Below are 55677 nucleotides of genomic sequence, written 5' to 3'. Positions count from 1 at the left end.
TTGCTCGCGATGGCCTCGCCGCGGATGTTCGCATACACCGCACCGTCTGCATCGCGAGCAAGCCCGCTCCCACATTAATAATGCGTGCAGCACACCATCAAGAGGCGCTTATGCAACGAATCAAGGGCTATCACGCCCACGTCTATTACGACGCCAGCACCATCGACCAGGCGCGCGCGCTGTGCGAAGAAGCGGCGCACCGATTTGGCATCAGCATGGGCCGCGTCCACGAACGCCCGGTCGGCCCGCATCCCGACTGGAGCTGCCAACTGGCCTTCGGCCCCGAGCTGCTCGGCATTGTATTGCCCTGGCTGGCTATCAGCCGACACGGGCTGGTGATCTTTCTGCACCCCGACACGGGCAATGACCTGCTGGATCACACCGATCATGCGATCTGGATGGGTGAAATCAGACCGTTGAATTTGTCTATTTTTTGACCAGAAAGCGAAGCGCTTCGATTTTTTGGAATTTTTTTTCACCCCCTAAAATTCCGCCCGCGACCTACCGTCGGCAAATCCCGGATAGCCCCGTGCCATAACGGCTGAACGTTCGTGCGCGGGCATGTGTCATACCTTGCCATGAGCTAACGTAAGACACGTGTAGCCAAGGGTAGCGATTAGTCCTCACACGCCATCCATGTTTAACTTGAATGCTCGTTCAAGTTAAACCGGTGGTCCGCTGCCCGCTCACAACAGGAGGCTAACCTTTGCCGAACTCGCTCTTTTTACGCCTGTATCACTGCTGCGAGGTGTATTTGCCATGAGTGCACCTTCGACGTCGCAGACGTCTCTCATCCGCATGAACCCGCCGGTTTTTTACTTTGCCGCCGGGTTTATTCTGGTCTTCGGGCTGGTGGTGATTTCATTGCCCGAAGCCGCCGGTGAATGGCTACTGGCAGCACAAAACTGGGCGGCCAATACGGTCGGCTGGTACTACATGCTAGCGATGACCCTGTATCTGATCTTCGTGGTCGTCACCGCCTTGTCCGGCTACGGCAAGATCAAGCTCGGTGCCGACCACGACGAACCTGAGTTCAGTTACCTGTCCTGGGCGGGCATGCTCTTTGCCGCCGGGATCAGCATCACGCTATTTTTCTTTTGTGTGTCAGAACCCCTCACCCACATGCTCAACCCGCCACAAGGCCCGGCCGGTAACGCCGAGGCGGCGCGCCAAGGCATGCAGTTGCTGTTTTTGCACTGGGGTTTGCACGGTTGGGGCGTGTTTGCCTTTGTCGGCATGGCGCTGGCCTACTTTGCCTACCGGCATAACCTGCCGCTGGCGTTGCGTTCGGCGTTGTACCCGCTGATCGGCAAACGCATCAATGGCCCCATCGGTTACGCAGTAGACGGCTTTGGCATCATCGCCACGGTGTTTGGTCTGGGCGCCGACATGGGTTTTGGGGTGTTGCACCTCAACTCCGGGCTCGACTACCTGTTCGGCGTGCCGCATACCCAATGGATTCAGGTGGGGTTGATCACCCTGATGATGGGCGCGGCCATTCTGGTGGCCATCGCGGGCGTCGACAAAGGCGTGCGCGTGATGTCCGACATCAACATGCTGCTGGCCTGTGCCCTGCTGCTGTTCGTGCTGTTCGCAGGGCCGACTCAGCACCTGCTCAACACCTTGATCCAGAACATCGGTGACTATTTGGGCGCGCTGCCGACCAAGAGCTTTGATGTGTATGCCTACAACAAGCCGAGCGACTGGCTGGGCGGCTGGACCGTGTTCTATTGGGCCTGGTGGATCGCATGGTCGCCGTTTGTAGGCCTGTTTATTGCGCGTATCTCCCGTGGCCGGACCATTCGCGAATTTGTCTTTGGCGTGCTGTTGATTCCGCTGGGCTTCACCCTGGCGTGGATGTCGATTTTCGGCAACAGCGCCATCGACCAAGTGCTCAACCACGGCCTGACGGCGTTGGGCCAAGCCGCCATCGACGACCCGTCGCGGGCCTTGTACCTGCTGCTGGAAACCTACCCATGGAGCAAAACCGTGATCGCCGTGACGGTGTTCATCAGTTTTGTGTTCTTCGTGACCTCGGCCGACTCCGGCACCGTGGTGCTGTCGACCCTCTCGGCGCGTGGCAATAGCGCTGACGAAGACGGCCCCAAATGGCTGCGGGTGTTCTGGGGCGGGATGACCGCGCTGGTGACCAGTGCGCTGTTGTTCTCGGGCAGCATCGACGCGCTCAAGTCGGCGGTGGTCCTGACCTCGCTGCCGTTCTCGCTGATCCTGTTGCTGATGATGTGGGGCCTGCACAAGGCGTTCTACCTGGAGTCGCAGAAGAAGATCGCGCAGATGCACTCGCTGGCCCCGGTGGCCGTGTCGCGCCGTGGCCGTGGTGGCTGGCGTCAACGCTTGAGCCAGGCCGTGCACTTCCCGTCGCGGGACGAGGTGTACCGCTTCATGGACACCACGGTGCGCCCGGCAATTGAAGAAGTGAGCGCGGTGTTCCTTGAAAAAGGCCTCAACGTTGTCACCCAGCCTGACCCGGCCAATGACAACGTCAGCCTTGAGATTGGTCATGGTGACCAGCACCCGTTCGTCTACCAGGTGCAAATGCGCGGCTACTTCACGCCATCGTTTGCCCGTGGCGGCATGGGCCCCAAAGAACTGCGTAACCGCCGTTACTACCGGGCTGAAGTGCACCTGAGCGAAGGCAGCCAGGACTACGACCTGATGGGCTACACCAAGGACCAGATCATCAACGACATCCTCGACCAGTACGAACGCCACATGCAGTTCCTGCATTTGGTGCGTTGAACTTGGGCTGCGATCTTTTGGTGTTCAAGATCAAAAGATCGCGAGGCAAGCTCGCTCCTACAGGGCCTGTGCAACACCTGTGGGAGTGGGCATCATGATTCGCCAAATAGCCATGGGTTGATCAGATTCAAAGTGCCTTGCGAGAAGTCTTTAACGTTGCGTGTCGCGAGGCTTGCCTGATGTGCAATACAGGTAGCGGCTATTTGCGCATCTGCCAGGCTGACGGACTTGCCTGAGGCTTGACTGGTTGCGACCCACACTGCGTAACGGGGTGCCGTATGTGCATCGAAAGGTAAGACTCTGTCAGCAAAGTCTTCATCGAACAAAGCCTGTGCAATGACGTGCAACTGATCTTTACGTTTGCCAGTGGGAAGCCGCTCGATGCCGTGAAGTATTTCGGCCATGGTGATGGCGCTGATAAACAAATCATCACATGGCTGCGCGTCTACCCATGCAACCACGGCTTGGCTGGGTTGGGGGCGCATAAGTTCAGAGAGTACGTTGGTATCGAGAATGATCATTCATCGAAGCCCACGGTGCGCACACGCTCTTCTCTAGTGGGTAACTCTAATTCAATGCCACCTGTCTCAGCGAAGCGAGCGCGGATACGGCTGGCTAAACCTTGGTTTTGGGCGGGTTTTCTTAATGCTCTGCGCAAGATAAGCCGAGCCTCTTCTTCCATGGAATGGCCATTAAGGGCTGCTTCTATACGCAGGCGTTCCTTGATTTGATCATCCAGGTTTCTAATGGTGATGCTGGCCATAAATAACCTCATGCAATCAATGAAATCGTTGCAATCATAGGGCGATGAAATTGACACCTCCAGAGCGTACAGACCAGCGGTCCTTAGCTAAAGCGCGCTTGGCGTAGATGATTTACAGACCTTTCCCTGTCTTGTGTGGGATGAGGCTTGCTCGTGCTTTGGCCCATTGTGGTGCCCGTTGCGGGCTGCCTATAGTTCGCCCCGTCGCTGAATCATCAGCGTTCGGGCGTGCAAGCCTGAATATTGGATTTCAACTTTTCAAAACGCTTGGTAGGCTCCGCGCCTGCACTCAGCGTTATGGCGGTTGTGCGTGGGAGATCTTCGGGTCTGCCGGGTCCCAATAACCGGTCTTGCATACCTGCGCACAGCTGCCACCCTCTTTCTGCGTGCAAGCTGATTGAAGTGGCTCCACAACTTATTGGAGTTCCACCATGTCGCATTTCCTCCCGCAAACCGACAATCCTGTCGATTCCAACGTTCTCTTGATTGATACCCAGGCGTCTGTGTCTGCCTTGCTCACCTGTGCTGAGCAGCGCTTTCAGGCGGCCAAGAATTTGTTGCGCAGTTTGTCCCACATGAACGCCTACAGCAGCGATCCGCATGATTTGAGTGCGGTGTGTGAGGCGACGTCGTTGTTGTTGCAAGAAGGCTGCGATGTGCTGGGGGTGTTGGTGTTGCGCGAGGTGTAAAACACCCGGAGCTGACGCAGGCTGCGATCTTTTGATCTTGAACATCAAATGATCGCAGCCTTCGGCAGCTCCAGGATTAGGCGTTAGCCGTCAGTGAATGGCCGGTGGCGGATTTTTGTTTTCTTTGATGCGGTACCAGGCCACGTACAGGGCCGGCAAGAACAGCAAGGTCAACAAGGTGGCCGAGAAAATGCCGCCGATCATGGCGTAGGCCATCGGGCCCCAGAACACGTCCCGTGCAATCGGGATCATGCCCAGGCTGGCCGCTGCGGCGGTCAGCAGGATGGGCCGACGACGGTGATGCGTGGCCTGGACCACCGCATGCCACGGGTCGAAACCGTCACGTTCGAACTGGTCGATCTGGGTCACCAGGATCACCGTGTTACGAATGATGATGCCGATCAGCGCCAGAATCCCCAGAATCGCGATAAAGCCCATTGGCGTGCCCGTGGGCACCAGCGCCAACACCACGCCAATCAGGCCCAGTGGCGCGACGCTGACCACGATGAACATTTTCTGCACGCTTTGCAGCTGGATCATCAAAAAGGTCGCCATCAAAAACAGCATCAACGGGATGACTTTGGCGATCGGGCCTTGGGCCTTGGCGCTTTGCTCCACGGTGCCGCCGGTTTCGACTTTGTAGCCTTGCGGCAGTTTGGCGATGAAGGCATCGATGGTCGGTTTAAGGTCGTCCACCAGGTCAACCGCCTGAATGTCGCCGCGCACCGCAGCCTTGAGGGTCAAGGTCGGTATGCGGTCACGGCTCCAGACCAGCGGCTGCTCCAGCTCGTAGCGCACCGAGGCAAACGCCAGCAACGGGATCGAGGTGCCGCTCGGTGTGGTGATTTGCAGGTTGAGCAGGGTTTCTGGCGTGTTGCGCTCGCTGCCATTGGCCCGGCCGACGATGTCGATCAGGTAGATGCTGTCTTTAACCTGGCTGACGGTGGCGCCGGTGACGATGCTGTTCATCACTTGCGCGACGTCTTCGGACGACAAACCAAACTGGCGGGCTTTGTCTTGGGCGATGTCGACCCGCAGCACTTTGCCCGGCTCGTTCCAGTTGAACAGGGTTTCGCCCACGTTGGGGTTGGCGTCGAGCACGGTGGCCAGGTCGATGGCGTGTTTGCGCACCTGGTCGATGTTCGGGCCGCTCACCCGGTATTGCAGCGGCTGGCCCACGGGCGGGCCCAGTTCCAGGGTGTGCACATAACTGCCAACGCCGACAAACTCTTCACGCAGGCGTTTGTTGAGGCGCTCCATCAACACGTCGCGGCTCTCCAGCCCGGTGCTGACGATAACCAACTGCGCGAAGAACGGGTTTTGCAGTTGCTGGTCCAGAGGCAGATAGAAACGGATCGCGCCCTCGCCTACGTAGGTACTCCAGCGCACGATGTCCGGGTCGTCCTTGAGCGAGGCTTCAAAGCGTTGGGTGACTTTGAGGGTTTCCTGGATCGAGGCGTTTTGCGGCAGGTTCAAATCCACCAGGATTTCAGGCCGCTCAGAGGCCGGGAAGAACTGGTTTTGCACGAAGGTCATGCCCACCACCGAGGCCAGGAACATCGCCGCCGTGCCGCCGATGGTCCACCAGCGATGGGTCATGCACCACAGCAGGCCGGTGTTGAACGCTTGGGCCAACCGCCCCGGTTTTTCGGACTTGGGTTTGACCTTGGCCGGCAGCACGTGCACGCCCAGCACCGGGGCAAACAGCACCGCCACCATCCATGACACCAGCAGGGCCACACCAATCACCGCGAACAGGGTGAAGGTGTACTCGCCCGCCGCGCTGTTGTTGAGGCCGATCGGGACAAAGCCCGCCACCGTGACCAAGGTCCCGGTAAGCATCGGGAACGCCGTGGAGTGGTAGGCAAACGTTGCGGCCTGCTGTTTGGTTTCGCCCAGTTCCAGCCGCGAGATCATCATCTCTACCGTGATCATCGCGTCGTCCACCAACAGGCCCAGGGCGATGATCAACGCGCCCAGCGACACACGCTGCATGGCAATGCCGGTGAATTCCATAAACACGAAGACCAGCGCCAGCACCAGCGGGATCGAGATCGCCACCACCATGCCTGCGCGCAGGCCCAGGCTGATAAAACTCACTGCCAGAACGATGATCACCGCCTCAAACAGCGCGCTGGTGAAGCCGTGTACGGCCACCTGAACCACTTCGGCCTGGTCAGAGACCATGTGCACGCCCACGCCCACCGGCAGTTGCGCGGTCAGTTCGTTGATGCGCTGCTGCAGTTGCTCGCCGAATTCCTGAATGTTGCCGCCCGTGTTCATGGCCACGGCCAGGCCGATGGCCGGTTGGCCGTTGTAATGGAACATCGGCGCGGCCGGGTCGACATAGCCACGGGTGATGTCGGCCACGTCAGCGAGCCGGTAGAAACGGTTGTTGACCCGCAGGTTGACCGCCTCAAGGTCGGCCACGCTGTGGAACTGGCCGGAGGCGCGCACCGACATGCGCTCTGGTCCGGCTTCAATGACGCCCGCCGGGGTCACGGCGTTTTGCTCTTGCAGGCTTTGCAGAATGTGCTGTTGATCAAGGCCCAGCGCGGCCAGTTTGCGGGTCGAGAAGTCGAGGTAGAAGGTTTCGGCCTGTTCGCCGATGGTCATCATCTTGCCGCGATTGGGAATGTCGCGAATCCCCAGGCGCACCTCTTCGACGTAGTCGCGCAGCTGGCGCATGCTGATGCCGTCGCCGGTAAAGGCGTAAATCGTGCCATACACATCACCGAACTCATCGTCGAACCCCGGGCCGAGAATGCCTTGGGGGAAGTCGCCGCGAATGTCGCCGATTTTTTTGCGCACCTCGTACCAGATATGCGGGATGAGCTCAGCCTTGGTGGTGTCTTTCAAAAACACAAACACCGTGGACTCGCCCGGCCGGGTGTAGCTCTGGACGTAATCGAGGGTGTCCAGCTCTTCGAGCTTTTTCTCGATGCGGTCGGTGATTTGCAGCATGGTGTCGTCCACCGTGGCGCCGGGCCACTTGGTCTGGATCACCATGGTTTTGATGGTAAAGCTGGGGTCTTCGGCGCGGCCCAGGTTGAAGTACGAAAAGAACCCGGCAAGCACCGCGACGAACATCAGGTACCACACGAATGACTGATGCTCGAGGGCCCACTCGGACAGGTTGAATTTCCCATTCATTGCGAGCTTTCCTTGTCGAGTCTGACTTTTTGTCCGGGTTTAAGGCTGTAGGCGCCCGCACTGACCACGGTGTCACCGCTGCTGATGCCGCCCGAGAGCAACACGGTATTGGCGTCGCGGCGCCACACGGTTACCTCCCGCGTATTGGCGGTGAGTGTGTGCGGGTCGACGACCCACACACGGGTTTTGCCGTCGGTTTCTTGCAGGGCGGTCTGCGGCACCTGGAAGTGCTGGGTAATCGGGCTGCTGACCGTCACGCTGATGGAGCTGCCTAGGCGGAAGGCCGGTGGGGTCTGGTCCAGGGTTAGCCGCACACGGCGGGTGCGCGTGGCGCTGTCGGCCTGTGGCGCGATTTCGCGAACATGGGCCTTGGTGTTGACGTTCGGGTCGAGCTGGCCAGCGACAAAAAACACGACGTCTTTGGGCAGGGCTTCGGCCAGCGGCGCCGGGAGGTCGATCACCGCTTCCTTGATTTCAGGTCGCGCCAGGGTGGCCACGGCTTCACCGACACTCACCACTTGGCCGGCCTCGACCGCCCAATCGGTGATCACCGCATCATGGTCTGCACGCAGGTTGCAGTAGCTGAGCTGGTCTTTGGCCTGATTTAGCGCCGCTGACGCTTGTTGCACGGCGGCCTGCGCGGTTTTGAGGTCGGCTTGTGCCGTGTCCAGCTGGGCTTGCGCGCCCACGCCCTGATTGAACAGCTCTTGCTGGCGCCGGGCATTGGCCTGAGCGTTGATCAACTGCGCGCGGGACTTGTCCAGATCGCCTTGGGCGGCGCGCACATTGTTTTGCTGATCGGTCGGGTCGAGGCTGGCCAAAATATCGCCTTCTTTAACCAACGCGCCAACGTCGTAATAGCGCCGCACGATGCGGCCCGGCACGCGAAAGCCCAAGGTGCTTTCGTAGCGGGCTTCGATATTGCCGGCAAAGCGCCCCAGGTGTTGGGTCAGGTCGGGCTTTACCACCACGTAGAGCACGGGCCTGATGGGTGGCTCAGGCGGCTTTTTTTCAGAGCAGCCCAGCAACAACAGGGCCGCGAAAGGCGCTATCCATAGACGGTTCATAGCGCCATCCCCCCTGCTGGCGTGGGTGCTATCTCGACCTTCATGCCGGGGTGTAACAATTGTCCGCCTGCGACCACAACTTTTTCTCCGTCCTTGAGGCCATCACTGATGATCACGCTGCCGGTCAGGTAGCGCCCCACGGTGACTTTTTGCAGGCGCGCATTGTTGTCGCCGTCGACCACCCACACCGCCGGGTCGCTGACATCTTTGGTCAGGGCTGACCAGGGCATTTCAATGCTGCGCTGCGGCGCCGGGCTCAGGTTGACGCTGACAATCGAGCCCAGGTCCATGCCTTTGGGCAGCGAGTCCAGTTGCACCTTGATTTGCAGCGTGCCGCTTTGCGCCGCCACGGCGGGGGTGATCTCACGGATAAAACCGTTGGCTTTGACCGTCGGGTCCTGCAACAGGGTGACTTGCACTGTGGGGTCTTTGGGCGGCTCGATAAACAGCGATTCGTACACGTTGAACACGGCATCGCGGGCGCCATCACGGGCCAGCGAGAACATCGGCATGGTGGCTTGCACCACTTGCCCGACCTCGGCCTGACGCTCGGTGATGATGCCGGGCGCTTCCGCCACCAGGTTGCTGTAGCTGAGTTGTTCGCGGGCGTTGGCCAGTTGCGCTTGCGCCGCCGCCAAGGCGCTTTGTGCGCTCTGCTGGGCCGCATAGGCCGCATCGTATTCGCTCTGGCTGGTGTAGCCTTTTGGCAGCAGCTTTTGCTGGCGCACATAGGCGGCGCGGGTTTGTACCACTTGCGCCTGTTGCGCATACACGCTGGCCTGGGCGGTCTCGACCTGGATTTTCAAGTCTTTGGGGTCTAGGCGCGCCAACACCTGGTTGGCCTGAATGTGATCACCGACATCGACCTTGCGCTCGATGATTTTGCCGCCGACCCGAAAGGACAGCTGGGTTTCGACCCGGGCCTGAATGTCGCCACTGAGCGCAATGGGAGGTGCATAGTCGCGGCTGGTAACTTCTTGTATATAAACCCGTGGTGATAAAGGCTCTTTGGGGCCTTCTTTACCGCAAGCCGTCAGGAGCGCCAAAAGGCTTAAGCCCCAAGCACACTTGATTCGTGGACCAGCCATGCAGACTCCTTTGCTTGGTGCTGAGTGATCGAGACAATACGACACATAGCGTAGAACAGGGTTCAGACTTTGTGGGACTCTGTGCACGCCTTGCTCACACTTTTGAGGTCACCCAATGCTCACCACTCTGGCGGTGGCCAACTATCGCTCTATCAACCAGTTGATCGTCCCGCTGGCGCGGCTCAATTTGATCACCGGCCCCAATGGCAGCGGTAAATCCAATCTGTACCGTGCGCTGCGTTTGCTGGCCGAGACGGCTCAGGGCGGGGTGGTCAATGCATTGGCCCGTGAAGGCGGGCTGGAGTCGACGTTCTGGGCGGGGCCCGAGGTGGTGTCGCGGCGCATGAAGTCTGGCGAGGTGGCCATCGAGGGCGGCCCGCGCAACAAGGTTAAGCGCTTGCGCATGGGCTTTGCGGCCGACGATTTCAGCTACGCTATCGCCTTGGGGGTGTCGCCGCCTGAGCTGTCAGCGTTTACCCTCGACCCGCAAATCAAACACGAAAGCATTTGGGTGGGCCCTAGCTACCGTCCGGCCAGTGAGCTGGTGGAGCGTAATGGCCCGATGATCCGTGCCCGTACCGAACGCAGTTGGCAGGTACTGGCGCAACACACGCCGATGTTCGACAGCTTGTTCGATCAAGTCGGCAGCCTGCAGGCCTCGCCCGAAGTGCTGCGGTTGCGAGAGTCGATTCGCGGTTGGCGCTTTTATGATCACTTTCGCACCGACCCTGATGCGCCGGTGCGTCAGCCGCAGTTGGGCACGCGCACACCGGTGCTGCACCACGATGGCCGCGACCTGGCTGCGGCCCTGCAAACCATCCTCGAAATGGGCGACCCGCAAGCCCTGCACAGCGCCATCAGTGACGCCTTCCCCGGCGCACGGCTGGAGATCAATGCCTTGCCCGGTGGGCGTTTTGCTGTCGAGTTCTATCAAGAAGGGTTGTTGCGCCCGCTGTCGGCGGCGGAGTTGTCGGACGGCACCTTGCGTTACCTGCTGCTGGTGGCTGCCCTGCTCACGCCGCGCCCGCCGACGCTGATGGTGCTCAACGAGCCCGAAACCAGCCTGCACCCCGACCTGCTGCCCGCGCTGGCGCGATTGATCATTCGTACCTCGCTCCATTCCCAGGTGTGGGTGGTGTCCCATGCGCGGCGGCTGATTGCCGCCTTGCAGCAAGACCCGGAGTGCAACTGCATCGTGCTGGAAAAAAACCTCGGCCAGACCGAGGTGGTGGGGCAGCGAATGCTGGATCAACCGGCTTGGCATTGGGCGGATTGATAGAGCGATCAAGCCGTTCGTATGCGGTGTACATAAGGGACAAGTTGGGGGGCGGGTTCGTTGATAGGGCGCACGTAAAGCGTGGGCATTGGCGGTTCTGGGGGGGCTTTTTCGGTGGTTTGTATAGCAAGGCGTTGCGAGGTTGAGCTCGACGTTGAGGAAGGAGAGTTTCTAGGGGGACGCGGCGGTGGGGTGTTTTTACCCATTAACTTGGCAACTCTCTTAGCTCTGGCTGCCTTTCTAATGCCTCTCCAGCCCAGCTTAGTGGCCAAGACAGAGCTGCTTAAACCTAAAATGGCCAAGGCCACGCCCACCGCGGTCATTTCAGTGCTGCCTGTGTTGTTACTTCCCGCTGCCATGCTCAATCGAACGGTGCCGACAATACCTGCGGAGGCTGTAAACCCCACACCAGCGACCTTCGCTAGATCAACGGCCTTGATGGGGCCAGCTTTTAACGCTTTGAAGGATGCGTAAAAGCCCACAGAGGGAATTGCTCCGACCGCTGTCCCGCCCAGCCCAATGACCGACAGGACGACAGGGGCTATCAAGGCAAAGGAAAACTGCCCATTGGGGTCTACCCGGTTAACCGGATCACCCAGGCAATAGCAGTAGGGGTTCAACCCCCCGGCACCAAACGGGCTTAACGTATCGGGGCTGTTAAAGCGCATCAATACGGGGTTGTACGCGCGGTGGCCGTTACCCAACAGATAGTGGCCGGTCAACGGATCGTGGGCTTCTCCGTTAAACCCCAACAGCCTCTGTTGCCCACACTGATGGCCATACGGGGTGTAAGCCCGCGGGTAATGGTGTACGCCGCTGAGTGAATGCAACACGCTGCGTTGCAGGTCGGTGCCCAGCAACAGGGTGGCGGTTGTGTGTTTTTCAGCCAGTAACTGATCGTAGTGCTGAAAGATTGTCTGGCTGTGTTCACCCCGGCGTGCAGTGCTCAAGCGCTCACGCTGATAAAAATGCTGCGTCGAGGGCTGGGCGCCCATTGTCGTTGTTGTTAAGCGATCCAGAGGATCGTAGGCATAGCGTTTAAGAGGCATGAGAGTTGGCTCTTTGCTGGAAGTCCCCCCAGCTTTGCTCCAATGCCAGACCTTGCCTACCTGTTAACTCTGCTAGGTACTTTTGCTAAATACTAAAAAACGCCGACGCTGTAGGAGCCGTCGGCGTTTTGAGTGGGCGGGCGTTGGATTAGAACGCAGGCACTACCGCACCTTTGTATTTCTGCTCAATGAAGGCTTTGACTTCAGGGCTGGTCAGGGCTTTGGACAGCTTTTGGATTGCGTCGCTGTCTTTGTTGTCCGGGCGAGCCACCAGGAAGTTCACGTAAGGCGAATCAGAGCCTTCAATGATCAGCGCGTCAGTGGCCGGGTTCAGGCCCGCTTCCAGCGCGTAGTTGGTGTTGATCATGTCCAGGTCAACTTGGTCCAGCACGCGTGGCAGCAGTGCCGACTCAAGCTCTTTGAACTTGAAGTTGTGCGGGTTTTTGGCGATGTCTTTCGGGGTGGCCACCGCGTTGGTCGGGTCTTTCAGTTCGATCAGACCGGCCTTTTGCAGCAGGATCAATGCACGGCCGCTGTTGCTGCCTTCGTTAGGGATCGCGATGGTTGCGCCGTCTTTCAGGTCTTTGATGTCTTTAACTTTTTTGGAGTAACCACCAAACGGTTCAACGTGTACGCCAACCACGGTCACCAGGTTGGTGCCTTTGCCTTTGTTAAAGCTTTCGAGGTACGGCAGGGTCTGGAAGTAGTTGGCGTCCAGACGCTTCTCTGCGACTTGTACGTTGGGCTGCACGTAGTCGGTGAAAACTTTAATGTCCAGATCCACGCCTTCTTTGGCGAGGGCCGGTTTGATCAACTCAAGGATTTCAGCGTGAGGAATCGGGGTCGCAGCGACCACCAATTTTTCGTTAGCCTGTGCCAGGCCTGCCGTCAGAGCAGCCGCCAATGCGGAAAACAACAGAACCTTTTTCATGCAATGTCCTTAAGGGGTGACCGTTCTGGTAACGGTTTTATTGGAGTCGGAGCGAAAGATACCGACTTTCTTTATTCCAGAACAATAATATTTATTCATTCGCTTAGATCGTTTGGTTCTTTAAATCCCTGTCTGTAGGAGCGAGCTTGCCTCGCGATCTTTTGATCGTCTAAAAGATCGCCAGGTGGGGGTTATGCCAGCAGCTGTTTCAGCACCGTCAGCTCCTGCGCCGTTGCGCCTTTAATAAAATGCTCAATCTGCCCCAGGCTGTCAGGCAGGTTCAAATGCTCGGGGCGGATCTCTTCGCCGGTGCTCACCAGCAGCGCAAAGTGGATGACGTTCTCCAGCTCACGGGTATTACCGGGCCACGTGTGGCGCTCCAGTACCCGTTGCGCGCTGTCACTGATAAACGGCACCGGCAGGTTGAGGCGCTGGCTGTAGATGCCCAAAAAGTATTCGGCCAACGACAAAATATCCCCCGGCCGCTCGCGCAAAGCAGGCAACGGCAACTGCCCTTCGCTGAGGTAGTGATACAGCCGCTCGTGAAACTTACCGGCCTGTACCGCCTGGGCCAGGTCGATGCTGGTGGCCGCCACCAAGCGCACATCCACCGGGCTGGGTTGATGGGCGCCGACCCGGGTCACTTCGTGGGTTTCCAGCGCAGCCAGCAATTTGACCTGAATGCCCAGCGGCAAATCACCGATCTCATCCAGATACAACGTGCCGCCATTGGCTGAGCCGAACCAGCCGGCGCGGCTGCTGGCCGAACTGCTGTGGCTGCCGGGGGCGTAACCGAACAACTCGGCATCGGCGTAGGTCGGGCTGATCGCGCCGCAATTGACTGACACAAACAAACCGGTGCGGTCGCTGGCACGGTGAATATGCCGCGCCAACAGCTCTTTACCCGTGCCGGTTTCGCCGCGAATCAAGACCGGCAACGCGCGCGGCGCCAGCAGTTCCAGGTCATCACGCAATCGGCGCGAACGCGGGTCGACAAACACCAGCGCTTTGGCGCGAATGCTCAGCGGGCTTTTTTCGGCGTCGGGGAAGGTCAGCAGGGGCTGACCAAAGGTTTCATGCAGACTCATGGCGGGCTCCCGCCCGCTGCCGATGGGTGGGCGCGGGCGTTACAAAAAATTCAGGCGCGGCGCAGGGCACCGTGCTCAATACGGGTTTGCAGGCGATACAAAAAGGCGAAGCCTTGCTCCCAGCGTTGGTGGCCAGACTTGACGTTGATATGTCCGGCGCCGCTGAGAATGCCGACCTCGGCGCCCCAATGGCGGGCAAACTCCATGGCGCGAGGCGCGCTGGCCGCGGCATCGTTGTCAGAGCCGACGACTTGGCTCGGGAACGGCAGGGTTTGCGTCGGGATCGGGGCAAAGTTACGCAACGCAGGGGCGCAGGTGGGGCGTTCGACATCTGCCGGGGCGACCAGCAAGGCACCGCGCACCTGGCTCAGCAAGCTGGCGGGGGCACGTTCGGCCCAATGCGCAACGGTGATGCAACCCAGGCTGTGGGCAATCAGAATGACCGGTGTGCTGTCGGCGGCAATCGCCTCGGCCAGCGCGGCAATCCAGTCTTCGCGGCGTGGCGTCAACCAGTCGGCCTGTTCCACCCGGGCACTGTTCGGCAAGCTGTTTTGCCAGTGGGTTTGCCAATGATCGTCAGACGAACCTTGCCAACCCGGCACTATCAAATAGCGAATCGATTCATTGCCCATGGCTGTGCGCCTCCAGCGGTATGTGTGTTACCGAGTCAGTATAGGGACGGTTTTTAGATTCGCTAAGGAATAAGAAGCTATTTGTTAATAACCAAAAAACCATCGCCGTCCAGAACGCGCAGGCGTATTACACTCAATGCGTTGCCCACCCTGCGAGCTAACGCCATGAAAAGCCTGGTTGATCATCTGAGCCAATACGCCGCGTATCACCGAGACAAACGCAATATCGTCACCCACTTTGTGGGCATCCCGTTGATTGTGATTGCCGTGGCGGTGCTGTTGTCGCGACCGCAATGGGCGGGTATTTCACCTGCGGTGTTAGTGCTGATCGCCAGTGCGGTGTTTTACCTGCGCCTTGAACTGCGCCTGGGGTTGTTGATGACCGTGTTGCTGGGGCTGGCGGTCTGGCTCGGGTACACCTTGGCGGCGCTGAGCACGGGCGCATGGCTGGGCTGGGGGGTTGGGCTGTTTGTGGTCGGCTGGGTGATCCAGTTCGTGGGGCATTACTACGAAGGGCGCAAACCTGCGTTTATCGACGACGTGACCGGGCTGATAGTCGGGCCGTTGTTTGTGGTGGTGGAGTTAGGGTTCCTGTTGGGTTGGCGCCAGGATTTGCAGCGCGAAATCGACGCGAGATTCGCGTAGGAGCGAGCTTGCCTCGCGATCTTTTGATCGTTTAAAAGATCGCGATCAAGCCCGCTTCGATGGGCTTATCTAAACGCCTGGTGCAGCTGTGCCAGCGTCTCAAAGTGGTACGTGGGCGCGTGCGCGTTCAGCTCTTCGAAGCTGCCAAAGCCGTAGCCCACGGCCGCCGCGTCCAGGCCGTTGTGGCTGGCGCCGATGAGGTCGTGCTTGCGGTCACCGATCATCAGGGTCTGCGCCGGGTCCAGCCCTTCTTCGGCCATTAGGTGAGCAATTAGCTCGACCTTGTTGGTGCGCGTGCCGTCCAGTTCGCTGCCGTAAATCACTTTAAAGTGCTTGGCAAAGTCAAAGTGCCGGGCGATTTCGCGGGCGTAAATCTGCGGCTTCGAGGTGGCGATGAACAGCTGGCGACCTTGGCCCACCAGTTCTTCCAGCAGCGGCGTAATGCCCTCAAATACCTGGTTTTCGTACAAGCCTTTGACCGAGAAACGCTCACGGTAAAAGCCCACGGCTTCCCATGCCTGGGCTTCGCTGAAGCCGTAAAACTCGATAAAGGCTTGCAGCAGCGGCGGGCCGATAAAGTGTTCGAGTTTGCGCAGGTCTGGCTCATCAATGCCCATTTTGCTCAATCCATACTGGATCGAGCGGGTGATGCCTTCGCGTGGGTCGGTCAGGGTGCCGTCGAGGTCGAACAATACGTTTTGATACTGCATGCAGGGCTCCAAAATAGGCGGCTTAAACGGGCTGGTCGTAGCCTTCGGCCAAGTGCTGGTCTTTGAGTTTTACGTAGTTGCCAGCGCTGTAGGTAAAAAAGGCTTTCTCTTTTTCAGTCAGTTCACGCACTTGCTTGACCGGGCTGCCGACATACAAAAAGCCGCTTTGCAGGCGTTTGCCCGGAGGCACCAGGCTGCCCGCGCCCACGATCACGTCGTCTTCAATCACCGCCCCGTCCATCACGATGCTGCTCATGCCGATCAAAATACGGCTGCCCACGGTGCAGCCATGCAGCATGACCTTATGCGCGATGGTCACGTCATCGCCGATCAGCAGCGGGAAACCTTCAGGGTTGAACGGCCCGGCGTGGGTGATGTGCAGCACGCAGCCGTCTTGCACGCTGGTGCGCGCACCGATGCGGATACGGTGCATGTCGCCGCGAATCACGGTCAATGGCCAGATCGAACTGTCGGCGCCGATCTCGACGTCGCCAATCACCACGGCCGAACGGTCGACAAAGGCGCGCTCGCCCACGGTAGGTGTGTGCTGCTGGAACGGACGGATGGACACAAATAGCTTCCTTCTTTAGCAGTAATAGGGCGTTACAGGGCTGCGGTAACGGTCGATTGTAATTAAGATGGCCCAAGGTCTGCTGACGTTTCATTACAACGAGGTGAGTGGTTCAGTTTTTGCAATGAAACCTCAACAGATCTTCAATTTCTTCTAGCCAAGGTGCCAAACGTGAGCGAGAAAAACCCTCTATTGCAGCCCTACGACCTGCCGCCGTTTTCGGCGATCCGTCCTGAGCACGTCCAGCCGGCCATCGAGCAGATCCTCGCGGACAACCGTGCTGGCATTCAAAAGATCCTCGCCGATCAGGGCAAGAACCCGACGTGGGCCGGTCTGGTGCTGGCGATGGATGAGTTGAACGACCGTCTGGGCGCCGCCTGGAGCCCGGTCAGCCACTTGAACGCGGTGTGCAACAGCACTGAGCTGCGTGAAGCTTACGAGGCGTGCTTGCCTGCATTGAGCGCCTACTCCACCGAGATGGGCCAGAACCGTGAGCTGTTCCAGGCCTTCGAAGCCTTGGCCCACAGCCCGCAAGTGGCTGACTTTGATCAGGCACAAAAGACCATTCTTGAACACTCGCTACGCGATTTCCGCTTGTCGGGTATTGATCTGCCAGAAGCCGAGCAGAAGCGCTACGCCGAAGTGCAGAGCAAGCTGTCTGAGCTGGGCAGCAAGTTCTCCAACCAGCTGCTGGACGCGACCCAGGCCTGGACCAAGCACATCACTGACGAAGCTGCGCTGGCAGGCCTGACCGAATCGGCCAAGGCGCAAATGGCCGCGGCTGCACAGGCTAAAGGTCTGGATGGCTGGTTGATTTCGCTCGAATTCCCAAGCTACTACCCGGTCATGACCTACGCCGAAGACCGTGCCCTGCGCGAAGAAGTTTACGCCGCGTACTGCACCCGTGCGTCGGACCAAGGCCCGAATGCCGGTCAGTTTGATAACGGCCCGGTGATGGAGCAGATCCTCGACCTGCGTCAGGAACTGGCCAAGTTGCTGGGTTTTGGCAGCTTTGCCGAGCTGAGCCTGGCCACTAAAATGGCTGAAACGCCGGATCAGGTGCTGACCTTCCTGCGTGACCTGGCCAAGCGCACCAAGCCGTTTGCGGCGCGTGACCTTGAGCAACTGCAAGCCTATGCCAGCGAGCAAGGCTGCACCGAGCTGAAAAGCTGGGACACCGGTTTCTTCGGCGAAAAACTGCGCGAGCAGCGTTACAGCGTGTCGCAAGAAGCCCTGCGCGCCTACTTCCCGATCGACAAAGTGCTGGATGGCTTGTTCGCCATCGTGCATCGCCTGTACGGCATCGACATTGCTGAAATCAAAGGTTTCGATACCTGGCATCCTGATGTCCGCCTGTTCGAAATCAAAGAAAACGGCCAGCACATCGGGCGTTTCTTCTTTGACCTCTACGCCCGCGCCAACAAGCGCGGTGGTGCCTGGATGGACGGCGCCCGTGACCGTCGCCGCACCGCAGCCGGCGAGCTGCAAAGCCCGGTGGCTAACCTGGTGTGCAACTTCACCCCGGCCGTTGCGGGCAAGCCTGCACTGCTGACCCACGACGAAGTGACTACTCTGTTTCACGAATTCGGTCATGGCCTGCACCACATGCTGACCGAGATCGAACACGCAGGCGTGTCCGGCATCAACGGCGTGGCGTGGGATGCAGTCGAGTTGCCAAGCCAGTTCATGGAAAACTGGTGCTGGGAGCCGGAAGGCCTGGCGCTGATCTCCGGCCACTATGAAACCGGCGAAGCGCTGCCAAAAGATCTGCTGGATAAAATGCTCGCGGCCAAGAACTTCCAGTCCGGGCTGATGATGGTGCGTCAGTTGGAGTTCTCGCTGTTTGACTTCGAACTGCACGCCACCCACGGCGATGGCCGCAGCGTTGCCCAAGTGCTGGACGGCATCCGTGATGAGGTCTCGGTCATGCGCCCGCCGGCGTACAACCGCTTCCCGAACAGCTTCGCACACATCTTTGCAGGCGGTTACGCAGCCGGTTACTACAGCTACAAATGGGCTGAAGTGCTGTCGGCAGACGCGTTCTCGCGCTTTGAAGAGGAAGGCGTGTTCAACCCGCAAACCGGCAAGGCATTCCGCCAGGCCATTCTGGCGCGCGGTGGCTCGCTGGCCCCAATGGAACTGTTCAAGGACTTCCGTGGCCGTGAGCCGTCGATTGACGCCTTGTTGCGCCACAGCGGCCTGACCGAGGACGCGGCAGCATGAGTGATGCACCGGTTAACGTGACAAAAAAACGCTTTATCGCCGGGGCTGTCTGCCCGGCGTGCAGCGAGCCTGACAAGCTGATGATGTGGAACGAAAACGACGTGCCGCACCGCGAATGCGTGGCCTGCGGCTACTCCGACACGCTGAATGAACAAGGTCTGTCGGTGCCCAAGGAATTGGGCACGCGGGTCAACACCTCGGCACTGAAAAAACCACCGACCCCGAACGTTCAGGCGGTGCAGTTCTTTCCGAATCCGAAGCTGAAAAAGCCCTAAAGCCTTACGATAACCCTGTAGTCGCTGACGAAGCATGAGGCTGCGATGCAAACCACATTGCAGCTTCGTACCTCATCAGCGACTACAACCCTCTGGTGAGGGTGTTTTTAGGCCTTCTGCCACACCTTCGGCTTAAAGAACAACGTCTCGCCGCGGGCCAGTTCGGTCAGGCTGTCATGGTCTTTGACCACTTCTACTTCGATCAGCTCGCTTTGACCCTCAACCTTCAACGTCACCCGGGTGGTCGCACCCAGCGGGCGGATGTCGCGTACCTGGGCGGCGTGGTGGTCTTCGAGTTCGTGACGCGACAACGACACTTCGTGCGGACGGAACAGGACGTGGTTGTCCTCGCCCAAATGCAGGCGGTTGGAATCGCCCAGGAAGTGATAAACAAAGTCGCTGGCCGGGTTTTCGTAGACGTCACCCGGTGAGCCGATTTGCTCGATCACGCCTTTGTTCATGACCACGATGCGGTCTGCGACTTCCATCGCTTCTTCCTGGTCGTGGGTCACGAACACCGAGGTCAGGTTGATATCTTCGTGCAGGCGCGCAAGCCAGCGGCGCAGTTCTTTACGGACCTTGGCGTCGAGGGCGCCGAACGGTTCGTCGAGCAGCAGCACTTTAGGCTCTACCGCCAGGGCGCGGGCCAGGGCGATACGCTGGCGCTGACCACCCGACAGTTGCTCCGGGTAGCGGTCAGAGAGCCAGTCCAGCTGCACCATGTTCAGCAGCTCGTGGACTTTTTCAGCGATGCGGGTTTCGTTCGGACGCTCGCTCTTGGGCTTCATGCGCAGGCCGAAGGCCACGTTGTCGAATACCGTCATGTGGCGGAACAGCGCGTAATGCTGGAACACGAAACCGACGTTGCGATCACGCACGTCATGGCCCGAGACGTCTTCGCCGTGGAAGACGATGCTGCCCTGGTCCGGGGTTTCAAGCCCCGCGATGATGCGCAACAGGGTGGTTTTGCCGCAGCCCGACGGGCCCAGCAATGCCACCAGCTCGCCGCTATGGATGTCCAGATTGATGCTGTCCAGCGCTTTGAAGGCGTTGAAGTTCTTGCTGACGTTACGGACTTCGATCGACATGGTTTATTCCTCCGCGGCGCTGGCGCGCAGGCGGTTAATACGGGATTCGCTCCACTGCTTGAGCAGCAGGATGAAGAGCGCCAGGATCAGCAACAGGGTGGCCACAGCGAAGGCGGCGACGTGGTTGTATTCGTTGTAGAGGATCTCGACGTGCAGCGGCAGGGTGTTGGTCACCCCGCGAATGTGCCCGGAAACCACCGACACCGCGCCAAATTCGCCCATCGCCCGCGCCGTACACAGTACAACGCCGTAGATCAGGCCCCATTTGATGTTGGGCACAGTGACGTGCCAGAACATCTGCCAGCCATTGGCGCCCAGCAAGCGTGCGGCTTCTTCTTCCTGAGTGCCCTGCTCTTGCATCAGCGGGATCAGCTCACGGGCCACGAAGGGCACCGTCACAAAGATGGTTGCCAGCACGATGCCCGGTAACGCAAAGATGATCTGAATGTCGTGGTCTTGCAGCCACTCGCCGAAGAAACCCTGTGCGCCGAACATCAACACGTAGACCAGACCGGCGATCACCGGTGATACCGAAAACGGCAGGTCGATCAGGGTGACCAGGATACTTTTGCCGCGAAAGCTGTATTTGCTCACGCACCAGGCCGCACTCACGCCAAACACCACGTTGAGCGGTACCGAAATGACGACGGCGATGATGGTCAGCTTGAGGGCTGACAAGGCGTCAGGCTCAAGGATCGCATCGAAGAACGCACCGAAGCCCAGCTTCAGGCCCTGAGACACCACGATCAGCAGTGGCAACAGCAAGAAGCCGATAAAGAACAACCAGCCAAGTGCGATCAGCAGCCGGCGTGAAAGCGGGCTGCCACGGCGTGCAGCGTTGGCGGCGGAAGCCGCGTTTATGGACGAACTGGACATACGCTGGCCTCCTTCAGGATGGGGTTTCGATGCGGCGCTGGATCAAGTTGATCAGCAGCAGCAACACGAAGGAAACCACCAGCATCATCACGCCGATGGCGGTGGCGCCGGTGTAGTCGTACTGGTCGAGCTTGACCATGATCAGCAGCGGCAGGATCTCGGTTTTCATCGGCATGTTACCGGCGATGAAAATGACCGAGCCGTATTCACCGATGCCACGGGCAAAGGCCAGCGCAAAACCGGTCAACCAGGCGGGCAACAGGGCCGGCATGAGGATGTAGCGGAACACTTGCAGGGGCTTGGCGCCCAGGCAGGCGGCGGCTTCTTCGATTTCACGCGGGATGTCTGCCAGCACCGGCTGCACGGTGCGCACCACAAACGGCAGGGTCACAAAGGTCAGGGCCAGGGTAATGCCCAGCGGGGTGTAGGCGATTTTAAAGCCCAGGTCCGAGGCGAACTGGCCAATCCAGCCATGGGGCGCGTACAACGTGGTCAGTGCAATACCGGCCACCGCCGTTGGCAGGGCAAAGGGCAGGTCGATCATGGCATCGATGATCTTGCGCCCGGGGAAGGTGTAACGCACCAGCACCCAGGCCAGAACGGTGCCGATTACGCCGTTGATCAAGGCAGCAAAAAAGGCGGTGCCAAAACTGAGCTTGAGCGCTGCCAACACCCGCGGTGCGGTGATGATGGCCCAAAACTGCTCCCAGGTGAGTTGCGCGGCATGCACAAACATGGCAGCCAACGGTATAAGCACGATGAGGCTGAGGTACACCAAGGTGTAGCCCAGCGTCAGCCCGAAGCCGGGTATGACGGGGGAAATACGACGAGACATAAGAGTCCTTGGTTAACGCACGAAGCCCGCAACGGGGTCGCGGGCTCTATGTTCTAGCTTTCAGCGTGGCTTAATGCCCCGCCCCACAGGTTATTGCGCCTGGTAGATCTGGTCGAACACGCCACCGTCATTAAAAAATTTCGGCTGCGCAGTTTTCCAGCCGCCGAAGTCTTTGTCGATAGTGACAAGCTCCAGTTTCGGAAATTGCTCGGCGTATTTGGCCGCTACTTTTTCATCACGCGGACGGTAGAAGTTCTTGGCTGCGATCTCTTGGCCAGCCGGGCTGTACAGGTGTTTGAGGTACGCGTTGGCGATCTCCAGGTTGCCTTTTTTCTCGGCGTTTTTGTCGACCACGGCCACCGGAGGCTCGGCCAGAATCGACAGCGAAGGTACGACGATGTCGAACTTGTCTGTACCGCCGTCTTCTTTCAGCGCCAGGAACGCTTCGTTTTCCCACGCCAGCAACACGTCACCCTGACCGTTGTTGACGAAGGTAATGGTCGAGCCGCGTGCGCCGGTGTCCAGTACCGGTACGTGCTTGAACAACTCTTGCACGTAGGCTTTGGCTTTGGCTTCGTCGCCGCCGTTGGCTTTCAGGCCGTAGGCGTAGGCCGCGAGGAAGTTCCAGCGTGCGCCGCCGCTGGTTTTAGGGTTCGGGGTAATCACCGAGACGTCTTTCTTGACCAGGTCGCCCCAGTCTTTGATGCCTTTAGGGTTGCCCTTGCGCACCAGGAACACGATGGTCGAAGTGTACGGGGTGCTGGCGTCCGGCAGGCGGGTTTGCCAGTCGGCTGGCAGCGAGCCTTTGTTGAGTTTGGAGATTTCATCGATGTCACCGGCCAATGCCAGGGTCACGACGTCGGCGCGCAAGCCATCAACCACGGCACGGCCCTGTTTGCCCGAACCACCGTGAGACTGCTGGATTTTGACGTTGTCGCCCGGGTGGCTGGCTTTCCAGAAATTAACAAACTCAGCGTTGTAATCCTGGTACAGCTCACGGGTTGGATCGTAAGAAACGTTGAGCAATTCGTAGTCTTTGGCTACAGCGGAGCCAGCAAAAATGGCACTGGCCAGCGCGGCCAGAGCGTAACGGCGTAGGGACATAGGTGAGGCTCCAAAGCGTTTCTAGTTGTTATGAACGCACTCCAATGAGTGCGTTTGGCTCAATTACTTTTCTGGCTCGGGTTCTGTAACCGGAATTTTTCTTTGCGTTCGATCTGAACCACTTGTGCGTTGTGCACGGTGATTTCGACGGCACCAAAGCGCAGGTCCCGTAGCGCGCTCTGGATTTCCCGCAGAATGGTGGCTTCGTCCTGACCGTCAACGCTACGCAGAGATGCGCTCATGGTGTGCTCCTGGAAATATGGGTTGCCGACTGAGGTGCTGGCGTGGATGTCATAGTAGTGAGGCGCGATTATTCTTAAAAATACTATTTAAGAATGTTTATATAACTGAAAGCGTGGTAGCCGAAGGGAGGCTTTATTCGCGCGCGTAATCGAGGGCAGGGTCTACACTCCAATTGCCTCGTAAGCGCATCAATGCGGGGCCGGCACGACACGCTGCTTATATAAGGTAGGAACTGTCACTGGACAGTTGGTGATAGTGGGATCACCTTAGAGCAGTTGTCGCCTTTTCCTGCATAGTCTGGAGTTTTTATGTCGTTTACCCCTGAGTTGGTTGCCGAACTGGAAGTCCTTGCACTGTTTGACCTGGAAAGTACGCTTGAGGGCCTGAAGATCCATCAGACCGCCAATCCACAACGGATCGCGGCAGCACAACGTTTGTATGACAAAGACCTGATCAATCAACCCGATGGTGGTTACCTGACCAGCCTGGGCCGTGATGCTGCCGAGCATGTCCAAGGGCTGCTGCTGATCCTTACCTCAGAGTCGAAGCTGGGCGAAAAACTGGCAGAAATTGCCTGACATCCCGCATTGCCCACGGAATCTCCCCCTTTGTTGATTCCGCGGGCGCATTCCCTGTTTCCCGTCTAATGTTCAGATATGTAAAAAATCTGACGTCAAAAACACAATCGTCCTAAGTCTTTTGTGCTGCTGGCTGTAAACTCACCTCCCCTCCTCTTTCTCGTTTGGCGAGCCGGTCTGAGTGTGCAATGACGCGCCCCCTGGAAGTAAGACCCGCTCTGAGTGAGGGAATCGATCGACAGGTTCTCCATCAGGTGCGTGAGCGGTTTCTGGCGGTCAACAAAGGACGTCTGCAGCGCGCAATGGAAGGCCTGTTGCCCGCTCAGCAAACGATCCTGAAGCTGTTGGCCCTGTTGTTTCATGTGAACGACCCGCTGCTGCCCGGCTATGTCTCGGACTGCACGCCGGCCGGTGTCTCGGGTTATGCCCCGGATGCGCCAACCCTGACGGCGGCGCAGGCGTTAGCCGCTGACTTTATCTATCGCCCGCAGCCCGGCCAGCCCCAGGCCATTCACGGCCTGTACTTAATGGGCAGCCTGGGCACGTTGGCGCAGACCGACCAGAGCGATATGGACGTGTGGCTCTGCCATGCGCCGGGCTTGGACGACCAGGCGTTGGCCAACTTGCGCAAAAAATGCCGCCGCCTGGAAACATGGGCCGCGGGCCAGGGCAGTGAGGCGCACTTTTTTCTGATCGATGCCCAGCGTTTCGCCCAAGGCGAACGTGCTCTGCAGTGCGACGTGGATGACTTTGTGAACGCGCAACATTCGTTGTTGCTCGACGAGTTTTATCGCACGGCGATCTGGCTCGGCGGGCGCACACCGTTGTGGTGGTGGGTGCCCGCATATGAAGAAGCCCGCTATGGCGAATTCATTCAGACGCTTGAGGCCCAGCGCCTGATCCCGGTGGATGAGGTGATCGACCTCGGGCATTTGGCGCACATCCCGGCGGCCGAGTTTTTAGGGGCCGGGTTGAAGCAGTTGTTCAAGGGCATCGAGTCGCCCTACAAGTCGGTGCTCAAACTGCTGTTGATTGAGGTGTATGCCAGCGAGCACCCTCGGGTGAGTTGCCTGAGCCTGGGCTATAAGCGCGCCGTGTACGCCCATCAATTGGACCTCGATGAGCTGGATCCGTACGTGATGGTGTACCGGCGCATTGAGGGCTACTTGCAGGCCCGTGGCGATGTTCAGCGCCTGGAGCTGGTGCGCCGCAGCCTGTACCTCAAGGTCAATCACAAGCTCTCAGGCCATGCCCCGGCGCAGGGTGCCCCTTGGCAGCGCGCCCTGCTGGAGCGCCTGACCCACGAATGGGGCTGGGATGAGCAGCAGTTGGCGCAGCTGGACAACCGTTCGAAATGGAAGACCGGGCCGGACAGCCGTGAGCGCCTGGCGCTGTCGCGTGAGTTTAATGACAGCTACCGTTTTTTGAGCCAGCTGGCTCGGCATGAATACCCGATCAGGTTGCCCGTTATAACGGTCTAGGGCGTTTGGGCAGCGCTGCAACACCGAGCGCTACCACGGATCTGGTGTATCGGGGCAGTTTAAAGCTCGAAATCGCCTGCGGCTTCTGGCTGATATTTAACTTCAAGCAATTCAAGTTTGAGGGTCTTGCCGCCGGGTGCCGGCCAGTTGATGTGCTGACCCGTTTGCAAGCCCAGCAACGCGCTGCCGACCGGTGCCAAAATCGAAATTTTACCTTCGTCTGCGTTGGCATCTTTTGGGTAGACCAGCGTCAGGTCATAATCTTTGCCGCTGCTTTCTTCACGGCAATGCACGCGCGAATTCATGGTCACGACGTTGGCCGGCACTTCTTCGTGGCCGACGACGTTTTCGGCACGATCCAGCTCGGCCTGCAGCGCAACAACACCGGGTAACGTGTCATCCAGACTGTCGATCAGCTTCTCCAGACGTTGTACGTCCAGGCGTGTGAGGGTGATGGCGGGTGAAGTACTCATGACCTGGCAGACTCCTTTTTTCTGCACGGAAAAGCAAAACCCCGCCAGGACATGGCGGGGTTTTGACCAGCCTCGTGTCGACGAGGCGAACTTGGACACTACCACAGCAAAATAAATACACAAGGTTGCCTGTAGGAGCGAGCTTGCCTCGCGATCTTTTGATCTTTTGAAAGATCGCGAGGCAATCGAGCGTCGACCGGCTGCTCCTACAACGGTCAGCCTCTGCGCTCGCGGGCCTGCTCGCAAATGACCCGGCGGCGTGCATCATCTGCCGAGCGCCATTCGCGAATGTCTTCGACGTGGCGAAAACAGCCCAGGCAGACCTTGTGTTCATCCAGCCGGCACGTGCTGATACAAGGGGACGGCACGGCCGGGCTGACGTTGCTGTAGAGCGGTTTTGCGGGTTTAGCAGGCGCAGTCACAATCAGATCTCTTCAAATTCCAGCTCGGCGCCCGCTTGTTCCAGTGTCAGGCGAGCCACCATTTCACTCAGTAGCTCATCGGTACTGTCGTGTACCCAGCGCGAGTTATCTTCGTCGTATTCGAAATGGAAACCACCGCTGCGTGCGGCGAGCCAGAGCTGGCGAAGCGGCTCCTGTCGGCTGAAAATCAATTGGGTGCCATTTTCAAACTTGACCGTTAAAACGCCGGCCGAGTTCTCAATATCAACATCCAGATCACTGTCGTCGAAAACGTCTTCCAGGTTTTCCTGGGTTGCATCGACCAGATCGTGAAAACGGGCTTCAGTCAAACTCATGGTGGAACCTCGTAGTGTCTAGTCATGCTCGGAGCTCGCAAGATACGGGCGCTCCAGACCGATTGCAAACCCTAAGACAACCCGCCGCAATAGCACACCTGATTATCCGGACAGGTGCCCCCCGCGCGAGCCGTCTGCTGCATAGGCAAGCTGGTGGGTGGTCGGTATACTCGGTCGCAATTAATGCTTTTCAAAGGATTTCGCCATGAAGCGCCTGATCTCTTCGTTTGCTGCGCTTGTCGCGGTTGCTTGCCTTGTTTCTGCCTGTGGTCAAAAAGGACCGCTGTATCTGCCCGATGACAGCAAAAACCCGGATGACCAAGCCAAATCGTCGCAATCTCAAGCGCACAAGCATCAATAAGGGAACACCATGGACGCTTTTAATTACCGGGACGGCGAGCTGTTCGCCGAAGGTGTTGCGCTGACGGCTATCGCCGAACGCTTCGGCACCCCGACCTACGTCTATTCCCGGGCGCACATCGAGGCGCAATACAACGCGTATGCCCATGCCCTGGAAGGCATGCCGCATTTGGTGTGCTTTGCAGTCAAGGCCAACTCCAACCTGGGTGTGCTCAATGTTCTGGCGCGTTTGGGCGCTGGTTTTGACATTGTGTCGCGCGGTGAACTGGAGCGTGTGTTGGCCGCTGGCGGCTCGGCAGACAAAATCGTGTTTTCGGGCGTCGGCAAGACCCGCGACGACATGCGTCGTGCGCTGGAAGTTGGCGTGCACTGCTTTAACGTCGAGTCCACTGACGAGCTGGAGCGCCTGCAAGTGGTGGCCGCCGAGTTGGGCGTTCGTGCGCCGATCTCGCTGCGGGTCAACCCGGACGTAGACGCGGGCACCCACCCGTACATCTCCACCGGCCTTAAAGAAAACAAGTTCGGCATCGCCATCGCCGACGCCGAAGACGTGTACATCCGCGCCGCGCAACTGCCTAACCTCGAAGTGGTGGGCGTCGATTGCCATATCGGCTCACAACTGACCACCCTCGAACCGTTTATCGATGCGCTTGATCGCCTGCTGGGGCTGATCGATCGCCTGAGCGATTGCGGCATTTACCTGCGCCACATCGACCTCGGTGGCGGCTTGGGCGTGCGTTATCGCGATGAAGAGCCGCCCTTGGCTGCTGACTACATCAAAGCCGTGCGTTCGCGCATTGAAGGCCGTGATCTGGCACTGGTGTTCGAGCCGGGCCGTTTCATTGTGGCCAATGCGGGCGTGTTGCTGACCCAGGTCGAGTACCTCAAGCACACCGAGCACAAAGACTTCGCCATTGTCGACGCGGCCATGAACGACCTGATTCGTCCGGCGTTGTACCAGGCCTGGATGGACGTGACCGCGGTACGCCCGCGTGACACCGAAGCCCGCCCTTACGACATCGTCGGCCCGATCTGCGAAACCGGTGACTTCCTGGCCAAAGACCGCCAGTTGGCGCTGGCCGAAGGTGATTTGCTGGCCGTGCATTCGGCAGGTGCCTACGGGTTTGTCATGAGCTCGAACTACAACACCCGTGGCCGCGCCGCCGAAATTCTGGTGGATGGCGACCAAGCGTTTGAAGTGCGCCGTCGCGAGACCGTTGCTGAGCTGTATGCCGGCGAAAGCCTTCTGCCGGAGTGAGCCCATGTTGCTGCGTTTTACCAAAATGCACGGCCTGGGCAATGACTTCATGGTCCTTGACCTGGTCAGCCAGCACGCGCACATTTTGCCCAAGCACGCCAAACAATGGGGTGATCGGCACACGGGTGTCGGCTTTGATCAATTATTGATCGTTGAGGCACCGAGCAACCCGGAGGTGGATTTCCGTTACCGGATCTTCAACTCCGACGGTTCTGAAGTTGAACAGTGCGGCAACGGTGCCCGTTGTTTCGCCCGGTTTGTGCTCGACAAGCGGTTGACCACCAAGCGTCAGATCAAGGTCGAAACCAAAAGCGGCATCATCGAACTGAACGTGCGCAGCGATGGGCAGATCAGCGTCGATATGGGCCCGCCGCGCCTGGTTCCGCACGAGATCCCGTTTGTGGCCGATGCCCAGGCGTTGAGCTATGAGGTGGATGTCGACGGGCAGCCGGTGCAGTTGGCTGCCGTGTCGATGGGCAACCCCCATGCGGTGTTGCGCGTTGACGACATCAACGCCGCGCCGGTGCATGAGCTGGGGCCAAAAATTGAACACCATCCGCGCTTTCCGGCGCGGGTTAACGTGGGCTTTTTGCACGTGATTGATCGTCAGCGCGGGCAACTGCGGGTGTGGGAGCGTGGTGCCGGGGAAACCCAGGCCTGCGGTACCGGCGCCTGTGCGGCTGCAGTGGCGGCAATCAGCCAGGGCTGGATGGACTCACCGGTGACCCTCGATTTGCCCGGAGGTCGCTTGTCCATTGAATGGGGTGGCCCAGGCCAGTCCGTGATCATGACCGGCCCGGCGATGCGTGTGTACGAAGGACAAGTCCGTTTATGAGCGAGCGCATCTGATGACCGACCAGCCACAGCCTTCCGACCTTGAACTGCCTGCTGACGCTCTGGAGGCTGCGACGGTTGCGGCCTATCTGGAGGCTCATCCGGACTTCTTCAATCAGCGCGACGAGTTGCTGCTGGCATTGCGGATCCCGCACCAGCGTGGCGACACCATTTCGCTGGTTGAGCGCCAGTTGGAACTGTTGCGCGGTCGCAACATCGAGATGCGCCATCGTTTATCGCAACTGATGGACGTGGCCCGCGACAACGATCGTTTGTTCGAAAAAACCCGTCGCCTCAACCTCGCCCTGATGGACGCCACCAGCCTTGAAGAACTGGTGATGGCCGTCGAAGACAGCTTGCGCCAGGATTTCCAGGTGCCGTTTGTCAGCCTGGTGCTGTTCGGCGACAACCCGATGCCGGTCGGGCGCTGGGTCAACAGCGCCGATGCACAACGGGCCCTGGGCGGTTTGCTGGCCGAGGGTAAAGCGGTCAGCGGTAGCCTGCGTGAGCATGAGCTGGACTTTTTGTTCGGCGAAGAACAGCGCAAGCAAATCGGTTCGACGGCGGTGGTTGCGCTCAATCATCTGGGCTTGCATGGCGTATTGGCCGTGGGCAGCCGCGACCCGCAGCACTATAAAAGCTCGGTGGGCATGCTGTTTCTGGGGCATATCGCCGAAGTGCTGGGTCGGGTTTTGCCGCGCTTCACCAGCGCCCTGCGCTCGGTCCGCTAGCGGTGGAACGGCAACTGGACGCTTACTGCACGCACCTGCGCAGTGAGCGCCAAGTGTCTCCCCACACGCTGGAAGCCTATCGCCGCGACCTGAACAAGGTGCTGGCCTTTTGCGTTAAAGAATCCATCCCCGATTGGCCTGCCCTGGATATCCAGCGCTTGCGCCAACTGGTGGCGCGCCTGCATCAGCAAGGCCAGTCTTCGCGCAGTATCTCGCGGCTGCTGTCGGCGGTGCGCGGGCTGTATCACTACCTCAACCGCGAAGGGCTGTGTGATCACGACCCGGCGAACGGCCTGTCGCCGCCCAAGGGCGAGCGCCGCCTGCCGAAAACCCTCGACACTGACCGGGCCCTGCAACTGCTCGAAGGCGCTGTCGAGGACGACTTTTTGGCGTTGCGTGACCAAGCCATTCTTGAGCTGTTCTACTCGTCCGGGCTGCGCTTGTCGGAGCTGACCGGGCTTAACCTGGACCAGCTCGACCTGGCAGACGGCCTGGTAGAAGTGCTCGGTAAAGGCAGCAAGACACGCGTGCTGCCGGTCGGCAAAAAGGCCCGGGAAGCGCTGCTGGCGTGGCTGCCTTTGCGCAGCCTGGCCAACCCGCAAGACGACGCGGTGTTCGTCAGCCAGCGCGGCACCCGGCTTGGCCCGCGGGCCATCCAGTTGCGGGTTAAAGCCGCAGGCGAGCGCGAGCTGGGGCAGAACCTGCACCCGCACATGCTGCGTCATTCATTTGCCAGCCATTTGCTGGAATCGTCTCAGGATTTACGTGCGGTGCAGGAACTGCTCGGGCATGCGGACATTAAAACCACGCAGATCTATACCCATCTGGATTTCCAGCACTTGGCATCGGTTTACGACAGCGCCCACCCACGGGCCAAACGCAGTAAGGGCAGTGAATGACCATTGAGCTGATTACCTTCGACCTCGACGACACCCTGTGGGACACCGCGCCGGTGATTGCCAGTGCCGAAACCGTGCTGCAGACCTGGCTGGCCACTAACGCACCAAAATTGGGCGCGCTGGATGTTGCGGGTTATCAGGCGTTGCGCCAGCGAGTTCTGGTCGACGAGCCGCAGCTCAAGCATCGCATCAGCGCGTTGCGGCGGCGGGTGTTGTTCCACGCCTTGCAGGGTGCGGGTTATGCGGATGCTGCGGCGATGGCAGAGCAAGCGTTTGAGGTGTTCATTGAGGCGCGCCATGCGCTAGAAGTGTTTCCTCAAGCTGAGCCTACGCTGATAGCGCTGGCCTCTGACTACGCCTTGGGCGTCGTGACCAATGGCAATGCCGACGTGCGCCGCATTGGCCTGGGGCATCACTTCAAGTTTGTGTTGTGCGCCGAAGACATTGGCATTGCCAAGCCGGATGCGCGGTTGTTTCACGAGGCGCTGCGTCGCGGCGGGGATATTTCGCCTGCGGCGACCGTGCACGTGGGCGATCACCCCGGTGATGACATTGCCGGTGCCCAGCAGGCGGGCTTGCGCGCCATCTGGTTCAACCCTGGCGGCAAACACTGGGAAGGCGACAAAGCCCCGGATGCCGAAGTGGGCTGCTTGAGCGAACTGCCAGCGGTGCTTAAGCACCTGCGCTAAACGCTTTGCGAAAAGATCGCGAGACAAGCTCGCTCCTACACACCCCCCCCTCTCGTAGCAGTTGACGAGCCTTGCGAGGCTACGTCCGGCTGCGCAGCGGCCGCCTATGGGGCTCGGCGCTCAGCCGTCACCCACAAAAAAACCCGCAGCGACGGCGGGTTTTTTCTTCAAGCAATGGAGCTGCCCTTAGATAGGGCGGCTGCCGTACTTGTTGTCAGGCTTTTTGGGTGGGTCTGCCACCACGTTCGCCTCGACTTCCTGCACTTTGCCACCACGGGAGAGGAACTCTTCCATGGCGCGAGCCAGAGCATCACGCTCTTTGTTTTTGGCTTCAATGCTGGGCAGGTCGTCAACCGACACCGCAGCCTTGGATTTGCCTTTGGCCGCAGGGGCCGGCGCATCATCGCCACCGTCGTCGTCTGCAACGTCTTCGGCTGCCGCTTCCAGACCGTCTTCGGCCTCGTCATCGTCACCTACTTCGAGGTCATCATTTTCCAGATCATCGTCGCTCATGTTCTACCCCATGACTTGCGTAAAGCAGATTAGTTATAGACCAGCTGCACCCAGTGTCGACTGCCGCTGGTGAAAAAGTAGCCTTGGGCAAACCGAGGCTCAAGCCTCTTCATCCGTAAAGGTGACGAGAACTTATCGAGTTTCGCGATCTCGCGCTGCTCGTTCAGGTAAACACGTTGCCCGTAGCCCAAGCTGCGGGCCTTGAAAGCGTCGGGTGCTTATCCTCGCCTTCGTCCTGCCAGGGGCTGTTTTTCGCCCCTTGGCGCGCATTCTAGCGTGCTGAATAAAAAAGCAAAGCGGCTAATAGTCGAGTTGTCACGTAAGCCTTCTTCCTACAAACAAGCGTAGAACTGATCTGAGCCTAAAGTGATCAGAAAAATCATTTCATCGCAGCGAATAGCGCCAGATTTCAGGTAAAAAAATACCCGGCAAGCCGGGTATTTTTTTAAAGGGCGGATTACAGGTTGTAACCACGCTCGTTGTGCTGTGCCAGGTCGAGGCCAACAGCCTCTTCTTCTTCGTTAACCCGCAGGCCCATCACGGCATCCAGCACTTTGAGGATGACGTACGTCACCACCGCGGTGTAGATCACAGTGAAGGCAACACCTTTGAACTGGATCCACACTTGTGTGCCGATGTCCGTCACGGTGCCGAAGCCGCCCAGTGCTGGCGCTGCAAACACGCCGGTGAGGATGGCGCCGACGATACCGCCGATACCGTGTACGCCGAATGCGTCCAGCGAGTCGTCATAGCCCAGCTTGCGCTTGAGGCTGGTGGCGCAGAAGAAGCAGATCACGCCTGCCGCCAGACCGATCACGATCGAGCCCATTGGGCCGACGGTGCCTGCAGCCGGGGTGATTGCAACCAGACCGGCCACCACGCCCGAGGCGATGCCCAGTGCGCTTGGCTTGCCGTGGGTAATCCACTCGGCGAACATCCAGCCCAGTGCGGCGGTGGCGGTGGCGATTTGCGTTACCAGCATCGCCATACCGGCGGTGCCGTTGGCGGCAGCTGCCGAGCCTGCGTTGAAGCCGAACCAGCCGATCCACAGCATGGCTGCGCCGACCAGGGTGTAACCCAGGTTATGCGGTGCCATTGGCGTGGTTGGGTAGCCTTTACGCTTGCCCAGCACGATGCACGCGACCAGGCCTGCAATACCGGCGTTGATGTGCACCACGGTGCCGCCCGCGAAGTCCAGCACGCCCCAGTCACCCAGCAAGCTGCCCGGGCCGCCCCAGACCATGTGGGCGATTGGCGCATACACCAGGGTGAACCACACGCCCATGAAAATCAGCATGGCCGAGAACTTCATGCGCTCTGCGAACGCACCGACGATCAGGGCCGGGGTGATGATGGCAAAGGTCATCTGGAAGGTGACGAACACCGCTTCCGGGAACAACGCCGCAGGACCTGTGATGCTCTCGGGGGTGATGCCCGCGAGGAACACCTTGCCGAAGCCGCCGATAAACGAGTTGAAGTTAGTGACGCCTGCTTCCATGCCCGTAGCGTCGAACGCGATGCTGTAGCCATAAATGACCCACAGGATGCTGATAAGACCGGTAATGGCGAAGCACTGCATCATCACAGAAAGAAGGTTTTTGGAGCGCACCATGCCGCCGTAAAACAGCGCCAGGCCGGGAATGGTCATAAACAGCACCAAAGCCGTTGCAGTCAGCATCCAGGCGGTATCGCCGGAGTTGAGGACTGGAGCAGCCACTTCATCCGCCGCCATGGCCAGGCCAGGCAATACAGCGGACAACAGGGCTCCCAGCCCTGCGATTTTACGCAGAGTCATAGTGTTTTCTCCTGGGGCGTTGGGGTTTGGCGGCTTAGATTGCGTCGGTATCGGTTTCGCCGGTACGGATGCGAATAGCCTGTTCCAGATTGACTACAAAAATCTTGCCATCACCAATCTTGCCGGTGTTGGCAGCCTTGGTTATCGCCTCGATAACCCGGTCAAGATCTTTGTCGTCGATAGCGACATCAATCTTCACCTTTGGCAGAAAGTCGACCACGTACTCCGCACCGCGATACAGCTCGGTGTGGCCTTTCTGCCGGCCGAAGCCTTTGACCTCAGTAACGGTAATGCCCTGCACGCCGATTTCAGACAGCGACTCGCGTACGTCGTCTAATTTGAACGGCTTGATAATGGCGGTGACTAGCTTCATGAAACTTCTCCCGAATTGGTGGACTTGCCCCAGGAAAACAAACCCGGCTCAAGTCTATGCGCAGTGTCTGGCTTTGTAACGCTTCGTTGACCTTCTTCAGGCCGCGCAACGTGCATCAGTCGCTGGTGACGCAAGCACTCCCTGAACCACCTGCCGCACTGCCATCGTCATAGCAACTGCATCAGTACATGAGTCATGAGCAACTAAGCAGAAACCTTGCCATGTCTGGAAAAGCCAATAATTTCAGGTGCTTATTGACAGTTGGTGGCGTTGTGCCTGATTTCGCAGAGGTTTTGCGCACGCAAACGGTGCGTAGGTGGGCGGGGGGATGCCCAATAAATGTGCGAGGCCGGGCAGGCAATGCCCTTCTGATACTGCGTGATACACTCACCGCCATCTGTTTTAAGGACCTACCCCATGCTCGCGCCCAAAGATTTTCTCGACGCCCTGAGTGGCCAAGCCTCGCGTCTGTTCAGTGGCGACACCGCGCTGCCGCGCAACGAAATCGAAAGCCAGTTCAAAGCCTTGCTGCAAAGTGGCTTTAGCAAACTGGACCTGGTCAGCCGCGAAGAATTCGACAGCCAGATGGTCGTCCTCGCCCGCACTCGCGCGCGCCTTGAGAGCCTTGAGGCCAAAGTGGCCGAGCTGGAAGCCAGGTTGCTGCCGCCGACCGAGTAATGCCCGCATGCGGTGCAACCGTAGGAGCGAGCTTGCCTCGCGATCTTTTGACGGTTTAAAAGATCGCGAGACAAGCTCGCTCCCACAGATCTATCAGTGCTGCAAGATCTTGGACAGAAAACTGCGAGCGCGGTCTGAACGTGGCGCGCTGAAAAACGCTTCAGCCTTCACGTCTTCAATAATCTCGCCACCGTCCATGAACACCACGCGATCCGCCACTTTGCGGGCGAAGCCCATTTCGTGGGTGACGCACATCATGGTCATGCCCTCGCCCGCCAGTTCCACCATGACGTCCAGGACTTCGTTGACCATCTCCGGGTCCAGCGCTGACGTTGGTTCATCGAAGAGCATGGCAATGGGGTCCATGGCCAGCGCCCGGGCAATGGCGACGCGCTGCTGCTGCCCGCCCGACAATTGAATGGGGTACTTGTGGGCGTGGCTCTTGAGCCCTACCCGTTCGAGCAGCGCCATGCCTTTTTTGGTCGCCGCGTGGCGGTCACGGCCCAACACCTTGATTTGCGCCAGGTTGAGGTTGTCGATAATGCTCAGGTGCGGGAACAGTTCGAAATGCTGGAAGACCATCCCGACCTTGGCGCGCAATGTGGGCAAATCGACGCCCTTGCCGGTCACCGGCTGGTTCTCGATGAAGATATCGCCCTCTTGCACGGGCTCCAGGCCGTTGACGCATTTGATCAGGGTGCTCTTGCCTGAGCCGGAGGGGCCGCACACCACCACCACTTCTCCGCGGGCAAGCTCAGTGGTGCAGTTCTTCAAGACCTGGAAGTTGCCGTACCATTTGCTCAGGTTGTTCATCTGGATCATGCGGTTTTCCCTACGTTTGTTTTCAGGCGTTTGCTCAGGCTGGACAGCAGGTAACAGATCACCAGATAGACCAAGGCAACGAACAGATACAGCTCGACCAGACGCCCGTCACGCTGCGCGAACTTGCTCGCGGCGCCGGTGAAGTCTGCGATGGACAGCACGTACACCAGTGAGGTGTCTTGAAACAGAATGATGGTCTGGGTCAGCAACAGCGGCGCCATGCGCCGCAAGGCTTGCGGCAGGATCACGTAGAACATCGCTTGCGCCGGGCGCAGGCCAAGGGCCGCCGCCGCTTGCTTCTGGCCGGGGCTGATGCTCTGGATGCCGCCGCGAATGATTTCGCTGTAATACGCCGCCTCGAACATGCAGAACGTCACAAAGGCCGTGACCACCGGGCCGATCTGCACGGGGCGTTCAGTGCCGAAGGTCATTTGCAGCAACAGCGGCATCAAAAAGTAGAACCAGAAAATCACCAGCACCAGCGGGATGCTGCGCATGACCGTGACGTAACCCAGGGCAAAGCCACGCAGCACGCGGTTGTGCGACAGGCGCATGATGGCCAGCAAGGTGCCCGTGATGATCCCCACCGACATGGCGACAAAGGTCAGCAGCAAGGTGAATTTAAGGCCGTTCCACAGGGCGGGCATGGCCCGGACAATAACGCTCGGATCTAAATCAAACATGACTACCTCGTCGCGCCGCGAATGGTCAGGGAACGTTCGATATGGCCCATGACGAAGGTCACCAGCAGCGAAATGACCACGTAAATGAGGGTCGCCGCGCTGAATGCCTCGAAGGTGTTGAACGAGTATTCGCTGATGTTGCGCGCTTGCGCGGTCAGCTCCATCAGGCCGATGGTCAGCGCCACCGATGAGTTCTTGAGGGTGTTCAGCGCCTCGGAAGTCAGTGGCGGGAAGACCACGCGGATCGCTTGTGGCAACAGCACTTGAAGGTACATCTGGTAGGGCCGCAGGCCTAAAGCCAGCGCCGCACCGCGCTGCCCGTGCGCCACCGATTCAATGCCGGCCTTGAACAGCTCCGAGAGCTTGGCCGAGGTAAACAGGGTCAATGCCACTACCGCACTGAAAAACGACGGGTAGGGCAAATCCTGTTTGAGGTAATCACCGGCCGAAACGGGTAATAACTCGGGCAGGACGAAGAAGCAGATGAACATCTGCACCAACAGGGGAATGTTGCGAAACACTTCGGTGTACAGGTTGCACAGCCACACCACGGGGCGCAGCGTGGTGGTGCGCAGGGTGCCGACCAAACCACCGATCAAAAACGCCAGGATGAACGCGGCCAGTGTGGTGGCCAACGTCCAGCTGGTGCCGGTGATCAGCCAATGCAGATACGACGAAGACTCTCCGGGAGCGTGCTCCCAAAAAATACTCCAGTTCCAGTTGTAATCCATGAAGCACCAACCTTTGAAAGGAGATAGAGGTCGTTGCACACTCTGCCTCCGGCCAACCAAGCGCCTCCTTGTCTTTGGCTGGCTGGAATCAGAACGCTTGAGACGGGAGTATCAGACGCCGATGTCGTTCGGGTTGGCGATGGCTTTTATCAAGGCGTCACTCATCGGCAGGTTGATTACGATGTCTTTGGGCGGGATGGGTTTGAGGAACCATTTCGGGTAAATCGTATCGATCTCGCCAGAGCTGTACAGCTGGCTCAAGACGCCGTCGGCGAAGGTTTTGAACTGCGGGTCGTTCTTGCGAATGCCGATGGCATACGGCTCGGCAGACATAGGTTCGGGCAGTAGTGTGTAGGCATTCGGGTTGCGGCTTTGCGCGATGGTGGCCATCAATTGCACATCGTCGTTGATGTAAGCGACGGCGCGGCCGGTCTCCAGCATCAAGAAGGCTTCGCCGCTGTCCTTGGCGTTGAGGATCTTCAGGCCCAGGTCTTTTTCGCGGTTGAGGTTTTTGGTGATCCACTCGCCGCTGCCGCCGGTAATCACCACCACGGCCTTGCCTTTGAGGTCAGCAACACTGGTGAGCCCGGAGGCCTTCTTCACCGCATATTTGGCGCTGGCGACATAGCTGGTGAACAGAAAGCCGATTTGTTTTTGGCGCTCAACAGTGTTGGTGGTGACGCCGCATTCCAGGTCAATGGTGCCGTTGATCAGCAAAGGCGTGCGGGTGGCTGCAACCACCGAGACGTACTGGGTCTTGAGGTTGGGTTCGCCGACTTTGACCTTGATCTGGTCCACGATTTTCTGGCACAGCTCGATGCTGTAGCCGATCGGTTGCTGGTCATCGTTCAGATAAGAAAAAGGCAAAGAGGCGTCACGGTACCCGAGGGTAACGGTGCCCGATTCCTTGATTTTTTTTAAGGTTCCGGTGAGGTCTTCAGCCTGAACAGCGGTGCACAGACAAGCACCGACAATAAGGGCAAGCAGCTTTTTCTTGTGATCGAACATGGGGATCTCCGACTATTTTTATGGCAGCTTTTGCACAGCAAAGGACGAAGGTTTTAGCGCAAGGCTGAAAGGGCTTCGTTGATACGGATAACAGCTTTTTTTATGTGGTCGCGAGAGGTCGCAAACGACAGCCGAAAGTACCCTGGCAGGCCAAAGGCCAAACCCGGTACCACAGCGACCCCAGCGTGATCGAGCAGATACGCAGACAGTTCAACATCATCGTCAATGACTTGCCCTTGAGGGCTGACGCGGCCCAGCAACTGGCTGCATTCGGGGAAGGCATAAAACGCACCGGCGGGCGCGTCGATACGCAACCCGGCGCATTCACGCAGACCTTCGACCAACAAGCGGCCACGCTCGGCGTACTCGCGGGCGCTGCTGGCGACGAAGTCTTGCGGGCCGTCCAGCGCGGCGCGGGACGCCTCTTGAGAAATGGCGCTCGCGCCTGACGTGCTTTGCGACTGGATCTTGCTGACCGCCGCGATCAGCGCTTTGGGGCCAGCGGCGTAACCGATGCGCCAGCCTGTCATGGCATACGCTTTGGCCACGCCGTTGATCAGCAGCGTGCGTTCGCGCAGTTGCGGGCACGCGGTGGCGAATGAGACGAAGGGCTGGTCAGCCAGCAACACGTGCTCGTAAATCTCGTCGGACATCACCAGCACAGTGGGGAAGTCCTCCAGCACCTTGCCCAGGGCTTGCAGCTCGGTTTCGGTGTAGATGGCGCCGCTCGGATTGGACGGTGTGTTGAGGATCAGCCAGCGCGATTTGTCGTTGAGTTGGGCGCGCAACGCCTGCGGGCTGAGCTTGAAGCCGACGTCGATGCCGCAGTGCACCACGCGTGGGGTGCCGGCATTGAGCGTGACAATATCGGAATAGGACACCCAGTATGGCGCCGGGATGATCACCTCGTCGCCGGCTTCGAGGGTGGCCATAAACGTATTGAAAATCACCTGTTTGGCGCCGTTGCCGACACTGATCTCATCGACGCTGTAGGTCAGGCCGTTTTCGCGCAGCAGTTTGCGCGAGATCGCCTGGCGCAGGGCGAGGGTGCCTTGGGGGGCGGTGTAGCGGGTATGGCCGTCACGCATGGCCTGGCAGGCCGCGTCAATGATATGCGCAGGGGTGTCGAAGTCAGGTTCGCCCAGGCTCATGTCGACAATGTCGCGGCCTTGGCTGGCTAATTCTTTGGCGCGCATGGAAATAACCATGCTGGGGGACGAAGAGATCTGTTTGACGCGCTGGCTTTCGAAACTCATGAAAATACCCGCCTGTTGTGGAGGTTCGTAGAGAGTCACTCTACGCCTACTATTGTTGTACGACATGGTATGACAACGAGATCTGTTTTCGCAATCGGCAATCTGCATTGAAATCAGGAAAAATACGAGCGTCTGCTGATTTATTTGAGGTGCGGTCTGAATGCCTTAAAAACTGAAGGGGATCCTCAAGGACGGGCAAACAACAGGACCTGTATAGGTAAGTGCGAGAGATTGAACGGGTGATAAAAGCGAGACGGCATTCGTGTTCTTGAGCGTTTCAAATTCATGTTGTACGATGACATACGACATCAGCACTGGCTGACGTCTTTCTGAAGCGTATTACTCAGGGTGTTCGAATAATGAATCCACAAGAACTGAAGTCCATCCTCTCGTCTGGCCTGCTGTCTTTTCCGCTCACCGATTTCAATGCTCAGGGTGATTTTCACCGTGAGGGCTACATCAAGCGTCTGGAATGGCTGGCCCCGTATGGCGCGTCGGCCTTGTTCGCGGCAGGCGGCACCGGTGAGTTTTTCTCCCTGGCGGCCAGCGAATACTCGCAAGTGATCAAAACCGCGGTAGACACCTGCGCCACCAGCGTACCGATTCTGGCCGGTGTCGGCGGTTCTACCCGCCAAGCCATCGAATACGCGCAAGAAGCCGAACGGCTGGGCGCCAAAGGGTTGTTGCTGCTGCCGCATTACTTGACCGAAGCCAGCCAGGACGGCGTGGCCGCCCATGTTGAGGCGGTGTGCAAGTCAGTGAACATCGGGGTGGTGGTCTACAACCGCAACGTCTGCCGTCTAACCGCGCCGCTGCTGGAGCGCCTGGCCGAGCGCTGCCCGAATCTGATCGGCTACAAGGACGGCCTGGGCGACATCGAACTGATGGTCTCGATTCGCCGTCGTCTTGGTGATCGCTTCAGCTACCTCGGTGGTTTGCCGACGGCAGAAGTCTACGCCGCAGCGTACAGAGCGTTGGGCGTGCCGGTGTATTCCTCGGCGGTGTTCAACTTCATCCCGAAAACCGCGATGGAGTTCTACCACGCCATTGCCCGCGAAGATCACGACACCGTGGGCAAACTCATCGACGATTTCTTCCTGCCGTACCTTGATATTCGCAACCGCAAAGCGGGCTACGCCGTGAGCATCGTCAAGGCCGGGGCGACCATTTCTGGGCATAGCGCAGGCCCGGTGCGCGCCCCTCTGACCGATTTGTTGCCAGAAGAATACGAAGCGCTGGCGGCGTTGATTCACAAGCAAGGCCCGCAGTAAGCGTTCAGTGCGCCTGTCGGAGCGAGCTTGTCTCGCGATCTTTTAAAAGATCAAAAGATCGCGAGGCGAGCTCGCTCCGAAAGGGGGTAACCGTCACATCCGGTATCCATTCCTCGCCACCCTTGGCCGCTGATTCGCGCAGGATGCGTGCTTTGCGAACTCAAGGAATGAGTCATGTCTCTGGCGATTGTGTATAGCCGCGCCCAAGTGGGCGTCGAGGCGCCCGTGGTGACGGTCGAAGCGCATCTGGCCAATGGTTTGCCCGCCCTGACCTTGGTCGGGCTGCCGGAAACCGCGGTTAAAGAAAGCAAAGACCGGGTCCGCAGCGCGATTATCAATTCCAGCCTGGAGTTTCCTGCGCGCCGTATCACCCTCAATCTGGCGCCCGCCGACCTGCCCAAGGACGGCGGGCGTTTTGATTTGGCCATCGCGCTGGGCATTCTGGCCGCCAGCGGGCAACTGCCCATCAAGGCGCTGGAGCAAGTGGAGTGTTTGGGTGAGTTGGCGTTGTCCGGAGCTATTCGGCCCGTGCAGGGATTAGGAGGATCGTCAACAGCAATCCACGTTAACTCACTTTAATTTCTGCACTGGCAACGTAGATCTCCTTTTGGTTGGTTGATCTATGTTGATCCCCGAGAGCTTGCTCAGCATAACCTGGACTCCTGTATGCTCAAAACCTCAAAACCTCAAAACGAGGAACCATCAGCTCACTGGATGCTGCGGATCAACTAGCCTGGAGCGGTTAGAATTGGGTAAGAAAGAAAATGTCCTGCAAGCCGCCATCACGGGGGCTTTAGAGGTTCATTGCGATCGGCCCGGGGGGCCATTGTTAGAATTGTTTCCGCCATATGCAGTACAACAGGGGGCAACCCTTCGAAAATTCTGTGCAGATCTTGTCGGCCGGCTGAATGATGCACAGGTAATCCTTTTGGAAATCAAGGAACTAGACTGCTGCTCGGGAAAATTTCCAGCTTACGATCTGGAACAACATGAAGCCAACCTACAATTCGAGCGGCTGGGTGTGCCACTTGGGTACGCCTACAACGCCATATGGCCACTTTCATACTACGCCCGACCGCGCCCAGACGATTGGCCAGCACTGACGCTCGCGGAGGTGAAGCGTAGTTTACCAAGCAAGCTCCCTAATAAAACGCCAAACGTGCTCGCACACCCGACTCTCCTAGAATGGCTTCAAGACTTGAAGGGGCAGGACGTTAGCGAGGAACTGGGGCGGATTCATGGCGCTGTCAAGGGAACTAGCCGTCTCCGAAATGGCACATTAGTGCTGTTGCATGCAGTTGAAGAAAATGTACTGACATCGCTCAGCGCAGGCCAACTTGATGAAGTCATGAAATGCTTGAACCGCGGCTCCTGGCTCTCCCCCGATTTGCAAGAAAGGCTAGAAAAAGTTCTTGGGGCTTCTACTGCCGTATTCACTGCCTTCACAAAGCCTCCCACCAAGAGATCAGCCTCTCGTAAAAGAAATGATGCCAGCGTCTCAGACGGCCCACCTTGAAGAGCACGCGCCTCGTGCGCGCTGCGAATTTGACACCGGAGACCTAACGGATGGCATAGAGCCGCATTCTTGTGGCTACTGGCGGCTTATGCGTAGGCCGGCTCGTGATCGATAGCACCCTCAGGATCGAGTCCCAGCGTCACGTATTGGCTTCAGCACGATCGATCCGTTGACCAATTCGATGCTGAAAGTATCACCAAGACGAGCATTCATCGCTGCTAGAACATCTGGCGTAAGGTTGATTATCACGTCTCTGCTGCCATCGCCTGGGTCCTGACAAATCACAATCGTTTGAAATGAATCACCCATATCGCTAGCACCATCCTCACTATATGCGCTCAGGCAAAATACAACGCTCCGTGCATGGATGTCCGCTTTGGTCAAAGCTGCCGTCCCATATCCCCGCGAATTCAGATCACACAATCGCATGAGAAATTCGGGCTGGCGCAGCCTAAGCTTTTCCGCTCAAGGGCCTGAACGCGACCAAACGCCTCAATTGCAGATTCATTAAAAAAGCTTTTATAGCCAGCCGATTGTTGAATCTTTTTTAGCTTCGCACACGCCGCCGCCTTCACTTCTTCATTTTCTTGGTTTTTCATGTCGGCATCCCGGATCTGTTCGCTTGGACTCAAGCTAGCCTTTGCTGTCAGGATGTCAACTCATTCCGGCGTCGTTGGATACCGAGCCTTCGTTCTCTGCGACGGCAGCTGACTCAGCACACAGTATCTTCATCATAATTTGGCTTGAGCGCTACGCCTCTGTTAAACGGTTCGGTACTCAGCGCGTCACCAACAATAAGATTCATGATTTCTAAGAGGTCGGAAGGAAGGTCGACCATGAGAGACCCACTGCCATCGTAAAGGTCATGGCATTTCGCAATTAGCATCACGAGATTATCCATCGACGTAGGTCCGTTTCCGGCCAGAAGCGGTCATTCGTTATAGGCAGGGCTATGAAGAGCCGTAGCCTCCAATCAACGGTGTAATTTCTGATGTGCGATATATCTTGAAAGGCCCGTCGCACCGAGCCCGCAAGCCGCAGCAACTGGTTGATGGATGAAGATATTAAGATCGCATCAGGTCAGCCATCCGTTTCTGTAAATCCGATAATGCCATCAATGCCGCACGGGACAGTTGGCGATGAGGAGCTACACAAATGGAAAGAACTGGATGACTGACGTGGATGCCGTCAAGAGGGACGAAGGCAATGGTTTGCGCTTCCACTTCGCTTGCGACATCTAACCAAGTCAGAATCCCGACACCCACTCCGGCGCGAATTAACGAACGCATCATGCGCAAATCGTTGCAAGTTACGCGCTGCCGAACATCTAGCCTCAAATGATCGTGAAGCGCATGCACGTGCTTTTGTACAACCAGGGGAGCAGCAGGGAAGATCACTGTCTCATCCTGAGTATCGCTCAGCCGTAGGGTCTTCCTACCCGCCAAGGGATGGGAAGTGGGCATGGCAACACCCATCTTGATCACTGTGCTTGCGGTCACCGACAGCTCAGCCCCTGCAACAGCATCCAGAACGAAGCCGAAGTCCACATCAGCAGAGGCAATCATTTTTGCGACATTCTGGCTGTCTGCAACCTTTATACCAAATGTGAAGCCCGGGTTCTGCTGCATGAGGGTCGAGACGGCTTCAGCTACCATTCCTTCGCTAAGCGCATCGATCAATCCAATATCAATATGACCACGGCGCAGCCCTTGCATCTCGTCAATCTGCTCACGGGTGCGAGCATATTCTTTCTGCCACTGACGGGCATTGGCCAATACTAATTCGCCTGCGGACGTAAGCCTCAAACCGCTCGGGAGCCGCTCAAATAAGGGCACTCCAAGCTCTTCCTCAACCTTAAGAATCTGCCGATCAATAGCCGAGGCTGAGACGTGCAGAACCTCCGCCGCTCGGCGGATGCTGCGGTGCTGGGTGACCTCGAGAAAGTACCTGGTGAACCGAGAGAACGGGAACATGTGTTGTGTTTTTTGCAACGCCATGATGAGAAATCGATGTTTGAGTTCATCACGCCGGGCTCTTAAAGTCCATACCGAAGCGCCTCAGAGCGCACTTTCAGACCGTTCCGGCAGCTGACGAGGCTTATGCCCATGATCAAAGACCGTACTCTTCCACTCAATTGCACCTTTGTCGAAAGTGACTGGCGCATCCTCGCTTCGCATTGGTACCCAATCACCGAGTCAATCACAGTGGGCGTCGAACCGATCAAAGCGATGCTTCTAGACGAGCCGCTGGTGGTTTATCGGATAGGCGAGGAGTTGGTCGTGGCGCGAGACGTATGCCCGCATCGTGGCGTTCCGCTGAGTATGGGGAAGAGCGACGGCCAAGGTGTAGTTTGCCCCTATCACGGCTTGCGCTTTGGTCACGCAGGCAAATGCAACAAGGTTCCGGCAAGTCCCAATGGATCTATCCCGAGTCGTATGCAGCTTTACACGTATCCTGCGGTCGAGCGTTATGGACTGATCTGGACATGCCTTGATCCGCAGAACGATCAAGCCGACATTCCGAACATGCCTCATTGGGAAGATGCGGGGTTTCAGCAGATAGTTTGCCCGGCTTTCGACGTTAAGGCATTTGCGGGGCGCCAGCTTGAGGGCTTCCTCGACGTGGCTCACTTTGGCTTCGTTCACACGGACACTTTTGGCAATCCGAACAACGTTGAGGTGCCTGCCTATCGTCCCGCAGAAACACCTCAGGGTTTTGAAGTTCGCTATCTAAGCACAGTGGCAAACTACCCGATCGGCGTGGAGGCTGACGTTCCGGCTGATTTCACTTGGCTGAGACACTTCGAGGTACACCTGCCGTTCACGGCTACCTTGACGGTGCATTTTCCGAACGACGGTCGGCTGGTCATCATGAATGCTGCTTCCCCCGTATCGGCGAAATACACGCGAATGTTTGCCCCGATCGCGCGCAATTTTGACAAGCATATTCCTGTAGAGGACGTTCATAGCTTCAACTTTCAGGTATTCGAAGAGGATCGCCTTATTGTCGAAGCTCAAAAACCGGAGCGGCTGCCACTCGATCCATCCCTAGAAGTACATATCCCGGCGGACATGAGCTCGATTGCTTACCGCAAAGGGTTGCGAAGCCAAGGACTAAGTCAGTTTTTCCTGAGCTAAGTACGCGATTGGTTTACCTAACTAATAGCCGTGGGGAGCTTGCGTGGCATGCTCCCACGTGTCGCGAGGCCCGCACCACTAGCCAGTGCTCGTGAGAGTGCTCTCCCAATTCACACACAGGCAAATGACTTAGGGCAACAAGCCCAAGCGATCTTTTTCATCTTTTCACCTTTGAGACGCTCGCAATGACTCTTTCACCTTCTCACTCAAAGCCCTTGGATATCGTCATCATCGGCGCAGGCATCGGTGGGCTAACAGCAGGTATTGCCCTGCAACGTCACGGGCATCGCGTACGGCTGTTCGATCGGGTTGCAGAGCTGACACCTGCAGGCGCAGCTATCTCCGTCTGGCCCAACGGCGTCAATGTCCTAGAAAAGCTTGGTCTCGGAGACCAGATCAAAAGTGTGAGCGGTAGCATGGACACCATGAGTTACAGCACGCATAAAGGTGTCCAGCTAACCCGCTTTGGCCTCGAGCCGCTATATAAGTCCGTCGAGCAGCGCGCTTGCCCCATCGCCCGTACAGCCTTGCAGAAAGTCCTACTAAATGCCTGCGGCGCTGATAACGTCACCCTTGGTGTGAGCTGCGAGAGTGTTGAGGCTCAGGAGAGCGGTGTGCTGGTGGCGCTTTCCGATGGCCAGCGTATCCAGGCCGACCTTGTGGTGGCCGCTGACGGCACCCACTCGCGGCTGCGCAACTATGTGGCAAGCTGCGAAGTCGCGCGTGACTACTGCGGCTATGTCAACTGGAATGGTCGCGTGGACGCTAGCAACGATCTGGCTTCCGGTACCGAGTGGACCCAGTTCGTCGGTGACCACAAACGCGTCTCGCTGATGCCTATGGGAAATGGCGAGTTCTACTTCTTCTTCGATGTACCACTTCCCGCTGGAACCCCCAATGTGCGGGAAAGCTACCGCGAAGAGCTGTACGGCCATTTCGAAGGCTGGGCCCCTCCGGTGCTAGCTCTGATCGAGCGTATGGATACTGCCATCGTCAGCCGAGTCGAAATCCACGACATAGTGCCAATCACCAGCTTCGTAAAAGGGAGTGTAGTCTTGCTAGGCGATGCGGCGCATCCCATGGCGCCGGACCTGGGCCAAGGCGGCTGTCAGGCTATGGAGGATGCCTGGGTACTCGCCAAGTGCCTAGAGCTAAGAGGCTCTGATGTCGCAGCCGCGCTCAACCTCTACAACGACGCTCGTGTCGATCGCACCGCGCAGATCATGCTTCGTGCCCGTAGCCGGTCAGAAGTGACCCACGGAGGAAGCCCGGCGCAGACACAAGCTTGGTATCAAGAGCTCGCGCAGGAAACAGGGCAACGAGTGATTGCAGGAATCGTCAAAACTACCCTAGGAGGCGGGGAAATGCTACTCGGCTGATCTAAGTGGCCGAACCTGTCTACGCAATCTGGAGCGGTCAGGATCTCCCATGAAAAGCCTCGTCGGACTATCGTTGGACGAGGCTTTTCATGGTTTCACGATGCTAACGGCTAGAAGTGCATAGCGCCAATCGCCCTAGATTAATTGGGCATATCTGAAGTGATACCTTGGACGTAAAAATTCATGCTGGCGAGATCGGCGTTGCTGGCTTTGACCCCTTGAGCAATTCGAACTTGGCCCGTCTGGTCCAGCAGTGGTCCATCGAAGGGGTGGAAGGCTCCAGTCTTGATGGATGCGATAATCGCCTGAGCTTCAGCCTTGTAGGCTGCAGGGACCAGATCGCTGACCGGCATATGCAGTGCGTCGTCAGAGAGGCCGCCCCAGTAGTCCGCTTCCTTCCAGGTGCCATCAAGTACCGACTGGGTGGTACGTATATAGAATGGCGCCCAGTCATACACAATCGACGTCAACACAGAATGCGGGCCAAACTTGGCCATGTCTGAGGCATAACCCACGGCAAACACACCTCTTCGCTCTGCTGTCTGAATCGGTGCTGGGCTCGCGGTGTGCTGGAAGATCACGTCGGCGCCTTGATCGATCAGTGCATTGGTGGCATCTGCTTCCTTGCCAGGATCGAACCATGCGTTCAACCAGATGACCTTAACCTGCGCCCCTGGGTTGTACTTGTTAAGGGCCAGTTGAACTGCGTTTATATCGCGTAGGACTTCGGGGATTGGAAACGATGCGACATAACCAATCGTCTTCGTCTTGGTCATCTTCGCGGCAAGATAGCCTGCGACGTAGCGTCCCTCATACGAAGTCGAGAGGTAGGTACCGAGATTCTTGCCGCGCTTATATCCCGTGGCATGCTCAAACGTAACCTTTGGAAATTGCTTGGCAACGCTCGCCATAGGATTCATGTACCCAAAGGACGTACCGAATATCAGGTCGTAGCCACTCTTCGCCATGTTGCGGATGACTCGTTCTGAGTCGGCTCCATCGGCAACGTTTTCCACAAACGTTGTCTGAATCTTGTTTCCCAGTGTTTGTTCGAGTAGCAACCTCGCCTGCTCATGCTGATAGGTCCAACCATGATCCCCCACGGGGCCGGTGTACACGAAACCCACTTTCAGCGGATCCGCGGCGTAGCTCGCAAAAGCCGCGGTCAAGCCCATACCAGTGACCATCCCCAGTAGCCATTTTTTAAGCGCAAGTGTTTTCATCGTCGCCAAAAGCTCCGTGCGGGGTATTGTCGGAAGGTTTGGATCGGGGCCAGCGCGGTCGCGCTGGCCGTGCACAGCGCATTACATGGCGTAGGTTTTGCGGAACATGTTTTTGTAGTGGTCCTCGACAGTGATCACCGGGTACTTAGGCGACTCTCCTGGAATCAGGCATTGCGGAATACACTCGATCTTGTGATCAACATTTCCAGAATAAAAATAGGGCACTGAGTACCGCTCATTCCCTGACAGATTGACCACCCGATGCAAGGTCGAGCGATACAGATCGTTGGTCCAACGCGAAATCAGGTCGCCTATGTTCACCACGTAGGAACCAGGCACAGGCATCGCCCAAATCCAGTCGTTACTTTCCTGATCCCAAACCTGCAAGCCCGAATTATCGTCCTGCAGTAGTAGCGTCAGGCCGCCCCAATCGGTGTGTGCTCCGCAACCTTTTTCACCAGGTGCTGCCGAAGGTGACTGGGGCGGATAATGGAGCAACCGCAAGGTCGTCATCGCGTCCTGGCAGAAGCCGGCAAAGTGCTGCTCAGGAAGACCTAGGGACAACGCGACACCTTGCATCAGCAGTTGCGCTACACCCTCGAGCTCCCATTGGTACTGCTCCATCGTTGCACGAAACTCAGGCAAGGCTTCTGGCCAGAGGTTTGGACCTTGGTTGAACTTACCGGCCAACACATCAGGGTGGTCCAGTGGCTTATCCTGCCCGATATAAAATCCCTCTTTAACGTCGGCAGGCGCCCCGGCCTCAAGCACCTGATTGCGTAGCGGCTCGTAGCCTCGATTTGCTTGAGAGAGCGACTTATCAACCTTGGCTTTTTCTTCGGGTGCCATTGCAAACAGCTTCGCTGCCTGGTCGATGACTCGCTGCTGGAGGGCCGAAGATATCTCGTGACCGGTCACATAAAAGAACCCTTTATCGCGGCAAGCCTCACCGATTTGCCGGCCAACCTTGGCGCGTACAGCGAGGTTCGATGAGCGCAGTCCGGACATATCGATGATCGGCAGCGATGCAGCCGTATCGGAGATTTCAATGGTTGTTGGTACGAGTTGAGCGTTTGCCATGGGAGCAACTCCTGCTTGAAGACTTGTAGTGTCATCGGTTGAGCCGCATACGAAAAGCATCGAATATCGCTCTAGCTGATGCCTTTTTGGCAGCGCTATCCAGAAGCCCCGTAATCAGCGGCCTCTTGGCGCTCGCGGAGCAAGATCTCGTCTGCGAGAATTCTGGCAAAGGCATCAACGGCAGTCGGGATATAACGACCTGCCCGTTTATACAACCCAAGATCGCAAAAAACCCCGCCGCCGTCCGTCAACGGCAGCATTTTTAGCAGCTTTGCCTCAATTTGCGCCTCAATACCAAATCTGGTCTGGAAAGCGATGCCACGGCCCCGGAGCACCATCTGCTTAGCAAGTTCGAGTGAGCCAGACTCAATTCGGGCTTTGCCTGGAATACTCGCTGCCTTCAGCAGGGCCGCCAATCGATGGCGAGTCGATAGCTCAGGTTTGCCCAGGATGAGATCGTAATCGGCGCAAGCACCGAAACTAACTTGAACCCTTGCACTTAATGGATGCCCTGGGGGCACTATTGCTCCGAGTCGAAAATGCCCGAGGGCTAGCTGCTGAAGTTCTTCGTGCCTGGGCAGCGCAAACGCCAAACCAAGGTCAGCGTCTCCTGTAACGATCGCGTCAGGAATACCATCGGCACGGCAGAGAGAAACCCCAATAGTCACCCTCGGATAACGCTGATGCATTATCTCCATCACCGTTGGCAAGAGGTCGACCGCCAGCGTCTCAACCGTTGCCAGTTCTACATGCCCAGCACGTAGCCCCTCCATCGCGTCAAACTCTACGCGCAGCCTTTCAACGTCATGCAAAACCACACCGATGTGACGCGCGAATAACTCGCCGGCGGGCGTCAATCGAAGTCCGGAATTGAGTCGATCGAACAGAGGTGCACCAATGTCATCTTCGAGCTTAAGTATCTGACGGTTTACCGCTGATGAGGCGACATTCAACCGCCGCGCGGCTTCGCGAATGGACTCGCAACGGCGGACCATGTCGAAGTAGGTGACCGCAATTGAGTGAAACTTTAAACGGCGAGCCATTGTTAATACCTGAAATCATTATGCGGGCTAAAAGGTCTTCAGCCTAAGCGATGCTAGGGCGAAGACTGGAGGTAGCACGCTTGCGCAAGCAGACATACGCCCTTACCGGCGCACCAATATGAATCGCAAAGAGAGATTGGCGCACCTCTTTGGCGCTAAGAACCTCGCCAAGCATCTTTGGACGCTTTCATCAAAAACCTCTCCGACCAGTCAAATAAAGGGCTAATCCTATCAATCAAGTGAATTGGCACAGGAAGTGCTTTGACATCGGCATAGCTGGTATACCAGATTGTCTGTCTGGAAAGCCATAAAATCCGATGATGACATCAAATGGCCTTTGACTCTGGCTTGCGCGATAGGGGATCAACACATGAAAAAGATGTTCAAGCTGGGATGTGCCGGCCTCGGTATTCAAGCGTCGTCCATGGAGCGGCCAGTTTCCTTGGTCGAACTACCTATCCTCGAACAGTTCAAGCTGGTAAAGGAAGCCCAAGCCTGGGACTTCATTGACCGTATCCCGAACAACCGTCAGGAGCTGGACGAGTACATCAAGGGCAGCCAACTCTACGATCTGCCGGTACTGTCGGGCAGTGGCTGCTACACCTTGGGGCTCGATGAGGCAGTCATTAGGGAAAACCTGGATCTCACCGTAGAAGTCGGCGGCAAGTACCATAACTTCATGGTTTGGGCCAAACACAAGGACGGGCACTACGTCACCAATGAGGAAGTGGTTGCCTGCTACCTCGACGCCTATGAATACGCTGCCAAATCTGGGGTCATCATCACCTTCGAAAACCACGTTGACATGTGGTCAGAAGACTACCGGCGAGTGCTGGAAGTAGCCGATCTGGTTGAGGCTCGCGGTGTGCCATTCAACATGGCCATGGATTACAGCCACTGCATCTTCAAGATTGAAAACGAGGTCGAGCACGCGGTTTCACAGATGCGCGGAGACAACGAGTCCATTGCGATGCTTGACCCGTTCAATTCCGACAGCTACGCAGATCAATGGCTTAGCCGCAACCTAGTGCACTGGGCGCAGATGCGGCCAGCGGCACCCAATGGCCCATTGAATTGGTGGGGCTTCGAGACTGGCCCCTGGGACGCGAAAGGCATTGACCGCCCAGGTCGATCTATTCAGTACCCATTCGAGCGTCCGGCCAAGGGGGAATGGCACACCGATATGTGGCATGCGCACAAGTTGGCTTGCACCAAAGAAGTGACCCGCAAAGTCATCGATGCGTATCTGCAAAGTGACGACACCTCGCTGTCACTGATGACCATCGACAACATCAATCTGAACGCCTACGGCCTAGGCTGGAAGTACAACATGTTCGCTGACAGCTGCGCCTACGCGAACTTCGTTCGTGAGCTGTATGCCGAGCGTGCGGCTGTCCATCAAGCCCGCAGTGCTGTTTCACCTACCGAATTCGTTGCCCAGTACCGGGCCCAATAACCGTGACTGGCCCGGTCACTCCGCGGTGCGCCGGGCTGCAGAAGGCATTTCCATGCACGTAGAAAACAGCTTTGTAATCGACGACTGGTATCCCGTCGGGGCACTGGCCGAGACAGTCAGCGGCCGGAAATACCACACTCGAATATTGGGTACGGCAATCTGGTACCAGCTTACTGATGACGGTGTATCTGCCGGGCTGGCCGATCAAACGGCTGAGCTAGCGTCCAAGAGTATTTATGGTCTGCTTTGGGTGTCACTGAGCGACAAACCCAGGGACGTGATTGCGATACCGGAGTACGCGGAGGAGGACCGCAGAGTAGTCAGCGCTGGCTCTATTCGAGTCGCTACTTCAGGGCTAAGGGTAATCGAGAACTTTCTCGACATGGCACATTTTCCGTTTGTCCATACAGACATTCTTGGCGCGGAGCCCCTGACCGAGGTTGCAGCTTACGATGTCGAAATAGATGAAGCAGCTGATGAAATTCTAGCGGTCAATTGCCGCTTCCCGCAGCCCAAGGGCTCTGCCGCCGCAAGCGAGCCTGTGGAGATGCAATACGTCTACCGTATAGCTCGCCCTTTCATAGCCATCCTCTACAAAACGTGTGTGATCGATGCCAACCGCTTGGATGTGCTCGGACTTTTCGTGCAGCCGGTGGATCAGGAGAGCTGCATCGCTCACACCATCATGTGCTACCTGGACGACATCAATACGGACAAACAGCTGCGCGACTTCCAGCAACGCATTTTTGGGCAGGACATCATGATCCTGATAAACCAAGTCCCCAAGGCCTTGCCCCTTAATCCAAGACATGAAACCCCCGTGCGAGCGGACGCACTCTCCAGTGCCTATCGACGCTGGCTCAATGACAGAAACGTGACGTTCGGCACCACCCGTGGGTGAGCTGTATTAGCAGGTGATGAGATATGGTTTCGTTGAATCAACAATGGCACGTGATTGCCAGCTCCGAAGATTTGCCGTTCAGGCATGTGTACCAGACACGTCTGCTTGGGCAGGAGCTTGCCGTCTGGCGTGACGACGCAGGTGAAGTGAACGTATGGGAGAATCGCTGCCCCCACCGTGGTGTGCGGTTAAGCCTAGGCGTCAATGTCGGCGACCAGCTCAAATGCCAATACCACGGCTGGAAATACGAGAGCGGCTCGGGTCAGTGCTCCTTTGTGCCGGCACATCCCAGCGCAAAACCTAGCACTGCATGCGTTCGCACGTTCCAGTGTGCGGAAGTAGACGGTGTGGTTTTTGCTCGGCTTGAGGCCGCTGGATCTGGACACAAACCGAACAACTCCGCGCCGATCGATGCGGGCGTAACGAGCAACCTACGCAGTCAGACCGTTCCCCTGAGCGCCATCGCGGCCGCTGGCTTGCTCAAAGAAGCCGCGGCGTTATTCGCCCCTGTATTGGGCGGTTCTACCGATAAGGTTCAGGTGCTGGCCACCGGCCTGATTATTGATCTGAAGTGCGCAGGCCTTTTGGACAGCCTGCGGCTGTTCGTGCAGCCGGAGTCAGATGGACGAGCAGTAATACATGCTCGACTTTACTCTAACCATCCCGTGTCCTTGGAGCGTAAGTCGACTTTCATTGAGATTCTGGGAAATTTGTTCTTGCCCGCGAGGGAGAGCACTAGCAACGTTGCTGCTCTCCCTGTCCGACTGATTGCTTCTGATGCCGCACCGCAGGCGGAAACAAGCAAGCCTACGGCGAGCCAACAGTTCTGGTGCACCGTTACGTCGCGTCGTACTGAAACCCCGGACATTGACTCTTACTGGCTTACGCCTGACGAACCGCAAGAGCTCGATCTCGAACCGGGGATGCATATCAGCGTACTCACGCCATCCCGACACCTGCGCCAGTATTCATTAGTGAATACCCCCGAGGAACGGGACGTATTGGTGATCGGAGTCAAGCACGAAGTGAACTCACGGGGCGGCTCACGCAGCATGCACGCCGACGTGCAAGTAGGTACTCGAATCCAGGTTTCACTGCCGCGAAACCAGTTCATGCTTCAGCCACCTGGCCGTACAGCATTGCTGATAGCGGGGGGCATTGGGGTCACACCGATCTTGGCGATGGCTTTACATTTGCAGCACGTTGGGCGCCCCTATAGCTTTCATTATCTGGCGCGAGGCGAGCAACATGTCTCCTTCCCAGATCGAATCGCCACCTTGGCGAGCGGCCATCCACCTTATCTAGGGTTGGATGTGCCGGGGACCCAACGCAGGATTACCGAACTGCTGGAGTCGGTTGATAGCGACAAGCACGATGTGTACGTTTGCGGCCCGCAACAGATGATCGAGTTGGTGGCTGCGGTTGCTCAGCAAGCAGGTTTTACCCCAGAGCATATTCACTTCGAATACTTTGGTCTGACGCCTTCCACAGGCTCAGTGCCCGCCACCACAACGACCGGGTACCAGGTCGCAATCAATTCCACAGGCCAAGAGTTCACCGTCGAACCTGGGCAAACACTCCTCAAGGCGTGTCTGGATCACGGCATAACAATAGATTATTCCTGCGAGCAAGGCGTCTGCGGGGTTTGTGTTACCCCCGTTATCAGTGGCGATCTAAATCATGAAGATGTCTACCTTTCCGCCAAAGAGAAGGAAGGTGGGAAATTGATCATGCCGTGCGTGTCGGGCTGTAATTCCAAGAAGCTGGTGTTGAATATTTAATCGGTGCCCCATGTTGAAACTTTACGATTTCGAGTTGTCTGGCAATTGCTTCAAAGTCCGATTAATGATGTCGATCCTCGGTCTCATATATGAGACCGAGGTCGTGGAATTTTATCCAGGGCGGGAACATAAAACTCCAGAGTTTCTGAAAATCAATCCGCTGGGGCAGTTGCCAGTTTTACAGGATGGCGAAAAAACCCTTCGAGATTCCCAAGCGATACTGGTTTACCTCGCCGCGATGTATGACTCGACACATCAATGGTATCCGGTCAATCGCCCCGACGTACTTGGAGATATCCAGATCTGGCTAGCATTCGCCGATAGTCTGACAGGGTCCATCTCAGCTGCGCGGTTGCATGAGTTATTCATGTACGAATTTGATGCCGAGAGTTGCCGCTCTCGCGCCTACGATCTGCTAGATGTGATGGATAAGCATCTTTGGATGCAACGTCAACGGGGCTTCACTTATCTATGCCCGCTGGCACATGCGACTGTTGCTGACATTGCCTGTTTTCCGTATGTAGCGATGGCCGATGAAGCGGGATTATGCCTGCAAAATTATCCATCTGTACGTTTGTGGCTGGATGCAGTCAAACGTGTTCCTGGATTTACAGTAATGTCAGGGATTTTCCCCGCAGGAGACGCACCGCACTAATCAGGATCGGCACTGGGCGAAGCGCCGAGCCGTGCATCGGCGCCCGAAAATTCGTGCCGAACCGATCAAGCTTTAATGCTGCCTTGCTACTAAAAACCTTTGGCTGAATGAGGCTTGGAAATGGTCATTTACACCCCGCCATCAGTGGCAAAGAACATTCCTGTTATCGATTTGCTCGACAGCTTTTCTCACGACATCGAAAAACGCAAGGCAGTAGCTTGGGAAATTCATAAAGCTGCTCGACAGACTGGTTTTTTTTACATAAAGAACCACGGCGTTCCGTTAGAACTGCAACAGGCGCAATTTGCGGTAGCCAAAGATTATTTCCGCACTCCGCTTGAAGATAAGATGCGAATCAACTCTAAGAAGTCGAGTTGTCTGCGTGGCTATGAGCCTCTCGCGGCACAAACCCTGGACGAGGGTTCACCACCCGATTTGAAGGAAGGGTTCCTTTTGGGGCGAGAGTTAACCGAGGCGCATCCCCATGTTCAGCGCAAGACTCCCTACCATGGGCCCAACCAATGGCCAGAAGGGAGTCCCAGATTTCGCCAGCATACCGAAGATTACATGCGGTACATGGATCTCCTCGGCCGTAGGCTGGTTCGCTTACTGGCGCTATCACTGCAACTGCCTGAAGATTTTTTCGACGAGGGTCTCAAGGAACCAATGATCATCAGTCGGATGCTTCACTACCCAAGTCAGCCGGCCGATGCTCGTGAAAATCAGCTGGGTGCCGGTGCACACACCGACTGGGGTCTAATCACTCTGCTGCTACAGGATGAAGTGGGTGGTCTGGAGGTACGTAATGCCGACGGCGAATGGCTGAAAGCCCCGTACATTGATGGTACTTTCGTGGTGAATCTGGGCGACATGGTTCCGTTGCTGACGGATGGTCTGTATCACTCCACCATGCATCGGGTCTTCAACGCGCGACAAGACGCGGCTCGTTACTCGATTCCTACTTTCTTCGACCTGGATTACTACTACGAAGTCGAAGTAGTACCGTCACTTCGCAAGCCTGACACAACCTACCCGGCACCTATCACGGTTGGGGGGCACATTGCTGCGATGTTTGACAAGACATTCGGGGTCACCAAACCCACGGTATAGTCACGCACCGCAAAAGAAAGGCCACCTTCGGGTTAATGCCAGTCAGTTAAGCTGACTGGCATTTTTATTTTCGGGTCGGATATTTTGCTGGGCGCTGCTTCACTGCTCGCGGGAACCACCGATCAGGTCGCCGATGGGGC

Annotated in this window: 56 protein-coding genes and 2 pseudogenes; 26 read left to right on the top strand and 32 right to left on the bottom strand. The window is 57.6% G+C overall.

Features of this window, described 5'->3' with window-relative positions; all coding sequences use genetic code 11:
* The first annotated feature begins 110 nt into the window (after positions 1 to 110).
* The gene (locus GHO32_RS18235) at positions 111 to 437 is read left to right on the top strand and encodes a DOPA 4,5-dioxygenase family protein (RefSeq protein ID WP_123750627.1); all 327 of its coding nucleotides are present in this window, start codon (positions 111 to 113) and stop codon (positions 435 to 437) included.
* 361 nt (positions 438 to 798) lie between these two features.
* Positions 799 to 2760, top strand: a complete 1962-nt coding sequence (gene betT / locus GHO32_RS18230) for a choline BCCT transporter BetT (RefSeq protein WP_218576903.1) — start codon at positions 799 to 801, stop codon at positions 2758 to 2760.
* A gap of 92 nt (positions 2761 to 2852) precedes the next feature.
* Here the strand turns inward: betT and GHO32_RS18225 are convergent, their stop codons facing one another.
* Complete coding sequence (locus GHO32_RS18225) at positions 2853 to 3281, bottom strand: type II toxin-antitoxin system VapC family toxin (protein ID WP_153335037.1); 429 nt, start codon at positions 3279 to 3281, stop codon at positions 2853 to 2855.
* Positions 3278 to 3523 (bottom strand): plasmid stabilization protein, encoded by a 246-nt coding sequence (locus tag GHO32_RS18220; RefSeq protein WP_153335036.1) that lies wholly within the window; start codon positions 3521 to 3523, stop codon positions 3278 to 3280. Before GHO32_RS18220 ends, GHO32_RS18225 begins: the two co-directional genes overlap by 4 nt.
* A gap of 431 nt (positions 3524 to 3954) precedes the next feature.
* On the opposite strand from GHO32_RS18220, the gene GHO32_RS18215 reads away from it, so the two are divergent.
* Positions 3955 to 4212: a hypothetical protein gene (locus tag GHO32_RS18215; protein WP_048372611.1), complete on the top strand. Its 258-nt coding sequence runs from the start codon at positions 3955 to 3957 to the stop codon at positions 4210 to 4212.
* Between the two features lie 90 nt (positions 4213 to 4302).
* Here GHO32_RS18215 and GHO32_RS18210 read toward each other — a convergent pair whose 3' ends face one another.
* The 3 genes from GHO32_RS18210 to GHO32_RS18200 are packed head-to-tail and all read right to left on the bottom strand — an operon-like array spanning position 4303 to position 9520.
* A complete protein-coding gene (locus GHO32_RS18210; RefSeq protein WP_153335035.1) occupies positions 4303 to 7365 on the bottom strand; it encodes an efflux RND transporter permease subunit in 3063 nt (1020 codons plus the stop codon).
* Positions 7362 to 8432 carry an efflux RND transporter periplasmic adaptor subunit gene (locus GHO32_RS18205; RefSeq protein WP_153335034.1) on the bottom strand — a complete coding sequence of 357 codons (1071 nt, stop codon included), beginning with the start codon at positions 8430 to 8432 and terminating at the stop codon, positions 7362 to 7364. Before GHO32_RS18205 ends, GHO32_RS18210 begins: the two co-directional genes overlap by 4 nt.
* Positions 8429 to 9520 (bottom strand): efflux RND transporter periplasmic adaptor subunit, encoded by a 1092-nt coding sequence (locus GHO32_RS18200; protein ID WP_153335033.1) that lies wholly within the window; start codon positions 9518 to 9520, stop codon positions 8429 to 8431. Before GHO32_RS18200 ends, GHO32_RS18205 begins: the two co-directional genes overlap by 4 nt.
* A 115-nt stretch (positions 9521 to 9635) precedes the next feature.
* On the opposite strand from GHO32_RS18200, the gene GHO32_RS18195 reads away from it, so the two are divergent.
* Positions 9636 to 10796: an AAA family ATPase gene (locus tag GHO32_RS18195; protein ID WP_153335032.1), complete on the top strand. Its 1161-nt coding sequence runs from the start codon at positions 9636 to 9638 to the stop codon at positions 10794 to 10796.
* An 8-nt stretch (positions 10797 to 10804) separates the two neighbouring features.
* On the opposite strand, the gene GHO32_RS18190 is transcribed toward GHO32_RS18195, so the two are convergent.
* The 4 genes from GHO32_RS18190 to GHO32_RS18175 form a co-directional block, all read right to left on the bottom strand.
* On the bottom strand, positions 10805 to 11845 hold the full coding sequence (locus GHO32_RS18190) for an RHS repeat-associated core domain-containing protein (protein WP_153337867.1): 1041 nt from the start codon (positions 11843 to 11845) through the stop codon (positions 10805 to 10807).
* Between the two features lie 148 nt (positions 11846 to 11993).
* Positions 11994 to 12776, bottom strand: a complete 783-nt coding sequence (locus GHO32_RS18185) for a MetQ/NlpA family ABC transporter substrate-binding protein (RefSeq protein WP_153335030.1) — start codon at positions 12774 to 12776, stop codon at positions 11994 to 11996.
* Positions 12777 to 12967: 191 nt separating this feature from the next.
* Entirely contained in the window at positions 12968 to 13864 is an 897-nt protein-coding gene (locus tag GHO32_RS18180; protein WP_153335029.1) for a sigma 54-interacting transcriptional regulator, read from the bottom strand.
* A gap of 50 nt (positions 13865 to 13914) precedes the next feature.
* Complete coding sequence (locus tag GHO32_RS18175) at positions 13915 to 14496, bottom strand: alpha/beta hydrolase (RefSeq protein WP_048372593.1); 582 nt, start codon at positions 14494 to 14496, stop codon at positions 13915 to 13917.
* 165 nt (positions 14497 to 14661) lie between these two features.
* On the opposite strand from GHO32_RS18175, the gene GHO32_RS18170 reads away from it, so the two are divergent.
* Complete coding sequence (locus GHO32_RS18170) at positions 14662 to 15141, top strand: DUF962 domain-containing protein (protein ID WP_153335028.1); 480 nt, start codon at positions 14662 to 14664, stop codon at positions 15139 to 15141.
* Between the two features lie 65 nt (positions 15142 to 15206).
* Here GHO32_RS18170 and GHO32_RS18165 read toward each other — a convergent pair whose 3' ends face one another.
* Together GHO32_RS18165 and GHO32_RS18160 are read right to left on the bottom strand one after the other, a co-directional pair.
* Positions 15207 to 15851: an HAD family hydrolase gene (locus tag GHO32_RS18165; protein WP_153335027.1), complete on the bottom strand. Its 645-nt coding sequence runs from the start codon at positions 15849 to 15851 to the stop codon at positions 15207 to 15209.
* A 22-nt stretch (positions 15852 to 15873) separates the two neighbouring features.
* Entirely contained in the window at positions 15874 to 16422 is a 549-nt protein-coding gene (locus GHO32_RS18160; RefSeq protein ID WP_048372587.1) for a gamma carbonic anhydrase family protein, read from the bottom strand.
* 171 nt (positions 16423 to 16593) lie between these two features.
* Between GHO32_RS18160 and prlC the strand changes: the two genes are divergently transcribed.
* Positions 16594 to 18645 (top strand): oligopeptidase A, encoded by a 2052-nt coding sequence (gene prlC, locus GHO32_RS18155; RefSeq protein ID WP_368668317.1) that lies wholly within the window; start codon positions 16594 to 16596, stop codon positions 18643 to 18645.
* A complete protein-coding gene (locus GHO32_RS18150) occupies positions 18642 to 18920 on the top strand; it encodes a YheV family putative zinc ribbon protein (RefSeq protein WP_048372583.1) in 279 nt (92 codons plus the stop codon). Before prlC ends, GHO32_RS18150 begins: the two co-directional genes overlap by 4 nt.
* Positions 18921 to 19027: 107 nt before the next feature.
* Here GHO32_RS18150 and GHO32_RS18145 read toward each other — a convergent pair whose 3' ends face one another.
* From GHO32_RS18145 to oscA, 5 genes are all read right to left on the bottom strand, one after another.
* Complete coding sequence (locus GHO32_RS18145; protein WP_048387196.1) at positions 19028 to 20008, bottom strand: sulfate/molybdate ABC transporter ATP-binding protein; 981 nt, start codon at positions 20006 to 20008, stop codon at positions 19028 to 19030.
* A 3-nt stretch (positions 20009 to 20011) separates the two neighbouring features.
* Entirely contained in the window at positions 20012 to 20884 is an 873-nt protein-coding gene (gene cysW, locus GHO32_RS18140) for a sulfate ABC transporter permease subunit CysW (protein ID WP_123750649.1), read from the bottom strand.
* Positions 20885 to 20897: 13 nt separating this feature from the next.
* Positions 20898 to 21719: a sulfate ABC transporter permease subunit CysT gene (cysT, locus tag GHO32_RS18135; protein WP_048372576.1), complete on the bottom strand. Its 822-nt coding sequence runs from the start codon at positions 21717 to 21719 to the stop codon at positions 20898 to 20900.
* Between the two features lie 90 nt (positions 21720 to 21809).
* Positions 21810 to 22823, bottom strand: coding sequence for a sulfate ABC transporter substrate-binding protein (locus GHO32_RS18130; protein WP_048387195.1), 1014 nt, complete (start codon positions 22821 to 22823; stop codon positions 21810 to 21812).
* 59 nt (positions 22824 to 22882) lie between these two features.
* Entirely contained in the window at positions 22883 to 23065 is a 183-nt protein-coding gene (gene oscA, locus GHO32_RS18125) for a sulfur starvation response protein OscA (RefSeq protein ID WP_048372573.1), read from the bottom strand.
* Between the two features lie 309 nt (positions 23066 to 23374).
* Between oscA and GHO32_RS18120 the strand changes: the two genes are divergently transcribed.
* Together GHO32_RS18120 and GHO32_RS18115 are read left to right on the top strand one after the other, a co-directional pair.
* Positions 23375 to 23644, top strand: a complete 270-nt coding sequence (locus GHO32_RS18120; protein WP_153335026.1) for a TIGR02647 family protein — start codon at positions 23375 to 23377, stop codon at positions 23642 to 23644.
* 188 nt (positions 23645 to 23832) lie between these two features.
* Positions 23833 to 25107 (top strand): annotated as a pseudogene (locus tag GHO32_RS18115) (class I adenylate cyclase); the annotation flags it as partial.
* Positions 25108 to 25184: 77 nt separating this feature from the next.
* Here GHO32_RS18115 and rnk read toward each other — a convergent pair.
* The 3 genes from rnk to cyaY all read right to left on the bottom strand — a co-directional run bounded on the left by rnk (position 25185) and on the right by cyaY (position 26355).
* Positions 25185 to 25598, bottom strand: a complete 414-nt coding sequence (gene rnk, locus GHO32_RS18110; protein ID WP_153335024.1) for a nucleoside diphosphate kinase regulator — start codon at positions 25596 to 25598, stop codon at positions 25185 to 25187.
* Between the two features lie 215 nt (positions 25599 to 25813).
* On the bottom strand, positions 25814 to 26020 hold the full coding sequence (locus GHO32_RS18105) for a DUF1289 domain-containing protein (protein ID WP_123750651.1): 207 nt from the start codon (positions 26018 to 26020) through the stop codon (positions 25814 to 25816).
* A gap of 2 nt (positions 26021 to 26022) precedes the next feature.
* Positions 26023 to 26355, bottom strand: coding sequence for an iron donor protein CyaY (gene cyaY, locus GHO32_RS18100; protein WP_123750652.1), 333 nt, complete (start codon positions 26353 to 26355; stop codon positions 26023 to 26025).
* 205 nt (positions 26356 to 26560) lie between these two features.
* Here cyaY and GHO32_RS18095 point away from each other — a divergent pair, with 205 nt between their 5' ends.
* From GHO32_RS18095 to GHO32_RS18070, 6 genes are read left to right on the top strand one after another with little or no spacing between them, the layout of a single operon-like run.
* A complete protein-coding gene (locus GHO32_RS18095) occupies positions 26561 to 26716 on the top strand; it encodes a lipoprotein (RefSeq protein ID WP_048372563.1) in 156 nt (51 codons plus the stop codon).
* A 9-nt stretch (positions 26717 to 26725) separates the two neighbouring features.
* Positions 26726 to 27973, top strand: a complete 1248-nt coding sequence (gene lysA / locus GHO32_RS18090) for a diaminopimelate decarboxylase (RefSeq protein ID WP_153335022.1) — start codon at positions 26726 to 26728, stop codon at positions 27971 to 27973.
* 4 nt (positions 27974 to 27977) lie between these two features.
* Positions 27978 to 28808, top strand: a complete 831-nt coding sequence (dapF, locus tag GHO32_RS18085) for a diaminopimelate epimerase (RefSeq protein ID WP_048372559.1) — start codon at positions 27978 to 27980, stop codon at positions 28806 to 28808.
* Positions 28809 to 28821: 13 nt separating this feature from the next.
* On the top strand, positions 28822 to 29538 hold the full coding sequence (locus tag GHO32_RS18080; RefSeq protein WP_153333503.1) for a DUF484 family protein: 717 nt from the start codon (positions 28822 to 28824) through the stop codon (positions 29536 to 29538).
* Between the two features lie 2 nt (positions 29539 to 29540).
* Positions 29541 to 30437, top strand: a complete 897-nt coding sequence (gene xerC, locus GHO32_RS18075) for a tyrosine recombinase XerC (RefSeq protein ID WP_368668318.1) — start codon at positions 29541 to 29543, stop codon at positions 30435 to 30437.
* The gene (locus GHO32_RS18070) at positions 30434 to 31126 is read left to right on the top strand and encodes an HAD family hydrolase (protein WP_153335021.1); all 693 of its coding nucleotides are present in this window, start codon (positions 30434 to 30436) and stop codon (positions 31124 to 31126) included. Before xerC ends, GHO32_RS18070 begins: the two co-directional genes overlap by 4 nt.
* Before the next feature lie 186 nt (positions 31127 to 31312).
* Here the strand turns inward: GHO32_RS18070 and sutA are convergent, their stop codons facing one another.
* The 3 genes from sutA to glnK form a co-directional block, all read right to left on the bottom strand.
* On the bottom strand, positions 31313 to 31639 hold the full coding sequence (gene sutA / locus GHO32_RS18065; RefSeq protein ID WP_048387180.1) for a transcriptional regulator SutA: 327 nt from the start codon (positions 31637 to 31639) through the stop codon (positions 31313 to 31315).
* Positions 31640 to 32096: 457 nt separating this feature from the next.
* Positions 32097 to 33434 carry an ammonium transporter gene (locus tag GHO32_RS18060; RefSeq protein ID WP_153335020.1) on the bottom strand — a complete coding sequence of 446 codons (1338 nt, stop codon included), beginning with the start codon at positions 33432 to 33434 and terminating at the stop codon, positions 32097 to 32099.
* Between the two features lie 34 nt (positions 33435 to 33468).
* Positions 33469 to 33807 carry a P-II family nitrogen regulator gene (gene glnK / locus GHO32_RS18055; RefSeq protein WP_002555808.1) on the bottom strand — a complete coding sequence of 113 codons (339 nt, stop codon included), beginning with the start codon at positions 33805 to 33807 and terminating at the stop codon, positions 33469 to 33471.
* Positions 33808 to 34224: 417 nt separating this feature from the next.
* Here glnK and GHO32_RS18050 point away from each other — a divergent pair, with 417 nt between their 5' ends.
* Entirely contained in the window at positions 34225 to 34485 is a 261-nt protein-coding gene (locus GHO32_RS18050; protein WP_153327895.1) for an accessory factor UbiK family protein, read from the top strand.
* A gap of 93 nt (positions 34486 to 34578) precedes the next feature.
* On the opposite strand, the gene GHO32_RS18045 is transcribed toward GHO32_RS18050, so the two are convergent.
* From GHO32_RS18045 to GHO32_RS18025, 5 genes are all read right to left on the bottom strand, one after another.
* Positions 34579 to 35307, bottom strand: a complete 729-nt coding sequence (locus GHO32_RS18045) for an amino acid ABC transporter ATP-binding protein (RefSeq protein ID WP_153335019.1) — start codon at positions 35305 to 35307, stop codon at positions 34579 to 34581.
* Positions 35304 to 35990 carry an amino acid ABC transporter permease gene (locus tag GHO32_RS18040; RefSeq protein ID WP_048372548.1) on the bottom strand — a complete coding sequence of 229 codons (687 nt, stop codon included), beginning with the start codon at positions 35988 to 35990 and terminating at the stop codon, positions 35304 to 35306. The genes GHO32_RS18045 and GHO32_RS18040 overlap by 4 nt, the downstream gene beginning before the upstream one ends.
* Before the next feature lie 2 nt (positions 35991 to 35992).
* Positions 35993 to 36721 (bottom strand): amino acid ABC transporter permease, encoded by a 729-nt coding sequence (locus GHO32_RS18035; RefSeq protein ID WP_048372545.1) that lies wholly within the window; start codon positions 36719 to 36721, stop codon positions 35993 to 35995.
* Positions 36722 to 36832: 111 nt separating this feature from the next.
* On the bottom strand, positions 36833 to 37729 hold the full coding sequence (locus GHO32_RS18030) for an amino acid ABC transporter substrate-binding protein (protein ID WP_153335018.1): 897 nt from the start codon (positions 37727 to 37729) through the stop codon (positions 36833 to 36835).
* A 53-nt stretch (positions 37730 to 37782) separates the two neighbouring features.
* On the bottom strand, positions 37783 to 38985 hold the full coding sequence (locus GHO32_RS18025) for a pyridoxal phosphate-dependent aminotransferase (protein ID WP_153442949.1): 1203 nt from the start codon (positions 38983 to 38985) through the stop codon (positions 37783 to 37785).
* 359 nt (positions 38986 to 39344) lie between these two features.
* On the opposite strand from GHO32_RS18025, the gene kdgD reads away from it, so the two are divergent.
* From kdgD to GHO32_RS18010, 3 genes and pseudogenes are all read left to right on the top strand, one after another.
* Positions 39345 to 40256 (top strand): 5-dehydro-4-deoxyglucarate dehydratase, encoded by a 912-nt coding sequence (gene kdgD, locus GHO32_RS18020; RefSeq protein WP_048372539.1) that lies wholly within the window; start codon positions 39345 to 39347, stop codon positions 40254 to 40256.
* A 174-nt stretch (positions 40257 to 40430) separates the two neighbouring features.
* Positions 40431 to 40796 (top strand): annotated as a pseudogene (locus GHO32_RS18015) (magnesium chelatase domain-containing protein); the annotation flags it as partial.
* A gap of 208 nt (positions 40797 to 41004) precedes the next feature.
* Positions 41005 to 41772, top strand: coding sequence for a hypothetical protein (locus GHO32_RS18010; protein WP_125923581.1), 768 nt, complete (start codon positions 41005 to 41007; stop codon positions 41770 to 41772).
* Between the two features lie 410 nt (positions 41773 to 42182).
* Here GHO32_RS18010 and GHO32_RS18005 read toward each other — a convergent pair whose 3' ends face one another.
* Together GHO32_RS18005 and GHO32_RS18000 are read right to left on the bottom strand one after the other, a co-directional pair.
* Positions 42183 to 42371 (bottom strand): hypothetical protein, encoded by a 189-nt coding sequence (locus GHO32_RS18005; RefSeq protein ID WP_125923580.1) that lies wholly within the window; start codon positions 42369 to 42371, stop codon positions 42183 to 42185.
* A gap of 465 nt (positions 42372 to 42836) precedes the next feature.
* Positions 42837 to 43769 (bottom strand): LysR family transcriptional regulator, encoded by a 933-nt coding sequence (locus tag GHO32_RS18000; protein ID WP_256678618.1) that lies wholly within the window; start codon positions 43767 to 43769, stop codon positions 42837 to 42839.
* A 108-nt stretch (positions 43770 to 43877) separates the two neighbouring features.
* Between GHO32_RS18000 and GHO32_RS17995 the strand changes: the two genes are divergently transcribed.
* Positions 43878 to 44909, top strand: a complete 1032-nt coding sequence (locus GHO32_RS17995) for an aromatic ring-hydroxylating dioxygenase subunit alpha (RefSeq protein WP_096426634.1) — start codon at positions 43878 to 43880, stop codon at positions 44907 to 44909.
* Between the two features lie 185 nt (positions 44910 to 45094).
* On the top strand, positions 45095 to 46288 hold the full coding sequence (gene hpxO / locus GHO32_RS17990; protein WP_096426635.1) for an FAD-dependent urate hydroxylase HpxO: 1194 nt from the start codon (positions 45095 to 45097) through the stop codon (positions 46286 to 46288).
* Between the two features lie 140 nt (positions 46289 to 46428).
* Here hpxO and GHO32_RS17985 read toward each other — a convergent pair whose 3' ends face one another.
* The 3 genes from GHO32_RS17985 to GHO32_RS17975 all read right to left on the bottom strand — a co-directional run bounded on the left by GHO32_RS17985 (position 46429) and on the right by GHO32_RS17975 (position 49634).
* Complete coding sequence (locus GHO32_RS17985) at positions 46429 to 47511, bottom strand: BMP family ABC transporter substrate-binding protein (RefSeq protein ID WP_096426636.1); 1083 nt, start codon at positions 47509 to 47511, stop codon at positions 46429 to 46431.
* Between the two features lie 81 nt (positions 47512 to 47592).
* Positions 47593 to 48591: an isopenicillin N synthase family oxygenase gene (locus GHO32_RS17980; RefSeq protein WP_096426637.1), complete on the bottom strand. Its 999-nt coding sequence runs from the start codon at positions 48589 to 48591 to the stop codon at positions 47593 to 47595.
* A 95-nt stretch (positions 48592 to 48686) separates the two neighbouring features.
* Positions 48687 to 49634 (bottom strand): LysR family transcriptional regulator, encoded by a 948-nt coding sequence (locus GHO32_RS17975; protein ID WP_096426638.1) that lies wholly within the window; start codon positions 49632 to 49634, stop codon positions 48687 to 48689.
* Between the two features lie 370 nt (positions 49635 to 50004).
* Here GHO32_RS17975 and GHO32_RS17970 point away from each other — a divergent pair, with 370 nt between their 5' ends.
* The 5 genes from GHO32_RS17970 (at position 50005) to GHO32_RS17950 (ending at position 55537) form a co-directional block, all read left to right on the top strand.
* Positions 50005 to 51090 (top strand): TIM barrel protein, encoded by a 1086-nt coding sequence (locus GHO32_RS17970; RefSeq protein ID WP_096426639.1) that lies wholly within the window; start codon positions 50005 to 50007, stop codon positions 51088 to 51090.
* A gap of 52 nt (positions 51091 to 51142) precedes the next feature.
* On the top strand, positions 51143 to 51991 hold the full coding sequence (locus GHO32_RS17965) for an aromatic ring-hydroxylating dioxygenase subunit alpha (protein ID WP_096426640.1): 849 nt from the start codon (positions 51143 to 51145) through the stop codon (positions 51989 to 51991).
* 23 nt (positions 51992 to 52014) lie between these two features.
* A complete protein-coding gene (locus GHO32_RS17960) occupies positions 52015 to 53772 on the top strand; it encodes a Rieske 2Fe-2S domain-containing protein (RefSeq protein WP_153336851.1) in 1758 nt (585 codons plus the stop codon).
* Between the two features lie 10 nt (positions 53773 to 53782).
* On the top strand, positions 53783 to 54427 hold the full coding sequence (locus tag GHO32_RS17955; protein WP_096426641.1) for a glutathione S-transferase family protein: 645 nt from the start codon (positions 53783 to 53785) through the stop codon (positions 54425 to 54427).
* A gap of 120 nt (positions 54428 to 54547) precedes the next feature.
* A complete protein-coding gene (locus GHO32_RS17950) occupies positions 54548 to 55537 on the top strand; it encodes an isopenicillin N synthase family oxygenase (protein ID WP_096426642.1) in 990 nt (329 codons plus the stop codon).
* Positions 55538 to 55677 lie beyond the last annotated feature (140 nt).

Source organism: Pseudomonas sp. FSL R10-2189 (genome assembly GCF_009600325.1).
In the GTDB taxonomy this organism is placed as follows: Bacteria; Pseudomonadota; Gammaproteobacteria; order Pseudomonadales; family Pseudomonadaceae; genus Aquipseudomonas; species Aquipseudomonas helleri.
This window is presented reverse-complemented; position numbering and strand designations above follow the sequence as displayed.

Excerpts from the sequence above, each read along its gene's own strand:
- glnK (WP_002555808.1), bottom strand. The coding sequence starts at position 33,807 with ATGAAGCTAGTCACCGCCATTATCAAGCCGTTCAAATTAGACGACGTA.
- GHO32_RS18185 (WP_153335030.1), bottom strand. The coding sequence starts at position 12,776 with ATGAAAAAGGTTCTGTTGTTTTCCGCATTGGCGGCTGCTCTGACGGCA.
- cyaY (WP_123750652.1), bottom strand. The coding sequence starts at position 26,355 with ATGAGTTTGACTGAAGCCCGTTTTCACGATCTGGTCGATGCAACCCAG.
- hpxO (WP_096426635.1), top strand. The coding sequence starts at position 45,095 with ATGACTCTTTCACCTTCTCACTCAAAGCCCTTGGATATCGTCATCATC.
- GHO32_RS18205 (WP_153335034.1), bottom strand. The coding sequence starts at position 8,432 with ATGAACCGTCTATGGATAGCGCCTTTCGCGGCCCTGTTGTTGCTGGGC.
- cysW (WP_123750649.1), bottom strand. The coding sequence starts at position 20,884 with ATGTCCAGTTCGTCCATAAACGCGGCTTCCGCCGCCAACGCTGCACGC.
- GHO32_RS18175 (WP_048372593.1), bottom strand. The coding sequence starts at position 14,496 with ATGGGCAATGAATCGATTCGCTATTTGATAGTGCCGGGTTGGCAAGGT.
- GHO32_RS18035 (WP_048372545.1), bottom strand. The coding sequence starts at position 36,721 with ATGGATTACAACTGGAACTGGAGTATTTTTTGGGAGCACGCTCCCGGA.
- rnk (WP_153335024.1), bottom strand. The coding sequence starts at position 25,598 with ATGAGTACTTCACCCGCCATCACCCTCACACGCCTGGACGTACAACGT.
- GHO32_RS18150 (WP_048372583.1), top strand. The coding sequence starts at position 18,642 with ATGAGTGATGCACCGGTTAACGTGACAAAAAAACGCTTTATCGCCGGG.
- GHO32_RS18060 (WP_153335020.1), bottom strand. The coding sequence starts at position 33,434 with ATGACTCTGCGTAAAATCGCAGGGCTGGGAGCCCTGTTGTCCGCTGTA.
- GHO32_RS17970 (WP_096426639.1), top strand. The coding sequence starts at position 50,005 with ATGAAAAAGATGTTCAAGCTGGGATGTGCCGGCCTCGGTATTCAAGCG.
- GHO32_RS18210 (WP_153335035.1), bottom strand. The coding sequence starts at position 7,365 with ATGAATGGGAAATTCAACCTGTCCGAGTGGGCCCTCGAGCATCAGTCA.
- GHO32_RS18190 (WP_153337867.1), bottom strand. The coding sequence starts at position 11,845 with ATGCCTCTTAAACGCTATGCCTACGATCCTCTGGATCGCTTAACAACA.
- GHO32_RS18040 (WP_048372548.1), bottom strand. The coding sequence starts at position 35,990 with ATGTTTGATTTAGATCCGAGCGTTATTGTCCGGGCCATGCCCGCCCTG.
- GHO32_RS18170 (WP_153335028.1), top strand. The coding sequence starts at position 14,662 with ATGAAAAGCCTGGTTGATCATCTGAGCCAATACGCCGCGTATCACCGA.
- GHO32_RS18225 (WP_153335037.1), bottom strand. The coding sequence starts at position 3,281 with ATGATCATTCTCGATACCAACGTACTCTCTGAACTTATGCGCCCCCAA.
- GHO32_RS18025 (WP_153442949.1), bottom strand. The coding sequence starts at position 38,985 with ATGAGTTTCGAAAGCCAGCGCGTCAAACAGATCTCTTCGTCCCCCAGC.
- GHO32_RS18195 (WP_153335032.1), top strand. The coding sequence starts at position 9,636 with ATGCTCACCACTCTGGCGGTGGCCAACTATCGCTCTATCAACCAGTTG.
- GHO32_RS18050 (WP_153327895.1), top strand. The coding sequence starts at position 34,225 with ATGCTCGCGCCCAAAGATTTTCTCGACGCCCTGAGTGGCCAAGCCTCG.
- GHO32_RS18180 (WP_153335029.1), bottom strand. The coding sequence starts at position 13,864 with ATGAGTCTGCATGAAACCTTTGGTCAGCCCCTGCTGACCTTCCCCGAC.
- dapF (WP_048372559.1), top strand. The coding sequence starts at position 27,978 with ATGTTGCTGCGTTTTACCAAAATGCACGGCCTGGGCAATGACTTCATG.
- GHO32_RS18005 (WP_125923580.1), bottom strand. The coding sequence starts at position 42,371 with ATGAAAAACCAAGAAAATGAAGAAGTGAAGGCGGCGGCGTGTGCGAAG.
- GHO32_RS18215 (WP_048372611.1), top strand. The coding sequence starts at position 3,955 with ATGTCGCATTTCCTCCCGCAAACCGACAATCCTGTCGATTCCAACGTT.
- sutA (WP_048387180.1), bottom strand. The coding sequence starts at position 31,639 with ATGAGCGACGATGATCTGGAAAATGATGACCTCGAAGTAGGTGACGAT.
- GHO32_RS17955 (WP_096426641.1), top strand. The coding sequence starts at position 53,783 with ATGTTGAAACTTTACGATTTCGAGTTGTCTGGCAATTGCTTCAAAGTC.
- GHO32_RS18165 (WP_153335027.1), bottom strand. The coding sequence starts at position 15,851 with ATGCAGTATCAAAACGTATTGTTCGACCTCGACGGCACCCTGACCGAC.
- betT (WP_218576903.1), top strand. The coding sequence starts at position 799 with ATGAACCCGCCGGTTTTTTACTTTGCCGCCGGGTTTATTCTGGTCTTC.
- GHO32_RS18220 (WP_153335036.1), bottom strand. The coding sequence starts at position 3,523 with ATGGCCAGCATCACCATTAGAAACCTGGATGATCAAATCAAGGAACGC.
- GHO32_RS18235 (WP_123750627.1), top strand. The coding sequence starts at position 111 with ATGCAACGAATCAAGGGCTATCACGCCCACGTCTATTACGACGCCAGC.
- cysT (WP_048372576.1), bottom strand. The coding sequence starts at position 21,719 with ATGTCTCGTCGTATTTCCCCCGTCATACCCGGCTTCGGGCTGACGCTG.
- GHO32_RS18030 (WP_153335018.1), bottom strand. The coding sequence starts at position 37,729 with ATGTTCGATCACAAGAAAAAGCTGCTTGCCCTTATTGTCGGTGCTTGT.
- GHO32_RS17985 (WP_096426636.1), bottom strand. The coding sequence starts at position 47,511 with ATGAAAACACTTGCGCTTAAAAAATGGCTACTGGGGATGGTCACTGGT.
- oscA (WP_048372573.1), bottom strand. The coding sequence starts at position 23,065 with ATGAGCGCATCTCTGCGTAGCGTTGACGGTCAGGACGAAGCCACCATT.
- GHO32_RS18145 (WP_048387196.1), bottom strand. The coding sequence starts at position 20,008 with ATGTCGATCGAAGTCCGTAACGTCAGCAAGAACTTCAACGCCTTCAAA.
- GHO32_RS18200 (WP_153335033.1), bottom strand. The coding sequence starts at position 9,520 with ATGGCTGGTCCACGAATCAAGTGTGCTTGGGGCTTAAGCCTTTTGGCG.
- GHO32_RS17980 (WP_096426637.1), bottom strand. The coding sequence starts at position 48,591 with ATGGCAAACGCTCAACTCGTACCAACAACCATTGAAATCTCCGATACG.
- GHO32_RS18130 (WP_048387195.1), bottom strand. The coding sequence starts at position 22,823 with ATGTCCCTACGCCGTTACGCTCTGGCCGCGCTGGCCAGTGCCATTTTT.
- GHO32_RS18120 (WP_153335026.1), top strand. The coding sequence starts at position 23,375 with ATGTCGTTTACCCCTGAGTTGGTTGCCGAACTGGAAGTCCTTGCACTG.
- GHO32_RS18000 (WP_256678618.1), bottom strand. The coding sequence starts at position 43,769 with ATGGCGTTGCAAAAAACACAACACATGTTCCCGTTCTCTCGGTTCACC.
- GHO32_RS18045 (WP_153335019.1), bottom strand. The coding sequence starts at position 35,307 with ATGATCCAGATGAACAACCTGAGCAAATGGTACGGCAACTTCCAGGTC.
- GHO32_RS17965 (WP_096426640.1), top strand. The coding sequence starts at position 51,143 with ATGCACGTAGAAAACAGCTTTGTAATCGACGACTGGTATCCCGTCGGG.
- GHO32_RS18080 (WP_153333503.1), top strand. The coding sequence starts at position 28,822 with ATGACCGACCAGCCACAGCCTTCCGACCTTGAACTGCCTGCTGACGCT.
- lysA (WP_153335022.1), top strand. The coding sequence starts at position 26,726 with ATGGACGCTTTTAATTACCGGGACGGCGAGCTGTTCGCCGAAGGTGTT.
- kdgD (WP_048372539.1), top strand. The coding sequence starts at position 39,345 with ATGAATCCACAAGAACTGAAGTCCATCCTCTCGTCTGGCCTGCTGTCT.
- GHO32_RS17960 (WP_153336851.1), top strand. The coding sequence starts at position 52,015 with ATGGTTTCGTTGAATCAACAATGGCACGTGATTGCCAGCTCCGAAGAT.
- GHO32_RS18070 (WP_153335021.1), top strand. The coding sequence starts at position 30,434 with ATGACCATTGAGCTGATTACCTTCGACCTCGACGACACCCTGTGGGAC.
- GHO32_RS17975 (WP_096426638.1), bottom strand. The coding sequence starts at position 49,634 with ATGGCTCGCCGTTTAAAGTTTCACTCAATTGCGGTCACCTACTTCGAC.
- GHO32_RS18095 (WP_048372563.1), top strand. The coding sequence starts at position 26,561 with ATGAAGCGCCTGATCTCTTCGTTTGCTGCGCTTGTCGCGGTTGCTTGC.
- GHO32_RS17950 (WP_096426642.1), top strand. The coding sequence starts at position 54,548 with ATGGTCATTTACACCCCGCCATCAGTGGCAAAGAACATTCCTGTTATC.
- GHO32_RS17995 (WP_096426634.1), top strand. The coding sequence starts at position 43,878 with ATGATCAAAGACCGTACTCTTCCACTCAATTGCACCTTTGTCGAAAGT.